The organism is Parasphingorhabdus sp., from assembly GCF_039977335.1.
In the GTDB taxonomy this organism is placed as follows: Bacteria; Pseudomonadota; Alphaproteobacteria; order Sphingomonadales; family Sphingomonadaceae; genus Parasphingorhabdus.
The window spans coordinates 599815-657485 of the sequence record NZ_JBDWDI010000001.1; the positions used below are offsets into that span (position 1 = coordinate 599815).

46 protein-coding genes (2 of these 46 only partly in view) are annotated in these 57671 nt (G+C 53.8%); 28 read left to right on the top strand and 18 right to left on the bottom strand.

Going from position 1 to position 57671, the window contains the following annotated elements:
- The 11 genes from ABJM21_RS02895 to ABJM21_RS02945 all read left to right on the top strand — a co-directional run.
- On the top strand, positions 1-312 hold the end of the coding sequence (locus tag ABJM21_RS02895; protein ID WP_348302899.1) for a molybdopterin cofactor-binding domain-containing protein. The gene continues 1989 nt to the left of window position 1, outside the view; the window shows 312 of its 2301 coding nt (coding positions 1990-2301); its start codon lies beyond the left edge, outside the window; its stop codon occupies positions 310-312.
- A gap of 2 nt (positions 313-314) precedes the next feature.
- Positions 315-1325, top strand: a complete 1011-nt coding sequence (hemH, locus tag ABJM21_RS02900; RefSeq protein WP_348302898.1) for a ferrochelatase — start codon at positions 315-317, stop codon at positions 1323-1325.
- Positions 1316-1579: a ribbon-helix-helix domain-containing protein gene (locus ABJM21_RS02905; protein ID WP_348302897.1), complete on the top strand. Its 264-nt coding sequence runs from the start codon at positions 1316-1318 to the stop codon at positions 1577-1579. The genes hemH and ABJM21_RS02905 overlap by 10 nt, the downstream gene beginning before the upstream one ends.
- A 9-nt stretch (positions 1580-1588) precedes the next feature.
- The gene (gene crcB / locus ABJM21_RS02910; protein ID WP_348302896.1) at positions 1589-1966 is read left to right on the top strand and encodes a fluoride efflux transporter CrcB; all 378 of its coding nucleotides are present in this window, start codon (positions 1589-1591) and stop codon (positions 1964-1966) included.
- Complete coding sequence (locus tag ABJM21_RS02915; protein ID WP_348302895.1) at positions 1963-3246, top strand: RluA family pseudouridine synthase; 1284 nt, start codon at positions 1963-1965, stop codon at positions 3244-3246. The genes crcB and ABJM21_RS02915 overlap by 4 nt, the downstream gene beginning before the upstream one ends.
- The gene (locus tag ABJM21_RS02920; protein ID WP_348302894.1) at positions 3246-3881 is read left to right on the top strand and encodes an FMN-binding negative transcriptional regulator; all 636 of its coding nucleotides are present in this window, start codon (positions 3246-3248) and stop codon (positions 3879-3881) included. Before ABJM21_RS02915 ends, ABJM21_RS02920 begins: the two co-directional genes overlap by 1 nt.
- A complete protein-coding gene (locus tag ABJM21_RS02925; protein WP_348302893.1) occupies positions 3878-4531 on the top strand; it encodes an HAD-IA family hydrolase in 654 nt (217 codons plus the stop codon). Before ABJM21_RS02920 ends, ABJM21_RS02925 begins: the two co-directional genes overlap by 4 nt.
- A complete protein-coding gene (locus ABJM21_RS02930; RefSeq protein WP_348302892.1) occupies positions 4528-4833 on the top strand; it encodes a hypothetical protein in 306 nt (101 codons plus the stop codon). Before ABJM21_RS02925 ends, ABJM21_RS02930 begins: the two co-directional genes overlap by 4 nt.
- The gene (locus ABJM21_RS02935) at positions 4817-5515 is read left to right on the top strand and encodes an ATP12 family protein (protein ID WP_348302891.1); all 699 of its coding nucleotides are present in this window, start codon (positions 4817-4819) and stop codon (positions 5513-5515) included. The genes ABJM21_RS02930 and ABJM21_RS02935 overlap by 17 nt, the downstream gene beginning before the upstream one ends.
- Before the next feature lie 56 nt (positions 5516-5571).
- Positions 5572-7029, top strand: coding sequence for an AMP nucleosidase (locus ABJM21_RS02940; protein ID WP_348302890.1), 1458 nt, complete (start codon positions 5572-5574; stop codon positions 7027-7029).
- Positions 7030-7600: 571 nt separating this feature from the next.
- Positions 7601-8269, top strand: a complete 669-nt coding sequence (locus tag ABJM21_RS02945) for an OmpW family protein (RefSeq protein ID WP_348302889.1) — start codon at positions 7601-7603, stop codon at positions 8267-8269.
- Between the two features lie 264 nt (positions 8270-8533).
- On the opposite strand, the gene ABJM21_RS02950 is transcribed toward ABJM21_RS02945, so the two are convergent.
- Positions 8534-8962 carry a VOC family protein gene (locus ABJM21_RS02950; RefSeq protein WP_348302888.1) on the bottom strand — a complete coding sequence of 143 codons (429 nt, stop codon included), beginning with the start codon at positions 8960-8962 and terminating at the stop codon, positions 8534-8536.
- 71 nt (positions 8963-9033) lie between these two features.
- On the opposite strand from ABJM21_RS02950, the gene ABJM21_RS02955 reads away from it, so the two are divergent.
- The gene (locus ABJM21_RS02955) at positions 9034-9621 is read left to right on the top strand and encodes a TetR/AcrR family transcriptional regulator (protein ID WP_348302887.1); all 588 of its coding nucleotides are present in this window, start codon (positions 9034-9036) and stop codon (positions 9619-9621) included.
- A 32-nt stretch (positions 9622-9653) separates the two neighbouring features.
- On the opposite strand, the gene ABJM21_RS02960 is transcribed toward ABJM21_RS02955, so the two are convergent.
- A complete protein-coding gene (locus tag ABJM21_RS02960; protein WP_348302886.1) occupies positions 9654-10649 on the bottom strand; it encodes a tetratricopeptide repeat protein in 996 nt (331 codons plus the stop codon).
- A 277-nt stretch (positions 10650-10926) separates the two neighbouring features.
- Between ABJM21_RS02960 and ABJM21_RS02965 the strand changes: the two genes are divergently transcribed.
- The 6 genes from ABJM21_RS02965 (at position 10927) to ABJM21_RS02990 (ending at position 20324) form a co-directional block, all read left to right on the top strand.
- Complete coding sequence (locus ABJM21_RS02965) at positions 10927-13377, top strand: cyclic nucleotide-binding domain-containing protein (protein ID WP_348302885.1); 2451 nt, start codon at positions 10927-10929, stop codon at positions 13375-13377.
- 47 nt (positions 13378-13424) lie between these two features.
- The gene (locus ABJM21_RS02970; protein WP_348303362.1) at positions 13425-14258 is read left to right on the top strand and encodes a hypothetical protein; all 834 of its coding nucleotides are present in this window, start codon (positions 13425-13427) and stop codon (positions 14256-14258) included.
- Between the two features lie 13 nt (positions 14259-14271).
- Entirely contained in the window at positions 14272-16140 is a 1869-nt protein-coding gene (locus tag ABJM21_RS02975; protein ID WP_348302884.1) for a cytochrome c3 family protein, read from the top strand.
- Positions 16141-16194: 54 nt separating this feature from the next.
- Positions 16195-17043, top strand: a complete 849-nt coding sequence (locus tag ABJM21_RS02980; RefSeq protein WP_348302883.1) for a phosphodiesterase — start codon at positions 16195-16197, stop codon at positions 17041-17043.
- Positions 17044-17160: 117 nt separating this feature from the next.
- Entirely contained in the window at positions 17161-17898 is a 738-nt protein-coding gene (locus ABJM21_RS02985) for an enoyl-CoA hydratase/isomerase family protein (protein ID WP_348302882.1), read from the top strand.
- Between the two features lie 185 nt (positions 17899-18083).
- Complete coding sequence (locus tag ABJM21_RS02990; RefSeq protein WP_348302881.1) at positions 18084-20324, top strand: M3 family metallopeptidase; 2241 nt, start codon at positions 18084-18086, stop codon at positions 20322-20324.
- 75 nt (positions 20325-20399) lie between these two features.
- Here the strand turns inward: ABJM21_RS02990 and ABJM21_RS02995 are convergent, their stop codons facing one another.
- A complete protein-coding gene (locus ABJM21_RS02995; protein WP_348302880.1) occupies positions 20400-21092 on the bottom strand; it encodes a porin family protein in 693 nt (230 codons plus the stop codon).
- 347 nt (positions 21093-21439) lie between these two features.
- Here ABJM21_RS02995 and ABJM21_RS03000 point away from each other — a divergent pair, with 347 nt between their 5' ends.
- The 3 genes from ABJM21_RS03000 (at position 21440) to ABJM21_RS03010 (ending at position 24307) form a co-directional block, all read left to right on the top strand.
- Positions 21440-22348, top strand: a complete 909-nt coding sequence (locus ABJM21_RS03000; RefSeq protein ID WP_348302879.1) for a haloalkane dehalogenase — start codon at positions 21440-21442, stop codon at positions 22346-22348.
- A 59-nt stretch (positions 22349-22407) separates the two neighbouring features.
- Positions 22408-23091 carry a LytTR family DNA-binding domain-containing protein gene (locus tag ABJM21_RS03005; RefSeq protein WP_348302878.1) on the top strand — a complete coding sequence of 228 codons (684 nt, stop codon included), beginning with the start codon at positions 22408-22410 and terminating at the stop codon, positions 23089-23091.
- Between the two features lie 121 nt (positions 23092-23212).
- On the top strand, positions 23213-24307 hold the full coding sequence (locus ABJM21_RS03010; protein WP_348302877.1) for an alpha/beta hydrolase: 1095 nt from the start codon (positions 23213-23215) through the stop codon (positions 24305-24307).
- Between the two features lie 555 nt (positions 24308-24862).
- Here the strand turns inward: ABJM21_RS03010 and ABJM21_RS03015 are convergent.
- Positions 24863-25699: a S1/P1 nuclease gene (locus ABJM21_RS03015; protein WP_348302876.1), complete on the bottom strand. Its 837-nt coding sequence runs from the start codon at positions 25697-25699 to the stop codon at positions 24863-24865.
- A 72-nt stretch (positions 25700-25771) separates the two neighbouring features.
- Entirely contained in the window at positions 25772-26482 is a 711-nt protein-coding gene (locus ABJM21_RS03020; protein ID WP_348302875.1) for a hypothetical protein, read from the bottom strand.
- A 196-nt stretch (positions 26483-26678) separates the two neighbouring features.
- Between ABJM21_RS03020 and ABJM21_RS03025 the strand changes: the two genes are divergently transcribed.
- Complete coding sequence (locus ABJM21_RS03025; RefSeq protein ID WP_348302874.1) at positions 26679-27725, top strand: hypothetical protein; 1047 nt, start codon at positions 26679-26681, stop codon at positions 27723-27725.
- An 11-nt stretch (positions 27726-27736) separates the two neighbouring features.
- Here the strand turns inward: ABJM21_RS03025 and ABJM21_RS03030 are convergent, their stop codons facing one another.
- From ABJM21_RS03030 to ABJM21_RS03060, 7 genes are all read right to left on the bottom strand, one after another.
- Entirely contained in the window at positions 27737-29335 is a 1599-nt protein-coding gene (locus ABJM21_RS03030) for a GMC family oxidoreductase N-terminal domain-containing protein (RefSeq protein WP_348302873.1), read from the bottom strand.
- 22 nt (positions 29336-29357) lie between these two features.
- Positions 29358-30299 (bottom strand): sterol desaturase family protein, encoded by a 942-nt coding sequence (locus tag ABJM21_RS03035; RefSeq protein ID WP_348302872.1) that lies wholly within the window; start codon positions 30297-30299, stop codon positions 29358-29360.
- Positions 30300-30340: 41 nt separating this feature from the next.
- Complete coding sequence (locus ABJM21_RS03040; protein ID WP_348303360.1) at positions 30341-30772, bottom strand: TIGR01244 family sulfur transferase; 432 nt, start codon at positions 30770-30772, stop codon at positions 30341-30343.
- A 119-nt stretch (positions 30773-30891) separates the two neighbouring features.
- Positions 30892-31254, bottom strand: coding sequence for a hypothetical protein (locus ABJM21_RS03045; RefSeq protein ID WP_348302871.1), 363 nt, complete (start codon positions 31252-31254; stop codon positions 30892-30894).
- Positions 31251-33038: a DNA helicase RecQ gene (recQ, locus tag ABJM21_RS03050; RefSeq protein WP_348302870.1), complete on the bottom strand. Its 1788-nt coding sequence runs from the start codon at positions 33036-33038 to the stop codon at positions 31251-31253. Before recQ ends, ABJM21_RS03045 begins: the two co-directional genes overlap by 4 nt.
- A 78-nt stretch (positions 33039-33116) precedes the next feature.
- Positions 33117-35078, bottom strand: a complete 1962-nt coding sequence (locus ABJM21_RS03055) for a M13 family metallopeptidase (RefSeq protein ID WP_348303358.1) — start codon at positions 35076-35078, stop codon at positions 33117-33119.
- A gap of 216 nt (positions 35079-35294) precedes the next feature.
- The gene (locus tag ABJM21_RS03060; RefSeq protein WP_348382198.1) at positions 35295-36599 is read right to left on the bottom strand and encodes an MFS transporter; all 1305 of its coding nucleotides are present in this window, start codon (positions 36597-36599) and stop codon (positions 35295-35297) included.
- Between the two features lie 127 nt (positions 36600-36726).
- On the opposite strand from ABJM21_RS03060, the gene ABJM21_RS03065 reads away from it, so the two are divergent.
- Both ABJM21_RS03065 and ABJM21_RS03070 read left to right on the top strand, forming a co-directional pair.
- A complete protein-coding gene (locus ABJM21_RS03065; protein WP_348302868.1) occupies positions 36727-37629 on the top strand; it encodes a histone deacetylase in 903 nt (300 codons plus the stop codon).
- Between the two features lie 87 nt (positions 37630-37716).
- Complete coding sequence (locus ABJM21_RS03070) at positions 37717-40926, top strand: amidohydrolase family protein (RefSeq protein ID WP_348302867.1); 3210 nt, start codon at positions 37717-37719, stop codon at positions 40924-40926.
- A gap of 40 nt (positions 40927-40966) precedes the next feature.
- Here the strand turns inward: ABJM21_RS03070 and ABJM21_RS03075 are convergent, their stop codons facing one another.
- The 4 genes from ABJM21_RS03075 to ABJM21_RS03090 form a co-directional block, all read right to left on the bottom strand.
- The gene (locus ABJM21_RS03075; protein WP_348302866.1) at positions 40967-42364 is read right to left on the bottom strand and encodes an efflux transporter outer membrane subunit; all 1398 of its coding nucleotides are present in this window, start codon (positions 42362-42364) and stop codon (positions 40967-40969) included.
- Entirely contained in the window at positions 42361-43515 is a 1155-nt protein-coding gene (locus ABJM21_RS03080; protein ID WP_348302865.1) for an efflux RND transporter periplasmic adaptor subunit, read from the bottom strand. The genes ABJM21_RS03075 and ABJM21_RS03080 overlap by 4 nt, the downstream gene beginning before the upstream one ends.
- On the bottom strand, positions 43512-46643 hold the full coding sequence (locus ABJM21_RS03085; protein WP_348302864.1) for an efflux RND transporter permease subunit: 3132 nt from the start codon (positions 46641-46643) through the stop codon (positions 43512-43514). Before ABJM21_RS03085 ends, ABJM21_RS03080 begins: the two co-directional genes overlap by 4 nt.
- Positions 46644-46860: 217 nt before the next feature.
- Positions 46861-48609, bottom strand: a complete 1749-nt coding sequence (locus ABJM21_RS03090; protein ID WP_348302863.1) for an NAD(P)/FAD-dependent oxidoreductase — start codon at positions 48607-48609, stop codon at positions 46861-46863.
- Positions 48610-48858: 249 nt separating this feature from the next.
- Between ABJM21_RS03090 and ABJM21_RS03095 the strand changes: the two genes are divergently transcribed.
- Complete coding sequence (locus ABJM21_RS03095) at positions 48859-49767, top strand: aldo/keto reductase (protein ID WP_348302862.1); 909 nt, start codon at positions 48859-48861, stop codon at positions 49765-49767.
- A 14-nt stretch (positions 49768-49781) separates the two neighbouring features.
- On the opposite strand, the gene ABJM21_RS03100 is transcribed toward ABJM21_RS03095, so the two are convergent.
- Together ABJM21_RS03100 and ABJM21_RS03105 are read right to left on the bottom strand one after the other, a co-directional pair.
- Positions 49782-51311, bottom strand: a complete 1530-nt coding sequence (locus tag ABJM21_RS03100) for an MFS transporter (RefSeq protein WP_348302861.1) — start codon at positions 51309-51311, stop codon at positions 49782-49784.
- A 98-nt stretch (positions 51312-51409) separates the two neighbouring features.
- A complete protein-coding gene (locus ABJM21_RS03105; RefSeq protein WP_348302860.1) occupies positions 51410-52453 on the bottom strand; it encodes a LacI family DNA-binding transcriptional regulator in 1044 nt (347 codons plus the stop codon).
- Between the two features lie 295 nt (positions 52454-52748).
- Between ABJM21_RS03105 and ABJM21_RS03110 the strand changes: the two genes are divergently transcribed.
- From ABJM21_RS03110 to ABJM21_RS03120, 3 genes are all read left to right on the top strand, one after another.
- On the top strand, positions 52749-55475 hold the full coding sequence (locus ABJM21_RS03110; protein ID WP_348302859.1) for a TonB-dependent receptor: 2727 nt from the start codon (positions 52749-52751) through the stop codon (positions 55473-55475).
- A 106-nt stretch (positions 55476-55581) separates the two neighbouring features.
- On the top strand, positions 55582-57099 hold the full coding sequence (locus ABJM21_RS03115; protein ID WP_348302858.1) for a tryptophan halogenase family protein: 1518 nt from the start codon (positions 55582-55584) through the stop codon (positions 57097-57099).
- Positions 57096-57671, top strand: partial view of an alpha-amylase family glycosyl hydrolase gene (locus tag ABJM21_RS03120; RefSeq protein WP_348302857.1) — the 5' end (the start) only. It continues 1302 nt past the right edge of the window; 576 of the gene's 1878 nt are visible here — the first part of the coding sequence; its start codon is at positions 57096-57098; its stop codon lies off the right edge, out of view. Before ABJM21_RS03115 ends, ABJM21_RS03120 begins: the two co-directional genes overlap by 4 nt.

Sequence of the window (57671 nt, forward strand, 5' to 3'; positions counted from 1 at the left end):
GGACGGATAATTCACCCCGATATCGCGCGACAACAGATTGAGGGCGGTATAATCTATGGCCTCGCCATGGCGCTGGGGTCGTCAACACGGTTTAACGGCGGTATAGCCGAGGCTCGGCGATTGAGCGATTTGGCGCTGCCAAGATTGGCAGAAATTCCTGCCATACAGATCGAGTTTATTCGCAGTGAAGAGGAACCCGTTGGTGTTGAGGAAATCGGTGTGCCAGCGGTTGCTCCTGCCATTGCCAACGCTCTTTTTTCCGCAACCGGCATTCGTCTTCGCCAGTTGCCGCTTTTCTCTGAGGCATCATGACTATGCAAATTCTTGATCACTTGCCCGAAGGCCATCCGCCGGTTGCGACGGGGAAGGTCGGCCTGTTGCTGGTCAATCTGGGGACACCCGACGCACCAGATAAAAAGGCGGTAAAACGCTATTTGAAAGAATTTTTGTCCGACAAGCGCGTGGTCGAGATACCGGATATAATCTGGCAGCCGATATTGCGCGGAATCATCCTCAACACCCGGCCAAAAAAATCGGCTCATGCCTATGGATTGGTGTGGACGGACGAAGGGTCACCGCTGGCCGTCTACACCCGGCGCCAAGCAGAGGCTTTGGCCGGCAAATATGGCGAAAACGTCCATGTTGACTGGGCTATGCGCTATGGTAATCCCAGTATCTCCAGCCGCTTGCAGGCGATGAAAGATGCGGGCTGCGATCGTATCTTGGTCGCGCCGCTTTATCCGCAATATAGCGGTGCTACAACGGCGAGTGTGCATGATGCGGTATTTGACGCGGTCAAGGCGATGCGCTGGCACCCTGCAATCCGGACCTTACCCCCCTATCATGATGATCCCGCCTATATTGCAGCGTTGAAATCCAGTGTAGAAGCCGGTCTGGCGACGCTCGATTTTGAACCAGATGCCGTGGTAGCCAGCTTTCATGGCATGCCGAAGCGAACGTTGGAATTGGGCGATCCCTATCATTGTCATTGTCAAAAAACCGCGCGTTTGCTTTCCGAAGCGATGGGACGGGAACTGACCATCGCTTTCCAGTCGCGCTTTGGTCCGGCCAAATGGCTGGAGCCGGCCACGGATCTGACGCTCGAAGAATTGGCGCAGGAAGGCAAGACCAAGGTCGCAATTTTTGCGCCTGGTTTTTCCAGCGACTGTCTGGAAACCTGCGAAGAGCTGGCGATACGCGGCAAAGAAGATTTCGAAGCCGCTGGCGGGAAGCATTTTGCCTATATACCGTGCCTTAATGACAGTGATGTCGGTATCAATCTGCTTGATAATCTCGCGCGCCGGGAACTGGCCGGATGGATTTAGGCGCGGACGATATTTTTCATCCGCCGGTGAAGCGCAGCATTACGATTGCGGGGCATCAGACGTCGATTACGCTGGAGCCCTTATTCTGGGAATTGCTGAGGGTCGCGTCCGAAAAACAGGGTCTACCGATCAACGCGTTGGTAGCGCAAATTGACGTTCAGCGGGTGAATGCCGAGGAGCCACCGGGGCTCGCCACCGCGATCCGCTTGTGGCTCACGCATGATCTGCTTGGAAATTCCGCCCAAGCCGACTAAGGCAGCGTCATGAACGCAACCCTTCTTGTCATGGCTGGCGGCGCGGTTGGTGCAGCCGCACGCTATAATCTCGGGCGGCTGGTTTTTCATTGGGGCGGAACAGGCCTTCCTTTTGGGACGTTGATCGCCAATTTGCTGGGCGGGTTGTTAATGGGCGTGTTGGCCGGAGTGCTGGCACGCAGTGATTTTGTCGATGAGCCGTGGCGGTTGCTGCTTGGCGTCGGCTTGCTGGGTGGTTTTACGACCTTCTCGGCCTTTAGTTTGGAAGTGTTGAATATGATTGAGCGCGGAAATTGGGGCATAGCGTTGGGCTACGCATTGCTGTCCGTCATCGGTTCGGTGCTCGCTTTATTTGCGGGGCTTATGGCGGTGAGGGCGATAGCATGACTACATTTGATCCCACTGCCGAAAGCGGCTCTGAAGAGGAAAAGCCGAAAGGCCAGGGCAAGCTCAAAGAACAGAAACAGGCGCTGAAAGTGCTTGATGTGCGGCAATTTACCGTGTCGGCTGACGATGATGATATCCGGCTCGATCGCTGGTTCAAACGCCATATGGAAGATGTACCGTTTAACGTTGTGTCGCGCTGGTCACGGACGGGTCAATTGCGGCTGGATGGCAAGCGCGTCAGCCCTGGCGACCGGATCAACGAAGGGCAGGTCATTCGCGTCCCACCCGCTGAAATCGAACGACCGGGCCGTGTTGCCAAACCACGCACCGAGTTGTCGCAAGACCAGATTGATTTTGCGCAGGAACTCGTGATCCACAAAGATAAATCGGCGATTGTTGTCAACAAGCCGCCAGGACTGGCAACACAGGGTGGTAGCAAAACCACCACCCATTTGGATGGTCTGCTGGATGCGCTGACCTATGATGCAAAAGGTCGGCCCAAGCTGGTCCACCGGTTGGACAAGGATACCAGTGGCGCGATTCTGCTGGCTCGTTCGCCCGGAGCCGCGTCCTTTTTCTCCAAACGTTTTTCCGGACGCACGGCGCGTAAAGTCTATTGGGCTTTGGTAATGGGCGTGCCGGAAATTGCTGACGGCATGATTGACTTGCCGCTGTCCAAGCAACCTGGTTCCGGCGGCGAAAAAATGCATGTCGATGAGGAAAACGGGCAGGCAGCAAAATCGCGCTACCGGATTATCGAACGCGCTGGCAATCGCGCTTGCTGGGTGGAATTACAGCCGTTTACCGGTCGCACCCATCAGTTGCGCGTGCATATGGCAGCCATTGGCCATCCGATTATCGGCGACGGCAAATATGGCGGGAAGGATGCGTTTCTGACGGGTTCGATCAGTCGAAAAATGCACCTGCATGCAAGGCGGTTGCGGATTGAGCATCCTGATGGACACAAGCTCGACGTCAAAGCCGAGCTCCCACCGCATTTTGCCGAGACGATTGAGAATCTTGGCCTGGATCTCAGCTTGGGCGATTTGCCGCTAGACGAGAAAAAACCCGGCGGCAAGATGGTGCGCAAACAGCAAGGTCGCGCCCATGCCAAGCAGATCCGCAAAGACAAGCGCGGCGAACGGCGCGGGCGAGGCGAGAGTGATGGCAAGCCGACAAAGGCAGGCAAGCCGACTAAACGCGAGCGCCCCAATGCCGGAAAAGCCACTCATAAGAAAAACATGCCGCACAAGGCTAAAGTCAAGCAAAAGGGCCGTTAATGCATCCCGATCCCGCGTTTCGATGGCCCAAGTCGGGCAATGACCATAATGATGCCGATGAGCGAGCCGCGCTCGAAGCGCTGATCGCCCAAATCGGCTTCGGCATGATTTTCGCGACCACGCCAGACGGTCCCCGCGTAGCGCATGTTCCGGTTTTCTCAACCGGAGACGGCGCGCTGCAATTCCACTTGTCACGCGGCAATGCGCTGACCAAATCTCTAGTGGGTTTGACAGCCCTTTGTGTGATCAATGGCCCGGAAGCCTATGTCAGTCCCGACTGGTACGGGGTGGATGATCAAGTACCGACCTGGAATTATCTTACACTGGAATTGGAAGGTTCTGTTCGCGAAATGGAGCAGGAAGGTCTTATTGCTTTGTTGGATGATCTAGCGGAACAGAATGAAGCCAAGCTCGCGCCCAAAACACCATGGCATCGCGATAAAATGGATGCGGGAAAATTTGATAAGATGGTCGATTCCATCGTTGGTTTCGAGATGGAAATCAAGGCATGGCGGCCGACCGCGAAGTTTAGCCAGAACAAGCCTGCCGTTGCCCGCGAAAATGCCGCGGATGCTCTGGATGCTATTGGCCGGCGCGCGGTTGCTCACATGATCCGGGAGTTTAGCCCCAAATGAATAAGCTAGCCCTGTTTGATTGCGATGGCACGATGGTCGATAGCCAGGCGAATATCTGCTCTTCGATGGATCAGGCCTTTGTCGCGCACGGTCTGACCCCGCCCGACCATCATCAAACGCGGCGTATCGTCGGTCTCAGCCTTCAGGAAGCCGTTCGACAATTATTGCCCGATCAGGAAGACGCATTAGTCGCTGCAGTGACCCAGTCTTACCGCGATGGCTTTTTCGAAATGCGCCAAAAAGGCAGCGTGCACGAACCGCTTTATGATGGACTGCTCCAGCTGATCGACCGTTTGGACAGTGACGGCTGGGTGCTGGGCGTAGCAACCGGCAAGTCTGATCGCGGGCTTAATCATGTTCTCGAAGCGCATGGGCTGAAGGATCGGTTTGTTACACTGCAAACCGCTGACCGGCACCCGTCCAAACCGCATCCTGCTATGGTGGAACTGGCGATATCCGAAGCCGGTGCTGCTGCGGAAACAACAGCCATGATCGGTGACACAACCTTCGACATGGAAATGGGCGTCAATGCCAGCGTTCGGCCAATTGGTGTCGACTGGGGTTATCATGACAGTCATGAATTGCTCTCTGCCGGCGCGCATATTGTAGCTGAAACCATGGATGAATTATACGAGACGCTCAATCGATGACACAGCAACCGGAAAAATCTGACGATCCGATTTATGTCGCTGACCCTGAAAAGGAAAAGCAGGCAAAGAGACTGCATTTCATGGTCAGCGTCATCCGCCTTTTGGGCATTGCGATATTGATGCTGGGCATTGCGATATCTTTGGGTCGGCTGGCCGGTATTCCAGCGGCAGTTGGCTATGTGCTGGTTGTGATCGGCCTTGCACAGACTTGGGTCATGCCGATTACGATGGTGCGGTCTTTCGTCAAACGACAGGTGGCAGAGGAAGCTGGCAAAGAAGCGGGCGATGAAAAGATTTTATAAGGAGGCCGCTAGCGTCGCGGCTGATACTGGCTTTGCCATCCACCTCGACGGACGCCCTGTGAAGACCCCGGCGCGTAATCCGCTCCACCTGCCAACCGCCAAGCTCGCCGAAGCAATAGCGACCGAATGGGCTGCACAGGATGACGAGATTGACCCCGCCACCATGCCGCTAACCGCTTTGGCGCAGGGTGCGCTGGATCAGGTTGCCCATGAACGAAATCGTATCGTCGGCCGCATTGCCTCATTTTCTGATAGCGATATGCTCTATTATCGCGGGGACGACAGCCAACAGGCCTTGTCCGATCATCAGGCCGAGAAGTGGGACCCGTTGCTGGGCTGGGCCCGCACCCGTTATGATGTCAGCTTCACTCTAACTCACGGCATCATGCATCAGTCGCAGTCCGAGCAAACCATTGCCCGGCTATCCGAAGCCGTCGAGGCACAGGATGACTTCACGCTAGCGGCGATGCTTTCGCTGGTCGGACTGGCCGGTTCGCTGATCGCTGTGTTGGCACTGGTTGAAAACGCTTATGACGCTGATACGCTCTGGCCACTGATGAATTTGGAAGAACTTTGGCAGGAACAGCAATGGGGAAGTGACGATCTGGCGACCCAAACACGGGCGGTCAAACAGGCTGAATTTCACTCCGCCGTGCAATTTCTTGTCCTTTCTCGCACTTAGCTTTTCCCTTTTGGCGCATTTTCCGGTACAGGCCTTTAACTGTAAACGGAGACTACATGAACACTTCTTCCCCACGCCAGTCCATGGCGCTATGCGACAGCCCGGCAGCGGCCGTCGCTCTTCTCGAAAAGCTCTACCAAGAACAAATTGATCTGATAACCGCCCGATTTGCCCGCTATGCCAAGGGCGACCTGTCCGATGGCGACCGCGAACAAGGCGTCTATCCGATGATCTCGGTTGAAATTCCTGCAGATCAAGCAACTGAGACCAGCAATCTGGCATCGGGCCGGATTTCCGATATTAACTGCTACAGCACAACGATCAGTCAGCCGAAACTCTATCGCCGCTATTTGCTCGACCAACTGGAGCGGATCAATCGCATCTTTACCGCGAAAATTCATGTCGGTCTGTCTGAAACGCCCATCCCGCTTGCCTTTGCGATTGAAAATGCCGCTGGCGGTCTCGACCGGGATCGCAAAGACGCGCTGCCCAATCATTTCCACACGCCCAATCTGGTCAAGACCAATGACGAGATTGTCGACGGCGGTCAGATTTTTCAGGATGATGTCGATAGCGCCTTGTCGCTGTTCACCGCTGAACGGGTCGATTATTCCCTGCACCGCATCCGCCACTATTGCGCGACCGATCCGGAATATTTTCAGCCCTTTATCCTGTTCACTAACTATCAGCGCTATGTTGATGAATTTATTGAATTTGGTCTGGAAGAGGTCAAATCTGGCAAGGCCGAAATGCTCGTCGAACCGGGTAACCGGATTACCGGCGCGGACGGCAAACCATCTTGCCCACCCATTGCTAAGCCACCGCAAATGCCCGCCTATCATCTGGTGCGCAAGGATGGCAGCCCCGGTGTGACGCTGGTCAATATGGGAGTCGGCCCATCCAATGCGAAAACGATTACCGATCACTTGGCTGTCCTGCGCCCGCATGTCTGGCTGATGATCGGTCACTGTGGAGCGTTGCGCCGGACACAGCGTTTAGGCGACTATGTTCTCGCGCACGCCTATCTGCGCGATGACAATGTCCTCGACGATGTCCTGCCGCCCAGCATTCCGCTGCCGACCATTGCCGAAGTGCAATTGGCGCTGACCAAGGCAGTGCAGGAAGAGACCGGCATTGACCAATCGCAACTCAAACAACATTTGCGTACCGGCACAGTCGTGACCACCGGCGACCGCAACTGGGAACTGCGCTTTGAGCAGATTGCTAAGCGTCTAAACCAGTCTCGCGCCATCGCGATTGACATGGAATCCGCGACCGTCGCTGCCAATGGCTATCGCTATCGGGTGCCTTACGGGACATTGCTCTGCGCGTCTGACAAGCCGCTGCATGGTGAAATCAAACTGCCTGGCATGGCTGATGCCTTTTATCAGGAACGGGTCGGTCAGCATTTGGCGATAGGCTTGCGGACAATTGATCTGCTGGCCAAGGAAGCGGATGCGGGTACTTTGCACTCAAGGAAGCTGCGCAGCTTTGGTGAACCTCTGTTTCGGTAGTTACAACGTTCCTCTCCCCTTGAGGGAGAGGACAGATTTTCTTGTCAGTTTACTGACTAGAAAATCTTGGAGAGGGGTAAGAGAGGAAGCGCCAAGCCAGCCCCCTCTCCAACTCGACTAGGCAGCAAGCTGCCAAGTCTCCGTTTCCTCTCCCTCAAGGGGAGAGGAATAGTCCGCTAAAAACCAACGAAGTTCACAACATGCACACAGTCCTTAGGACGTTTTTGGTGCGCAACAAATATTCCGAAGTTCACACAAATCACATAGCATCGCGGTTCACACTGTACGTGACGAAGTTCACAAAGTGCACATAGTCCTTTGGGGCATTTTTCGCCGCAAAAAAAATTCGAAAGTTCACACAATTCTCACCCATGCGCGGGGAGTATTCAGTCTATTCAATTGTCAAAGAGTTCAGTTCACATCATGCCATAATCGCTGCTCTGTAGGACAGCGAAAAGAACCGTCCATCCACCCCATTGACTCAGATCAACCATATTGTTGCGATGGATCAATGCGGCTCCTTCCTGCTCTCCCTAACCACCATTGGGGACTAAGTAAGAAGGATTTTTCAATGTGTAAAACGACAAAGTTTATCGCCCTTGCGGCAGCGTCAGGCATAGCGGTTAGCTCTGTACCGGCCTTTGCGGAACAGGGCGACATATTGCTGCGCGCCCGCGTCATAAATGTCATGCCGAGCGAGGAAAGCAGTTCAATTCTGCCCGGCTTTCCCGGAGAGCAGGTCAGCGTGGATAATAGCCCCGCGCCGGAACTCGACATCACCTATATGGCAACCAACAATATCGGTTTCGAGCTGATCGCTGCCACCACGAAGCACAGTGCCAGCGGCGTCACGGGAACGACCGGCAGCATTGGTAGGCTTGCCAAAACCTGGGTATTGCCTCCAACCCTGACGGCGCAATATCATTTTGCACCCGATGCCGCGATCCGTCCCTATGTTGGTGCCGGTGTAAACTATACAATTTTCTATAATGAAAAGGCGACGCGGGATTTGGAAGCTGCGGTTGGCGAAACGGACGTGAGCTTGAAAAGCAGCTTCGGTTGGGCGCTGCAAGCGGGAATGGATATTCCGCTGAATGACCGGATTTCGCTGAACTTCGATGTCAAATATCTCGATATCGACACCACCGCAACCCTGCGCACCACCGATGCGGGAACGCAGCGCGTGAAGATCAATCTCGATCCGATCGTGGTCGGTGTCGGGCTAGGTATTAAGCTATAGGAATGAACTAGACCTTATAGCTTTGGGGGGAGATCACGCGAAGACACAAAGCCGCCGAGGAGGGACAACTTGGCCGCTTAGTGTCTTTGCGTGATTATTTTTGTTCAGCATTGGTATGATCCGCCCAGTCAGGCAAGAGACGCCGTTATGATCCCGGGAATGAATGTCAAAATGGTTACGGTTGTGATCAGCGCATAAATGGCAGCGTATCTCTGGTTGTGATTGGTCATGGGCTTTTCCTTTGATTGGCCTGAAGTGAAGACATCAAGTAGCGATGGCTGAGGGATCGGTATAATCGGCGGCATGCTCATCCGATGGTTGAATCGGTTTGATGATATCGATCAAAATTCCCGAACTATCATGGGTGATGAAATGGCGTTGGCCGAATATTTCATCTTGCAGTGGCTTAAGTATGGGCAGTTTTGCCTTTAGTGCCCGATCAAACCAAGCATCTGGATCCTCAACTTCAAAATTTAAAATTAGCCCTTTGGTTTCCTGGCGCATCGGCTCGGGGATCGTTTCATGATCAAATCGTAGGATCGCGAGATTGACGCCCGCATCATCGATAGACTGCAGGTGCACATACCAATCGCTGTCGAACAATGGTTTGAAGCGCAGGTTATCAATATAGAATTTGGCACTCTCTTGCACATCGGTCACCTGGATAACCGGATAATAGCTGGTCGTTTTCATTTGCTTTGCCTTTCCTCTTTTTATACATACACATTGTATGTTTAACTCTAGGTAACAAACAGGCTGTATGTATGCAAGAGAAAAAGGCGATTTCCAACCAAAAGCGCACCGAGAAGACTCGCAAGCTGTTGATTAAGGCTGGAAAAAAGCTCTTTGTTGAAAAGGGCTTCGCGGCCACATCTACCCCTGAAATCGTCAAAACTGCGGGCGTTACTCGCGGAGCGCTCTATCATCATTTTTCGGATAAGCAGGATCTGTTTCGCGCTGTGGTGGAGCAGGATTGCGAAGCGGTCGGAATTGAAATTAATCGCGAATCCGAAGATGCAGATAGCTTTATCGATATGCTCAAAACGGGTTCCAGCGCGTTTGTGAAAGCGATTACCTCACAGGGGCGTGCGCGAACGATTTTGATCGAAGGGCCATCTGTCCTTGGTCAGAAAGAGCTTATGGCAATTGAAGATCGGTTTACACGCTTGTCATTACGGCAGGGGCTAGAGGCCGCGCTCAAACATGGTGCAATAAAGCCATTGGCTCTGCAACCGCTGGTTGAGTTGGTGAGTTCCATGCTGGATGGCGCGGCTCTTAAAGTAGAGGCAGGGTTTGATTTTGAAGAAATTGAACCGATTGTGCACGCATTTATCGACGGATTGGCCGAATAGACAAGATACGCAATTCCGCCGCTGTCTCTGATCTAACCCCCAACACCCAATGCCATACCGGCTTCGCGGATCCGCTTCGCCTCTGTGCCATCATTCTTAAACGCCGCCAACCCATCAGCTAGCGCCTTCTTGGCCTTGGCGGTCTGACCCAGCTGCTGGCGGCTGCGCATCAGCATGATCCACCCATTGGCGTCGTTCGGGTTGCTTTGCAGCCTCTTGTCGAGCCCATCGACCATATTGGCGATCATTGCTTCCTGTTGGCCAGCGGGCAGGGCGGCAGCTTCCTGCATTTGCTGGCGGCTTGGGCCGGGAATGGCCGCGGTAGCGACTTGCGGGCCGTCGGTGGAGATACCGCCCGTCGGCGCAGCGGGTGCCACCTTGGCGAGGCGCGCGGCGACGTCGATATTTTCTTTCTCAGCGACCTGCCCGATCACCCTGCGAATATCGGCGGCATAGGGCGCATCAGCGGGCGTGTCTTCGAGCAGCGCAAACCAGTCATTAATCGCGCCCTGATGATCGCCAGCGATATCCTTTTGTACCGCCAGGAAATAACGCGCGCGGGGATCGCTTTTGTCGAGAGCTAGAGCCTTTTTGAATGCATCAGCCGCATCGTCAGGCACTTGCTGGCCATCGCTTGCCATGACCAGTGCTTCGCCGAGCATCGACCAATATTCAGGATTTTTCGGATCGAGCGTTGTCGCGCGTTTCATGGCTGTAGCGGATTCGGCAAATTTCTGGGTTTCAAAATAGCTCCAGCCCAACATGCGCCAGCTTTCTGCATCTTTGGGATCATCCTGCAGCTTTTTTTCCAAACCCGCGATGACTTCATTGACGCTAGGGGCTTGCTCGGTTTCCTCGCCCGCCACTTCTGTATTTGTTTGGCCGCCTGAACCTTCAGTGCCCATATTGCGATAGACCTGCACACCGACTGCTCCGACGGCGAGAATGGCCGCCAATATCAGGGCGATACGGCTGATATTGCCGCCGGTCTTTTTGGCGGGCTTCGCTGTTTCTTCTGGTTCGCTCATCTGTAAAACTCATTCCTCAACTGGTGCGACCCGGTCCATCGCGATCTATTGTCGCCAACCATGGGGGTTTGACAAGTCATTTGTTGCGTCTCACCGATAGAGAGTGAACTGGATCAACTTGTGATATTTTCCACTGGCATATCAAAAGCTTTTTGATAAGATGCTGGCAAGACAAGTCTTTTGGGGTCGCGCTAAAGCCGAAAAAGTTTGCTGCATTGGTCTGTGAAAACGCATGAGGGAGCGTTGGGCCGAGAGAGCAAAAGGGGGAAGATAGCGCGTGGCGGAAAAGTTTCGAGTGGTGATTGTAGGATCGGGTCCGGCAGGCATGAGCGCCGCTGGTCGTGCTGCGCAATTGAAACTAAAGCATGTGCTGCTGGAAAAGACAGACCATCTGTCCGACACCATCTACAAATATCAAAAAGGCAAGCATGTCATGGCGACGCCCAGCCAGTTGGTGCTGCGCTCGGATATGGATTTTGACGCTGGCAAGCGCGAAGCTATTTTGGGCACATGGGACAAGCAAACCGAAGTTTGCGGCGTCAATGTCCAGTTTAATGCTGAACCAGTGAAGATAGAGGGGGAAGAAGGCAACTTCACCATTACTTTGAAAAATGGCGACAAAGTCATGGCGGAGACCATCGTCATGGCGATCGGAACCCAGGGCAACCCCAATCTGATGCGCTGCCCTGGCGGTGACAATAAATTGGTTCAATATCAGCTGGATGATCCCGGTGAATATTATGATGAACATATTACAGTGATCGGTTCCGGTGATGCCGGGATCGAAAATGCACTGGGGCTAGCGGCGGATGCGGCTCAGAATAACATCGTGACGATCCTCAATCGCTCGGCAGAATTTGCGCGCGCAAAAAAGGCTAATGTGAAGCTGCTGATGGAAGCGGGCGAGCAGGGCAAGGTGATGATCCGCAACGAGACCACACCGGCCGAAGTCAAGGATGGCGAGCTGGTTCTGGAAACACGCGATGGTCAGGAAACGATTCCTTGCAACCGGATCATTGCGCGGATGGGTTCCGCTCCGCCGCGCAAATTTGTCGAAGAATGCGGAATTGAATTTACCAGCGAAGACCGGGAGGCTTATCCCAAGCTGAGTCCAGCGTTCGAAAGTACCAAAAAAGGCATCTATGTCATCGGTGCGCTGGCTGGCTATCCCTTGATCAAGCACTGTATGAACCAAGGCTATGATGTCATTGAATTTATCAACGGCAACAAAGATCTGAAACCGGCCGATGAGCCGATTTTGGAGAAGAAATTTGGCGGTCTTCCTGGCGGCAAGTCGGTGGACGAGTGGCTGGAATTTTTCCGCGAGAAAGTCACTATTCTCAATGACCTGTCGCCCTTGCAGATGCGCGAATTCATGCTCGACAGCGAACCGCGCCGCTATCGTCGCGGCGAAGTGGTATTCGAGAAGAACGCGCCAGGGTCATCGCTGTTTGCCATTGCCGAAGGCTCGGTGGCGGTGGAGATTAATCCCGATGATCCATCGATTACGGTGCCGATTGAAGAGGGTTCGATTTTTGGCGAAGTTGGCCTGATATCCGGTCGCCGCCGCGGGGCAACCATTAACGCGGCTGAAGATCTGATAGTAGTAGAGATTTCCCGCACCGCCGCTTTAAAACTGCAAGCCTCCGTTCCTGCGGCCAAGCGAGCGATTACCAGAATTTCGACGGAACGCCAGTTGCTGCAGATGTTCGGGTCTGGCCTCACCAAAGACGATATCTCTGAGGCGGTGGAAACCAGCGAGATTATGAACGTCAGGGCCGGAGAAGCGATTATCGAGGAAGGCAGCGAGGGTAACGACATCTACGTCATCCGCGTGGGATCGATGGTCGTCGAAAAGGAAATTGGCGGCAAGCCTGTATTCCTGTCTTACCTGCCAGCCGGTTCTTATGTCGGAGAAATGACCCTGATCGCGGGCGGCATGCGCACTGCAACCGTGAAAGCGGCGATTAAGTCAGAAGTGATTAAAATCAACGGCGATGCGTTCAAGAAGGTGCTCGATCAGCACCCGAACCTGATGCGCAAGGCAAAACAGGAAATGGCCGCGCGTCAGGATATCAACGCTTTTGTCGAAGCCAAGAAAGACAGTTTCTCTGGCGTAGTGGATTATTATTCCGGCGTTGCCAATTTCCTTGTCGACAACGGCATTGGCGAAGCGACCGACGTGTTGCTGATCGACGAAAATCTTTGCGTCGGCTGCGACAATTGTGAGAAGGCCTGCGCCGACAGCCATGAAGGCTTGAGCCGCCTCGATCGCGAAGCTGGCCGAACCTATGCGCATCTGCACGTCCCGACCAGCTGTCGGCATTGCGAGCATCCGCACTGTATGTCCGATTGTCCGCCCGACGCGATCCATCGCGGGCCCGACGGTGAAGTGTTTATCGATGACACCTGTATCGGTTGTGGCAATTGCCAGCGCTATTGCCCTTATGGCGTGATCCGCATGGACAAGGTGCCGCCGAAGAAGCCCGGTATATTAAACTGGCTGCTTTTTGGATTTGGTCCCGGACCCGGTGAACCTGACAAGAAATGGGCAGCGGAAAATAGCGATCCCGATGTCGAAAAACCCAAAAAGGCGATTAAATGCGACATGTGCGCTGGCATCAAGGGGGGGCCGGCCTGCGTCCGGGCCTGTCCCACCGGCGCAGCTATCCGCGTGGCACCTGAGGAATTTCTCACCGTCGCTAAGTTAGAGCAGGAGGACGCATAGTGGCTTCCGTTCCTGTTCCCGGCGGCGTCGCCAAAAAGAAAGTCGCCATGCATGACGGCTTTCTCAAACATGCTGGCTATAAGTGGCTGAAAATTGCTTCTTTCATCATGCTGGTATCGATTGTCAGCTATCTCTTCATCGACGTTTCCCCGCGCCATAATGGCGGTAGCTGGTACGGTTATACGCTTGGTACGATTGGTGCCGGACTGATCCTATGGTTGACGATGCTCGGTGTCCGCAAACGCGCTATGACAGCGGGAAAATGGTCGCTCAAAGCATGGACCTCAGCGCATATTTATCTCGGCCTCAGCCTGATTGTCATTGGCACATTGCATACCGGTTTTCAATTTGGCTGGAACATCCATACGGCGGCCTATGCTTTCATGATGATCGTGATCATCTCTGGCATTCTCGGCATCTATTTCTATGCGACCATCCCGCAGGCCCTATCCAACAACCGCGACGAGATGACCGAGACGCAGATGCTCGAAAGCCTGCGTTCACTGGACCGGCAATTGCATGAAGCGGCTCAACCGCTATCGGCGGAACATGCGGCTTTGGTGCTGCAATCGCTGGAGCAGGATCCCTTTGGCGGCGGTTTCCTCAAACGAGTTTCCGGAAAATATCCCAATTGCGCTACCCGCGCTGCGCAGGCTGATTTGCGGCGGGAACGCGCTTATCAGCCGCGCATGGGCGGGGACGATCCGCTCGATAAAGTAGATGCGTTGCTGCAGAAAAAGGAAGCGACACTCGCTCGTGTCCGCCGCCATCTCAGGTTGAAAGCCCTGTTGCAGGTCTGGCTGTTCGTCCATGTGCCGATGACCTTCGCCCTGATCGCATCGTTGTCGGCGCATATCATCAGCGTTTTCTTTTACTGGTAGGCGGGAGATAGTTATGACTTTTATCGTTCGCCAAATTGCAGTCACTGCTGATGGCCGGGAGATTATCCGCTCCAACCCGTTCACGGAGCCACAAATTGGTGTCGGTCGCAACACACAAAATGCGATCCACTTGCCCGACCTTGCGGTCAATCCCGATCATGCTGTCATCCGCCAATTGGACGACGGCGAGATTGAGGTTGAAAGCATTTCCGGTCAGAAATTCTCGGTTGACGGTCGCGATCAAATGTCCGCGACGATTGATCCTGCCAAGGGTGCTGAACTTGGTTTTGGCGGTCATGTCATATCGGTTAGTCACGATGAAGAAGGCGTGATCCTGACCGTTAAGCGGGTCGAGGCTTTATCCGATTCCGCCGAAGACCGTGAAGAGGGCGCGCTTTACACGCTTAAAGGCTTGCTGCCTGGTAAGCGGATTAGTGCTTGGAGCTTTATCGGACTGGTACTCGCTGCCTTCCTGATCTGGCCCATCTACACATGGGCTACCTACAAGGGGATCGAAGAACGGCCAGAAGGTTTTCATGCCGACACCATGTGGTCCTCCGGCGCACTTAGTGAGGCACACCACAGCCTCGAGGGCGATTGTCAGGCCTGCCATGTCGATGCCTTTGTAACGGTGACGGACAAGACCTGTCTCACCTGCCATGAAGATGACGCGCATGACCATGCCAAGAAAGACCGCCTGCTCGCCGCTATGGGCGAGCCGGAAGGTTTTGAGAAAGTCGGCGCGGCTTTCGCTTCGGCCTTTAACAAACCACCCGGCAGGTGTGTTGAATGTCACACCGAGCACGAAGGCGAGGGTGCTATGCAGCCTACTGCGCAAAAATTCTGCGCGGATTGCCATGAAGGAATGGACGGGCGTTTGACGGATACAAAGCTTGAAAATGCATCTGATTTCGGGATTTCACACCCGCAATTTCGCCCTGCGTTGCTGCTTGAACCCGGCGGTAAAAATCCCCCTCGCAAGCGGGTTTCGCTGGACAAGAAGCCAACCGAATATAATGGCCTGAAATTCCCGCATGACATTCATCTGTCTAAAACTGGCGGGGTCGCGCAAATGGGCCGGCGCTTAGCCGCGAAATTTGATTTTGGCGATTCGCTGGCTTGTGCGGATTGCCATACGCCCGATTCCAATGGCGTGCGCTTTGAACCGGTTGATATGAAAGAAGATTGCAGCATGTGCCACAGTCTCGCATTTGAAGAAATCGGCAGCACAGTGCGGACCTTGCGTCACGGCGAGCCAGATATGGTCCGTGCTGACCTGCGCGCTTATTATCGTTCTACCGGCCCATCGCGGCCGATTAATCTCGGCGGTATGAAGCGGCGGCGTCCGGGTGCTGAAAACAACAATCGGGTGGCTAGCGACTATGCGCGCGCCGTCCAGTTCCGACCGAGCCGCGCCAATCTTGCGATCCAGCAAGTCTTTTCACGCGGCGGCGCTTGTTTTGACTGCCATGGTGTAACGCCGCCGACCGCGCGCGGGCGGGTTGATTATGGCATTAAGCCGGTGACCCAGACTGATCGCTATATGCATAAGGGCTGGTTCAGCCACGAAGCGCATACGCAAGAGGATTGTACCAGTTGCCATGCTGCGACGACATCTGACAATGCGCGTGATTTGTTGCTGCCCGGCATCAAGACCTGCCGCGAATGTCATGGCGGCGAGTTTGAGAAAACTGCTGATGTGCCATCGACATGCGCTATGTGTCATGATTATCATGCCGATGATGGCGCGCCCTGGCTGATCAAGGAGCAGCAGAAGGACAAACGCAAAAAGCCGGATAAAGTGGCAAATGACAATGAAGCATTGAAACCATCGGATAAACTGAAGGTGAAAATTCGAAAGCAGAAAATTGCCAGTCGCTAGTGAGAACCATTGGATGACAGTCGCTAAACGCGACATGAGAGAGGGGAAGCGCCTATGCTATTGGCGCAAGTAACGGATATTCATCTGGGCTTTGACCCGGACAATCCGTCAGAATTTAACCGCAAGCGCCTCGATCAGGCGCTGAAAGCCCTGTGCGAAATGACGCCGCGGCCGGATGTATTGCTGGCGACTGGTGATCTGGTCGATCGCGGTGATCAGGACAGCTATATGCGGCTCGAGCAAGCTTTTGCTGACTTGCCCTTTCCGGTCCATATGTGTCTGGGCAATCATGATTTGCGCGCGCCGTTTCAAAAGCAATTTCCTGATGTACCGACGGCAGATGGCTTCGTCCAATATGAGATAGACGATGGCCCGCTGCGTCTATTGTTTCTCGATACACTGGAAGAGGGACGTCACGGCGGCGCATTCTGTGAGGTGCGTGCACGGTGGCTCGCTGAACGGCTGGCCGAGAAACAGGATAAGCCGACGCTGTTGATATTGCATCACCCGCCGGTTGAATCCGGTATTGCATGGATGAACACTGATCCGCGCGAGCCGTGGGTCTCTACGCTGGCGGATACAATCGCGGGCCATGATCAAGTCAAAGGGATGATTACGGGCCATCTGCACCGCAATATTTCAACGTCTTTTGAAGGCACCAGCCTCTCCATTTGTGCCTCCACTGCCCCGCAAGTCGCGTTTGATCTGGAACCGATAGACCCGGAAAATCCCGATGGCCGCAATATGATTGTCGCTGATCCGCCCGCCATTGCGCTGCACTGGTGGAATGGCAAACAACTGGTCAGTCACTTCGAAACGGCGGAAGAGCATGTGATGCTCGCCCGCTATGACGAGAATTTGCAGCCGTTGGTGCGGGCGTTGCTGGCTGAGCGGCCTGAATAACATCGGCTGGCGCGATAGTTTGCGCGCGCGTCTCCACTATCCATTTTTGCATTGGCAAAACTGAACGCGATGACCCATGATGATTTTCTAATCATATGGTTTTAACGGAGGTTTGCTGTGACGGATCTGGTGCTGCGTGAGGATAAAGATGGATTAGCGGTCCTGACATTGAACCGGCCGGACAAGCTGAACAGCCTGACAGTCGGCCTTTTCAAACAGTTGCGCAATCATATCGCCGATATCCGCCGCGACGACAGCGTCGGCTGTGTTATTTTACGGGGCGCGGGGAAATGTTTTTCCGCAGGCCATGACCTGAATGATATTTCTGAAGGGGAAGAGGTGCCCTCGCGCGGCTGGCATTCCGAGACCTTGCGGATGATGGAAAAACTGCCGCAACCGGTGATCGCGGCTGTGCATAGCCATTGCTATACCGGTGCGCTGGAGGTTGCGCTGGCCGCTGATTTTATCGTGGCCGCAGACAATGCCAAATTTGGCGATACCCATGCGAAATGGGCATTGACCCCCATCTGGGGCATGAGCCAGCGGCTGCCGCGCCGGGTAGGTATCGCAACCGCCAAAAAACTGATGTTCACTTGCGAGACTGTGTTGGCTGACGAAGCGCTGCGGATCGGGCTGGCTGAGACGGTTTTTCCTTTGTCGGAGTTTGAGGCTGAAACCGAAGCGCTGGCGCGACGCGTTTTGGAAAACTCGTCTTTCTCTCACGCGGCCAATAAGCATCTGCTGGAGGCAACCGATGCCGACCCAATGGATGCCGGTTTGATCTGGGAAGTCATGGAAAATGAAGGCACAGGCCCGGATATGCAGGACCGGATCAACGCCTTTGTGAAGAAATAGGACCGACCCCACGGGCTGCCGTGTCGTTCATCGATGGCTAAGTGCCGTTTGTCTAAAACATGATTTCAAAAGCAACCTTTTTGCCTTTGATGCGCGGTTATTGTATCGGGGTATCAAGCGCAAAAGAGCGTAGAGTTTTGTGTCCTTAACAGGGGCGACATATCCTATCTATTGGAGAGACATAAATGCGATTTTCAGTTTCCAGCCGTAAATTTTTTCTGGGCGTATCAACCGCCGCTTTGCTTGGTATTGGCGGTAGTCCCGCTATGGCTGCGCAAACGACTGCAGAACTCAATCGGATGAGCGCAAATGGAAATAGCGGCATGAAGAAAACATCAGACGACGCCTCTGAAAATTCCATCCTGCAAGAATGGACGGGACCCTATGATGGTGTACCGCCATGGGATGAAGTGAAAGTTTCTGATTTCCCCACTGCGTTCCAGCAGACGATGAAAGATATCAAAGCGGAATTTGAAACGGTGCGCGACAATCCTGAGCCAGCGACCTTCGAAAACACGACGGTGCCATTGGAGCTGGCAGGCAATAAGGCCAATGAGCTGTTCGCCATTTGGGGTGTGCATTCAAGCAACCTGTCCAATGATGAAGTCCGCAAGATTCAGGGCGAATGGCTTCCGAAAATTTCCGCCTTCTTCAACGAACTGACCCTCGATCCGAAGATCTTTGCCCGCTATAAAGCCGTTTATGATGGCCGTATGACAGCTGGTCTTGATGCACAGCAATTGCGCTTGGTTGAACGCGACTATGAAGGTTTGGTGCGTAATGGCGCCTTGCTCGAAGGGGCTGACAAGCAAAAGCTGATTGAACTCAGCACCGAACTGTCAAAAGCGTTTAATGAATTTTCGAACAAGGTGTTGGCGGATGAAGAGACCTTCATCTTCCTGACCGATGAAGCGGAACTGGCCGGTTTGCCAGCAAGCTTCGTGGCTTCCATTGCTGAAGCTGCCAAGGAACAGAAAAAAGAAGGTTGGGCGCTCAAAAATACCCGCTCGGTGATGCAGCCCTTCCTGCAAAATTCGACCCGCCGCGATCTGCGTGAGAAGGTGTACAACGCCTATATCAACCGCGGTGACAATGGTGATGCGAACGACACCAACATGACGATCGCCAAAATCCTGAAGCTGCGGGCGGATCGCGCGAAGCTATTGGGTTTCAAAACCCACGCCCATTTCCGCATGGCCGACACAATGGCGAAAGAGCCTGAAACGGCGATGGATTTGATGATGCAAGTCTGGCCTGCTGCGGTTGCGCGCGTCAAAGAAGAAGTCGCGGATATGCAGGAAGTTGCGGATGCCGAGAATGCTGGCATTACGATCAAGCCATGGGATTATCGCTTTTATGCGGAGAAAGTTCGCAAAGCGAAATATGATCTCGATGAAGCGGAGATCAAACCGTATTTCAAGCTGGATAATATGGTGGAAGCCATGTTTGACGCTGCGAATAAATTATACGGTATGGATTTTGCCGAGAATACCGGAACGGTTCCAGTTTTCCACCCCGATATCCGGACCTTTGAAGTGAAGCGCGGCGATAAGCTGATCGGTCTCTTCTATCTCGATAATTTTGCCCGTGCCGGTAAGCGCTCCGGTGCTTGGATGACCACTTATCGCAGCCAATATGAACTGGGCGGCAATAACCGCTATGTGCTGGCGTCGAACAATAACAATTTCGTCAAAGGCGGCGGAGGATCTCCTACGCTGATCAGTCTGGATGACGCGTCGACCCTGTTCCACGAATTTGGTCATGCGCTGCATTATCTGAACTATGACATTAAATATCCCGGTCTTGGCGGCACGCCGCGGGACTTTGTGGAATATCCCAGTCAGGTGAACGAGAATTGGCTGCTAACCCGTTATGTGCTCGACAATTATGCGAAACATGCGGAAACGGGTGAACCGATGCCGCAGGCGCTGGTCGATAAGATCAACAAGTCCAAAACCTTCAATGAAGGTTTCTCGACGGTGGAATATCTGTCCTCCGCCATTGTTGATATGAAACTGCACAACCGCACTGATCCGGTCACAGACCCGGATGCATTTGAGCGAGAAACGCTTGCTGAAATTGGTATGCCGGACACGATCGTTATGCGTCACCGTCTGCCTCAGTTTAACCACCTGTTCTCATCTGATGCTTATTCGGCTGGTTATTACAGCTACCTCTGGTCCGAAACCATGGATGCGGACACCTGGGCGGCCTTTGAAGAAGCAGGCGATGTTTGGGATGCGGATACGGCCGAACGTTTTCGTTCAGTCATCCTGTCCACCGCGAATGAAACGGACCGCAAGGAAGCTTACCGCAAATTCCGTGGCCGTGATCCTGAGGTCAAATATATTCTCAAGAAGCGCGGCTTCCCCGTTCCGGGTGAAACCGCTCGTACAGAAGGTGGTGAAACAGTCGGCAACGACTAAGCCACTATTTAGAATATAAAAAAGGCGCGCTGACCAACGGTCTAGCGCGCCTTTTCTTTTGCTTATTGCAGCTGTTTAGAAGCGAACTCCGATACCCGCCAGAACCTGATGCCGATCAAGATCAATGCCGATTTCGCTATTGTCGGAGAATAGCTCGTCATCAAATTTCAGACCGCTATAGTTGGAATAGCGATATTCCAACTTCACATAGCCAGGGCCGATAAGTTGTTCGATACCGGCACCGACGCGGAAACCGTCGATTGACTGTGTATCGTCAAATTCAAAGTCGAAGCCGTCATCCTCGATCCGGTCCTGAAAACGGGATTCTACGCTGGTATTGGTGTAACCACCTTTGGCGTAGATCAGCGTACGTGGTGCTACCTGAGCGCCGATCCGGGCACCAAGATACAGGTCCCGTTTGACATTGATCCGGTACCCAAATGGCGCCGCAATGTCTTCATCCGTTTCCTGCTTTCCTGTGGAGTCCATATATTCGGCTTCAACACCGAAGATCACCGATCCAAGATCAAAGTCATAGCCGACTGCTGCACCATAGGCGAAGCCATCGACGGACTGATCCAGGTCATTATCTTCGAAAATGCCGTCATCATCGGTATCGATGTCAACATCACTGCCAGAGCGCAGCGTATCATAACCGCCGAGAATTTCGATCCGGGGACCGGAAAAAGGGGATTGCTCCTGTGCTTGCGCGGTCGCAGGCAACAAGACGCTGCCCGCAAGGAGAGTAAGTATTAAGGGGGATTTCATAACTAACTCCAATTACTATTCAAACAAACCTGCGGACAAACTGAACCGCAGATATTACTATGTTCAAAGATTTGAACGCGGCCCCGATGCATAAAATTAACTGAACGCCAGATGACAGCCTTCTGCCGTTCGTCGCAAATCTAAATTAATGTAAAATCGAGGCGATTCTGTTGCATTTTGGCCATATTCCAGCCGCTGGTGGAGCGTCGGGCCATGCTATCCGTGATTTACCGAAACCATTGGAAGCGATACGCAATAATGCGTCATGAGCATGCAAATATGCGCTCTTGACCAAAATAGGTTGCAATGACACGTTTCGATTCAAATTAGCGAGAGGAAACCCCGTCATGACCATCAATGCTGTCCGCACACCCGACGAACGCTTCGCCGATATTCCCGATTTTGATTATCCGGTTCACTATGCAGAGGATTTGCCGGGCTATGCAGGATTGCGCGCGGCCTGGATTGATGAAGGCGCAAAGGATGCAGGCCGCACGTTTCTGTGCCTGCATGGCGAGCCAAGCTGGTCTTTTCTCTATCGCCGGATGATTCCGGTTTTTCTGGAGAGCGGGGCGCGTGTTGTTGCACCTGATTTCTTTGGCTTTGGCCGGTCTGACAAGCCGACGGAGCTGGATGATTATACGTTCGATTTTCATCGCAACTATATCCTGGCGCTGGTCGAGCGGTTGGATCTTAAAAATATCACGCTTGTGGTGCAGGACTGGGGCGGACTGATCGGGCTAACCTTGCCGGTGGACGAAGCGTTTAAAGCCCGTCTGTCGCGCCTGATTGTTATGAACACGGGGCTCGGGCTTGGCCGCACGCCCGGGGATGGTTTTAACGCATGGAAAGAATTTGCGCTCAACACGCCGGAATTCAAAACCGGCCAAATTATCGCCAGCGGCACGCCGCATCTGACCGAACAGGAAATCGCCGCCTATGATGCACCATTTCCGGACCCAAGCTATCAGGCAGGCGCGCGCAAATTCCCTGCGCTCGTCCCGGTCTCACCCGAAATGGACGGCGTAGAGGTTAGCACCCAGGCCGCTGTCTTCTGGAAAGACGAGTGGCAAGGCGCCAGCTTTATGGCCATCGGTGATGCCGATCCTGTACTCGGCCCACCGGCCATGCTCAAATTGCAAAAGCTCATCAACGGCTGCCCCGAGCCGATGATGATCGAAGGCGGCGGCCATTTTGTGCAGGAATGGGGAGAACCCATTGCCCGGGCCGCGCTTGAAGCTTTTGGCGACATCTAGTTAATTGCTGGCGATCCTGTTATAAATAGCGCGGCATTGGACAAAGGAACCAAGCTTTGTTGAGCGATAGTTTGGACAGGATCTTCATTCACCCCTTAACCGCCTCGCAGGTGTTGCTGGCGGCACTCACCCTTACGCTAGCCTCGTCTCTATATTGCGTGATCTACACGACGCTTGCTGGACGGGGAGAACCTTTGGTCGAGGGGATTATCTGGGCCGGGCTGAACATTGTGCCTTGGCTGATATGTTTTGAAATCGCAAAGCGGTTGGGCTCTTGGCCCATGCAGTTAGGTATTTTGGTTGTTTTCGCCACCGGCATGTCCTTTCTGGACACCTTGATATCTAGCAGCACCATCATGTTCGAGCTTACCAGGCGGCTTCCCGGTGCCTTCATTATCGCAGGAATGTTGGCGCTGTCTTGGATATTGAAGCGTTTTGTGTCCGACCGTGCTGTGGCCAAGAAACTTGTCTCCACAAACGAACTTCCTCTGCTTGTCGATCAGATCGGGTGGGTAGTGGCTGCCGGCAATTATGTTGAATTGCATGGTTCAGGCCCACCGATATTACACCGAATGTCTATATCCGCGATGGAAAGCCTGTTGTCTGCGCATGATTTTATCCGGGTCCACCGGTCCGTTCTCGTACGGCGTCAAACCATCAAGGATCTAACGGGCAATATTCTCACGCTCAACAATGGTCAGACCTTCAAAGTCGGTAACCGTTACCGCTGGGCATTGCAGTAAAAGATTCCACTAGCGGAAATTTCGTCCCTTCGTCACATCGCCCTTTCTCTGTCGCATCCAGCGCCTCTATCTGTTTGTTCTCGTCATGGGACAGAACATGAAAGGGATAATGATGCACCGAATGTTGACAGGGTTGGTCCTCGCGATGGCGATGGCCGGAGCACACACAAATGCGCTGAATGCGCAGACGCGGGTAACTGGAGACCTGACAGTGGCATCGGATGGGCCGCTGGAACAGACGGATGGGCTGGAGACTGAATATGGTACTGTCTCAACCCGCGAGGGGCTGCGCCTACGCAGCGTTCTTACTCGTCCAGAAGGGACCTCCGGACGCCTACCGGCCATATTTGTGACTCAGTGGGTTTCTTGCGACAGCATTATCTTTCCTGAAGGCCGCGATACCCAGTTGCGACTACTCGCTCAGCAGTCGGGAATGGTCATGATCCGCATTGAGCGTTCCGGAACCGGCGATAGCGAAGGACCAGGATGTGATAAGCTCGATTACGATACAGAGGTTCGTCACTATCGCGAAGCTTTAGTTCAGGCCAAACAGCATTCATGGGTTGATCCCCAGCGCGTGGTTATTCTGGGGTCAAGTCTGGGATCGACCACAGCGCCCTTGGTTGCGCAAAATGGCGATGTCGCTGGTGTAGTCGTGCAAGGCGGAGGAGCCGTGACCTATCTGGAACGCATGATCCATTTCGAACGTCTATATGTCGAACGGTCTGGCACTGTAAAACCAGAAGATATTCACTCTGAAATGCTTCAGCGAATTGCATTTCTGCAGCATTATTTGATCGGCCAGAAAACGCCGGATGAAGTCACATCGGACCATCCTGATTTGGCTGGCATTTGGCAGACAATCAGGGGGACTGATCCCGAAAACCATTACGGTCGTCCATTTGCATGGCATTGGCAGGCAGCGGAAAAAAACTTCCTGGCGGCCTGGTTGTCGCTGGACGTACCGGTGATGGTGGCGTTTGGCGAATATGAGCAGTTTGAAAGCCGCCATGGCCACCGGATGATTGTCGACATGATCAACCAAAAAACGCCCGGCTCCGCAGAATGGTTGGAAATCAAACAGGCGGATCATGGCTTGGCACTATATCCAAATGCCTTGTCAGCTTATGCCTACGAAAACGGCGCCACAGCCCATCAACTCTATGTTGCCCCCGTCAGCCAATGGCTGCGGCGCGTCGTAGGATTACCGAAATAGAAACGCGCGACCGGTTAAGCGGCCATTGCGGTCTTACTGAAGCTCTCTGTGAAGCGGGGTTCCATAGGCTGGCTGGATACGATTGCTAGCGGCAATGCCGTCTCGCAATGCGCACATTCTGCGCTGAATCGGCCAACATGCCAATGGGATTTACCGCATCCAGGACAGCGATTCACGATATCCAGATGATACATGGGTTGGTATCCGCGCTGAACAACTTCAGCTTCGGCTGGGGTGATCGATCCAGCCGCATTTTTGCGAGGCCGGTTGACGAATGATCGAGGGGACAAATACATCGTTCTTCCTTCTCTTGGTTGCTAAAATTATTACGCACGAAACTAAGATTGGTTACTGAATTGACGGTGAACCGTTTTTTTCCGTCGATGAAAAGATAAAGGTTCACATGGATGTAGATAGGATTTTTCCGCCATCTGGGCGTGACAATCCGCACACCGGTCCGCAAGTTATTGAAACAGAGCGGAAAAAAGTGTTAAAAAAAAGTTACGGAAAACTGCCAAATATTGACAGACATCCTTAAAAAATCGTTAAAATTGGCTAGTTTAGCGATTCTTCAAGCAGCCGTGCGAGTCGCAGACCGGCTCGTTCAATCTGGAGTCGCGCTGTCGGGATCAGCTGTCGGATTTCATCATTATCCACTTTACCCCGGCGAGTGAGTTTCGGGCCACAAGATGGTTGGTCTTCGGCGGTGGGATAGCTGTAATCGCGAGAGACTTGCCAAGCTTGTAATGCCCAAAAGTCTGTGGTTCCGAACGACTTATCGGATTTTTCTTCCGCGCTATAACGGCGGACCATTTCCGGTCCGTCCGTAATGGCGCGTTCCGCCAGCGGCCCATCCCACAGCCAATGCAGGTTCATTCTGCCTTCAATGACGCCATAGGCTGCGCTGACATCATTGCCGCCGCGATCGCTGCGATCACCGCTATGAAGGGGCATGTGCATGTCTCCGACGAAATGGACCAAAAAGGTTAACGCTTCGAGCCGGACATGCGCGGGTAGCGACTTGTCTTTCAGTAGCGCCGCATTGCGGTCAATTTGGGCGGATACGCAGTTACCATTTCGGCATGCACTTTTGAGATTAAACGGCTTGCAGATATCGACATTCTGATAATGCCAAGGGCTGGTATAGCCCCAGCGCAGCCGGTCGCGCCTTATGCAATCGGGCCAGACACTGGCATCGCCAATATTTTTGAGATCACATTTGGGAGTCCCAAGCAAAGCTGCCGAGCGGAATAACCGATTCATTCGCGCCTTGGTCGCCGGGTCGATATTGGTTTCTGCAATCCCTGCTATAGTGCGATGCGCATATTCAGCCCACGCGAATGCTGGACTGGGAGAGAGAAGCAGGGCGAGCAGGAGAAGTTTTTTCAGCATGAATGTCCAGTGCGCTATTTAGATTACAGGAATGTGTATTCTTTGGCCGCTTGGGCACCAGATCGACAAGCTTTATTCCACATTGGCAACATTATATTTGAGCGCTTCTTCCTTGGTCAGGCACCGCCGGGTGGACTGGTCCTCGCCCTCGGTCTTAACCGCTTTTTGTTTATACATAATATCGGTCAGCAGTTTGCGCGAAACGCCCATGCGAATGAGAAAATCATTATCTTCGGTGGCGAGCAGGGCGCTTTCCTGTTCCACCTCACCAATCAGCTCGACAGTGGAATCGGTTCCCATCTCAATGCTGTAATTAATCGCGTTGCGATCGCCGGTCATGGTGAACATGTGGACCATGAAGTCTCCATCAGATTCAATAATCCGGGCGCGGCCGCCCATGAAGACAAAATTGCAGGCGCTGAAACAGGTCCACCCCGCCGGGATACGGGTGATCAACAAGCCGCCTAACTCGCGGATGATCCGGCCAGCTTCATTGCCAGCACGGGCATGGCCGCCCGGAGAACGCAGCCAGATCTCTGTGATATCTGGATTGTCCGCCAGTGTTTTTTTCAGCCGTTCCGGCAGGCCGGTATCAACAACGCCTTCGGCGAGCAGCACTTTGGTGCCGTTCTTTTCCACAGGCGTGAGCACCATTTCCTTGTTGCTAGTCCAGTTTGGTTTGGCAGGGCAGGTTGGATTTTCTGCATCTACTTCCGGCGCAGTATTCCCTTGAACAGCCAGCATTGCAGCCAACGCTATTAGTGATTTGCAATATTTGTTCATTACCATTTTCCCCGCCCGACACAGGCATATCATAGGCTAACATTAAATTTGTCACAAGAAGTGCGATATTTCACAGACAGGGTCAAAAAGGCGGCGTAAACTGCATTTTCATTAGTGACGCGTAAGGGAGCCTGATCAGGCGAAGCTTGCGGTAGTACCGGTTTGAAGCTAGCAATTTTGGAAGGGAGGCAATCAGATGACAATAGAAGTGCGGAGCATGTGTCATGCGCTGATCGCGGCTTCCTTGCTGGTCAGTGTCGGGTCACCGGCCTTTTCGCAGGAACAGGATGCATCAGAAGCGGATCGCGCCTATGTCGCGCCGGTCACAGCAGAGCCGGATTTACCGGCATTGCCGCCAACCCCTGTGCTCAGCCAAGATGGCTATCCCGATTGCCGGGAGGATTTTCAGAAAATTGCTGCGCCTTTTGACAAGGCCGAGGATACTAATCGCTGCACCGTCTTACTTGATCGCTATTATGCCGAGGTGCTGACACCATTTCGCCAGCGGATGATTGATCACCAGAATGAGATATCGGCGATTTATACCGATAGAGTCGCTGGAAAAATGGAATTTTCTGCGAAAAACCGAGACCAATTTTATACGGATATGCGCCGGGAGCATGCGGCTTCCGATCCTGATGGTGCCAATCTGGCGGATTATCGTGCGCTTGAAACCCGCTATCAACAGGACCGGGCCTATTTGCAGGACCGTTTCTGCTTCAACACTGGCTGTGGTGGCTATGCTGTGCCGGAATATGTCGCCAAGGATGACAAATCCGAAGGCGGTAAAAAGGGCAGCGCTGGCAAAAGCGCGAAGAAATCCAAAGGCCCGCAGAAATGTAAGAAAGCCAAGAAGCGCGGCGGATTGCTCGGTGGCATAATAGGCGGTGTGGCTGGTAATGCCGCTGGCCTGGGCAAAATCGGTACACTGATCTCTAGCGCGGCTGGTGCTGTGCTGGTCAGTGAAATTGCTTGCCAATTGACCGAAGACGAACAGAAGGAAGCCGTCGCAGCTACGGTTGAAGTTACCGAGAAAGAAGAAGTCGGTGCCACCGCGACCTGGAAAAGCCCGACACGAGCCGGCGTTTCAGGATCATCAACGGTTACCGCGCTTAATACCGAGCCTAATGGCCGCAAATGCCTGAACATCACCGATGTGGCGATTATCGATGGTCAAGAAACCCGTGTGTCCAAGCAGATGTGCCGCGGGCAGGGTGATGAAGGCTATACGATCCTCGCTTAACTTGGCATCCGCTAAGCCAAATCGGCTTTGATGAAATCTGCCGCCCGCTCGCCAATCATGATGCTTGGCGCATTGGTATTGCCGCTGATAATCTCCGGCATGATTGACGCATCAGCAATATAGAGCCCGTCCAATCCCTTAAATTTCAGTCGGCTGTCGACCACCGCATCATCATCGCTACCCATGCGGCAGGTGCCGACCGGATGATAGACGGTATCCGCGCGGTCCCGGATGAGAGCGTCCAGCGCATCATCATTGCTCATGTCGATGGGATGGCGATTGGTTGGCTTGAAGTCGGTGAGGGGCGGTGCTTCCATAATCCGCTGCATATGGCGGACGCCAGAGCGAAGCGTGGCGATATCGCGGTCATCATCGAGGAAATTAGGATCAATCGCTGGCGGTGCCGTTGGATCGGTTGAGCCAAGCCGCACCGTGCCTTTGCTATGTGGGCGCAGCACGCAGGCATGGCAACTAAACCCATGGCCTTTGACCTTTTCGCGGCCATGATCTTCCAGCATCGCTGGTACGAAATGATATTGAATATCGGGCGCTGGCACATCCGGGCTGGAGCTCCAGAAGCCGCCGGCTTCGGCATAAGGTGTGGTCATGATGCCGGTACGCTTCATCCGGTGTTCGATGATCGCCTTGCCCATGCGCACTGTGCCTTGCAGAGAATCGCCAATGAGTTCCTTGGACTCCGTCTGATAGCCTGAGACGAAATCAATATGGTCTTTCAGGTTGGCGCCGACTTCCGGTTTGTCGGCCGCAACCTCCACGCCCATTTCCTTGAGATGCTCTTCAGGACCAATGCCAGATAGTTGCAAGATATGGGGTGACCCGAAAGCACCGGCGGAAAGCACCACAGCACCTTTAGCGGATAGGGTTTCCTGTTTCCGGCCCCGTTTGATCTGTACGCCCGTAACGCGGCCATCTTTGATGATCAGTTTTTCGACTAGCGATTTGGTTTTGATGTCCAGATTTTGCCTGTTGCGACCCGGTTCGACATAGGCGCGTGCAGCAGACCAGCGTTCACCACCTTTCTGGGTGACCTGATAAATGCCCATGCCTTCCTGCTGCGCGCCGTTGAAATCGTCGATTATGGGAATCTGCAAATTGCGCGCGGCTTCTACAAAGGCAACGCTGCCCGGGTTCAGCCATTTTTGATCTGACACCGAGAGCGGGCCATCGCCGCCATGATAATCATCGCCGCCCGAATTTTTGAAGCGTTCATTGCCTTCGGATTTCTTGAAATAGGGCAGGACATCATCATAGCTCCAGCCATCACAGCCCATTGCTGCCCAATTGTCATAATCCCATTTATTGCCGCGAATATAGACCATCGCATTGATTGCACTGGACCCGCCGAGACCGCGTCCGCGAGGTTGATAGCCAATACGGCCATTGAGCCCCTTTTGCGGTACCGTATCAAATTGCCAGTTTGCGTTTTTCAGCAGAAACGGCATCATTCCTGGTGTTTTGACGAGGAAATTATTGTTGTTGCCACCCGCTTCAATCAGGCAGACTGAGCGCTTGCCATCTTCGCTCAACCGTCCGGCAGCTGCGCTCCCTGCTGATCCGCCGCCGATGACGATGATGTCATATTCTGCCATTCATTCTCTCCATTTTATATCGTCATGCTGAACTTGTTTCAGCATCTCCCTGTTCTGTTGCAGGGTGACTTATTGTTTGTTCATTTTGTGCGGCCAACCACCGCGCTCTGATCGTTTCGCTGCTGTCGCGGCTGCCATCATGGCTCCAGCCCGGCGGTTTGATCAGATAGAATAGTTTGTAGCGCCATGGTGCCGTCCACAGATCCTTGGCCATGCCGATCCATTCATGAAAAACCGCCCATAAGATATTATAACTTTTGAGGTTTTTGATGATGCCATATTGAATTTTCTCGTCATCCCGCTCTTCTTCAAACGTGCCGAACATCTTGTCCCAGATGATGAAAATTCCGGCATAATTTCTGTCGAGATAGCACGGATTGGTCGCATGGTGGACCCGGTGATGGGACGGGGTGTTCATCACCGCTTCAAACCAGCGCGGCATACGGTCAATCGCTTCGGTATGGATCCAATATTGATAGAGCAGGTTTACCCCGCCAACAAAGGCGATCATCGCGGGATGGAAGCCGATCAGGAACATCGGCAGCGAAAATATCCATGTCAGCGCAAAGGTACTTGTCCACGGCTGGCGCAATGCGGTCGAGAGATTATAATGTTCGCTGCTGTGATGATTGACATGCGCCGCCCAGACCCAGCGGATGCGGTGGGCGCCGCGGTGGAAGATATAATAGAAGAAATCATCGACAAATATCGCCAGGATCCAGGCCCACCAGGTGAAGGGGACGTCGAACAGCCGAAATTGATAGACCCAATATATCGCGGCCACAGCCAGTCCGCCGGTCAATATCCCGGCGACCACGCTACCCGTTCCCAATGTCAGGGACGTTGCCATGTCTTTGACATCATATTTGATGTCATCGCGATAGCGGCTCATGAAAAATTCGATCGCCACCGTCGCGACAAAAAACGGAATCGCATAAAGGGTGGGATCGGGAAGACTGTCCATGCCTTCCTATTTACAGCGCTGTCAGCAACTGTCCAGCAGGATTAGTTGGCTCCGCCTGCCAGAGCCTCCACCATCGCGCGCACGGGGGTAATGTCATATCCGGCGTTTCCGGCAAGGCGTGCAATTTCGTCCGGTGACAGACCTTTTTTCGCCTGTGCCAGCGACCATAGTAAAGTCGAGCGTGTGCCGGACCGACAATAGGCCAGCGTCTTGCCTTTGGCGCCATCAAGAGCGGCGATCATCGCATCGACCTGCGGCGCAGAAAAGCCGCTATGGGAGATGGGAATGCTGATATAATCGATCCCGGCGGCTTTGGCCGCTGCTTCAATATCGGCGCTTTGCGGCGCGCCAGGCTCTTCACCATCCGGACGGTTGTTGACGATGAGTGTAACGCCGTCGGCTTTCGCAGCAGCGACATCATCCAAACTGATTTGAGGGGATACGCTGACTTTTTCGTTGATGGAGCGGAACATGGCTTTTGCTTTCTCTTGTGTGATTTCTATCGGGGGATCCTGAACGGGCTCTTGTGCGCAGGCTGACAGTGTCAATGCTGCGCTGAGCATACTGATTGATATCGAAGCTTTCATATCATCTATTCCGGTTCAGTGGTCGAACATCTGCTCTCATATTCAATGCAATCTTCAAAATCTGCAAGCGCTTTGACGGTTTCCGGACTGTCGGAGTAACGCAGGCGCAACTTTGCCAACCGTTTGTCTGTGCCGGTGCAGAGTTTCTTGATCTGTTCGTTGAGGAGTTTCTGGCGCTCTTCATCATAGCCAGGTTCACCGCGAAAATGGTCGCAGCCTTGGCGCTGGATGATGAAGCTACGCGCCTCTTTGACAATGGCAGGATCGCGAGGATCATTAAAGCTATCGGTCCACGGCGTCAGCGTTTTTTGGGGTGCGCAGGAGGAAATAAGCAAGGCCGCTATGCTTACTATGATCAACTTGTTCATACGCTTTCTTCCTGCGCTTCGGTCACTTCCTGAATCACAGTCAGAAATGGCTCGCCATATTTTTCAAGCTTAGCCGCGCCAATGCCGGGAAGTTCCGCCAGCGCCACCAAGCTGCGCGGTTTAAAGCCGGTCATGTCGCGCAGCACACTGTCATGGAAAATCACATAGGGCGGAACACCTTGTTCTTTGGCAAGTTCCATCCGTTTGGAGCGCAGCGCATCGAACAAGGGATCGCCAACCGGATTGGGTGAGCTGCCGCTCCGCCGCCTTTTGCGTTCGCGCACCGGTGGTTCGACAATCGCCACCTCGGTTTCGCCCTTTAAGATAGCCCTTGCTTCAGGTCCGAACATCAGGCCGCCATGTTCGGTGTTGCGCAGCGCGTCGCGCAACAACAAGGAACGCGATACTGGTTTGATCAGAGGCGCTTCTTCAGTGTCAACAATGTCGAAAACGGAGAGTTGGTCATGGCCGCGCGACAGGACCTTATCCTCCTGCTTACCGGTCAGCACCGCTTCGAGGTGACCAACGCCAAAACTCTGACCGGTGCGATAGACGGCAGACAGAAATTTGCGCGCTAGCTCGGTGACATTGCGGGTGATGGGCGCGTTCAGGCAATTGTCGCAATTGCCACAGCTTTGTGGTGGATCTTCGCCAAAATGCTTGAGTAGGATAGCTCGGCGACATCCCGCGGCTTCGACCAGCCCGCCTAAAGCGGAGAGCCGGGTGCGTTCGCTGGCAAGGCGCTGTTCGTCAACTTCCGTCAACCTTTGCCGCGCTTTGGCAAAATCCTCTGCGCCCCAGAACATATGGGCCTCTGCCGGATCGCCATCGCGGCCCGCGCGTCCGGTTTCCTGATAATAGGCTTCGATAGATTTGGGCAGGCCGGCGTGGGCAACAAAGCGGACATCCGGCTTGTCGATCCCCATCCCAAACGCGATGGTCGCGACCATCACCATATCTTCAGAAGCGACAAAGTCGGCTTGGTTACGTTGACGGACTTCCGGTGGCAGGCCCGCATGATAGGCGCGTGCGCTGCGTCCTGTTTTGGCAATTTGATCTGCCATCTTCTCGGTCGCGTTACGGGTCTGGGCATAAATGATACCGGGCCCGGGTACGCGTTCAATCAGATCGGCAACCTGTCGGGTCAGGCCCTTGCGCGGCGAAATGCTGTAGCGGATATTGGGCCGGTCAAAGCCCGCGATGATCAGGCCATCTTGCTCAATGCCAAGCTGCACCAATATGTCATCGCGCGTATGTTTGTCGGCGGTGGCGGTCAGCGCAAGGCGCGGGACATCGGCAAAATGATCGAGCAACGGACGAAGCAACCGGTAGTCGGGCCGGAAATCATGACCCCATTCGGAAACACAATGCGCTTCATCGATGGCGAAGAGCGAAATCTTCGTTTGCTCAAGCAGGTTGCGGAAATGCTCACCGGATGCGCGTTCCGGCGCTGCATAGAGCAAGTCCAGCTCGCCTGCCTTTAACCGCGCAATGGTCTCTGCGCGATTGTCGTCGGCCGAGGTCAGTGTCGCGGCACGGATGCCGACGGCCTCGGCACTACGCAACTGGTCGTGCATTAACGCGATTAGCGGGGAGATCACCACCACTGTGCCGTCATTGGCGATGGCTGGCAATTGGTAACAAAGCGACTTGCCCGCTCCGGTCGGCATAACCGCCAACGTACTTTGCCGGTCCATAACCCGTGTGAGAACCTGATCCTGAACACCTCTAAAGGCGTTAAACCCGAAGGTGGATTTCAGCAGCGGCAGGAGATTCTCGATCATCAGGCATTCCTACCCAGCAGATCGAGCGAACGAAACCGTTAAAGTGCCATTGTTCGATTTTATCCTGCGTTAGGTGCGCTACCAGACTTTCACGCGCTTGTCGGGAGCGAGATAAAGCTTCTGACCATCTTTCACGTCAAAGGCCGGATACCAGCGATCGATATTGCGAACGACCCAGGCGCGCTGAATAGACGGAGCATGAGGGTCGGTAAGCAGGCGATTGGCGAGATTTTCCTCGCGATAGTTGCGCCGCCAGACCTGTGCCCAACCAAGGAAAAAGCGCTGGTCGCCGGTCAGACCACCGAGCACAGGCGCTTCCTCGCCACCTAACGATTTACGATAGGCATCATAAGCGATGGTCAGGCCAGCCAAGTCGCCGATATTCTCACCCAGCGTAAACTCGCCCTTCACCATCTGTCCGGGCAGCGCTTCATAGGCATCATATTGCGCGATCAGGGCTTTGCCGGCTTTGTCAAAAGCTGCGACATCTTCCTTGGTCCACCAATCGTTCAACGCACCATTTTCATCATATTTCGCACCTTGGTCATCAAAGTGATGGCTGATCTCATGACCGATCACCGCACCGATACCACCATAGTTCAGGGCAGGGTCGGCATTGGGGTCAAAAAATGGTGGCTGCAGGATTGCGGCGGGGAAGACCACTTCCATCATACCGAAATTGGCATAGGCGTTCACGGTTTGCGGCAACATGCCCCATTCCCATTTGCGGATCGGACCACCGAGCTTTCCGGTTTCATAGTCATGTTCAAAATTGCGGCTGCGCAGTTCGTTGCCAAATGCATCATCCGCTGCGATTTCAAGGTCGGAATAATCTCGCCATTGGTCCGTATAACCAACTTTAACAGTGAAGTTGGCGAGCTTTTTCTGGGCCCGCTCCTTGGTTTCGTCTTGCATCCATTCCAGACCGTCAATGCGCTCACCCATGGCATCCATGACGTTGCTGACCAGTGCGTTGATAGATTCCTTATATTCGGCAGGGAAATATTTGGCGGCATATTCCTTGCCGACTTCTTCGCCAAGAACGCCTTCGGTAAAGCCAACCGCGCGTTTCCAGCGTACTTCCTGTTCCGGCGTGCCGGACAGGATAGTCTGGTAAAAGCTGAAATGCTGTTCATCCACAGCCTTGGGCAAAACGTCCGCGAAACTGTCGAGCGAACGGACGACGAGCTGATCCTTCAAGACCTCGATATCGGTTGCAGCGATGATATTGGCGATGCCTTTGACCGCACTTGGCTGCGCAACAATTAGTTCGGCAGACTTGCTCACGCCTAAACCGTCGAGATAGGCCGTCATATTGAAACCAGGTGTCGTTTCCGCCAACGCATCATTCGTCATTTTATTATAGGTTTTGGTGGCATCGGATGAATCTTCGCGTGTCCAGTGGACGCCAGCAATTTTCGTCTCATATGCCAAAATCGCATCTGCGCGGGCTTCTGCGTTGTCAGCACCGGATTGAGACAACATCGCCGCGAGATGTTTGCGATAGGCGTCCCTTACTTTCACCAACCGTTCTTCATCGGACAGATAATAGTCACGGTCTGGCATGCCCAAGCCCGCCTGACCCATTTTGTAGATATAGGTATCCGGCTTACGGTCATCTTGATCAATATAGCCGCCAAAAGGACCACCAACGCCGCTGCGATCAGCTTGCGCTGCCAGCGCAGCATAATCGTCCTTGTCGGTCAGTGCTGCAATTTGGTCGAGCCAAGGCTTGATCGGGGTCAAGCCTTTCTCTTCAATTGCGGCTTCAGCCATATAGCTTGTGAAAGCACGGCCAATTTTGGAATCGCTATCATCCTTGGCGGCTTCCAGCATTTCCTTCACGCGCTCTTGCGACAGGTCGGCAAGGGCGGTGAACATGCCATAGTTGGATTTGTCCGATGGAATTTCGGTATTCTTGGCCCAGGTCCCGTTGGCAAAGGCGTAAAAGTCATCACCGGCGGCAACCGCTTTATCCATCCCGTCTTGATCGAAACCAAAAGCACCGATTTGGGCTTCTGTTGGCGTGCTGTCAGCCATGGAGCATGCGCCCAGTGATAGCGGCAGCAGGGCGCAAGACAGGGCAAGGGTGATGCGGTGATGAGCTTTTATGGGCATGATGAAGTCTGCTTTCGTTTGGAATCTGATGGAGCTGCGGCGATTTATATAATTTCAGACAGCAACTAGTATCATTTTAAACGATATTCAAATTTTGAGAGGTGATTCCGCAGAATATAGTGACACGTTGGTCGAAGACTATGCTTCGTTTTTCATGCCCGCTGTGACACGCCAGTAGTGAAAACCAGCCCAGATATTGAAGAGCGCAAGGAAGGCGAGGGCCTTTTGTAGTGCCCCGGCCTCGCCGAGCTCTGCCGCGAACATGTCGGACAAGATTCCAACAAATACCGGTCCTACCCCCAAACCGATTAGTCCTGCGATCAGCAAATAGATGGCGACAGCCATGGCTCGGGTTTGATCACTGGCCAGCCTTTGTAAGGCGGCAAAGCTTGGGCCATAATAGAACGTCGCTGCAAAGGTCGGGATTGCCAGCAAGATAACGGCAATATTCGCGCTGGGCGCATAGATAGCCCAGATCATACCCGGCGCGGCAGCGACCAAAATTAGACCGCTTATCAGAAGCGGTAGTGTGGCCCTCAGTTTTCCGAAATAGTCACCCGCTTTGCCGCCCAACCAAGCACCAAATCCGCCGGATAGACCAACCATCACGCCAAGCTTCCAGCCTAGTTCACCATAGCCAATGCCGTGTACACGGACGAATAATCCGCCATAAAAGCTTGCCAGACCGTAAGAGACAAATTGCACCAGCGCACCCGCGGCAACTAAATGCCAATAGGCGCGCTTCGATGACAACTGAACGAGCGCTTCGGTTAGCGTCATCTTGTCAGGATCGCGTTCAAAGGCTTGTGCCAATGACAGTTTTCCGCGTGGATCGGGAACTGTAAACCAAATAACCAAAGCGACTATTATACCGGGTAATCCGGCCATGAAAAACGCCACGCGCCAGCTGAAATTTTCTGCAATCCAGCCGCCGCCAGCATAAGCAATGAAGGCACCAATCGGAACGGACATGCCCAATATACCGAGCGCGCCAGCTCGGCGTTCCGGTGGAAAAAGATCCGCAATAAGGGAATGGGACGCCGGTGCAGATCCGGCCTCGCCAATTCCCACACCGACACGAGCGAGGAAAAGTTGGATAAAATTGTTAGAAAGACCACAAGCCACCGTCATCGCAGACCAGACAGCAATGGCGATCGCAATGATCCGGCTACGGTTCCACTTGTCGGCCAGCGCTGCCACGGGAATGGCTAGTGTCGTATAAAATATCGCGAAGGACAGTCCAGTCATCAACCCGATTTGCGTGTCCGTCAGACCCAGATCGCGTTTTACCGGCTCAGCCAATATCGAAATGACCTGACGATCGAGGAAATTGAGCATCGTGACAACGAACAGGACGCCCAGCACATAATTGGGATACCGACTTGAGGTTGATGCGCTGGTTCCTGCGGTGGTTTCTAGTCCTGCCATGAGTTCTTGTCTCATGTTGTTATGGCTCGGCATACCCTTTGTTTAGTTAGGTGCAATCTTGGCTTCTTGGTCTTTGGCATGGGCGTACGATATGGCTTTAGGGACAGTGTCTTTTTTGCCCGCGCTGTTCTATCCCGACTGAATGCTGCATATTGTGCACCATAGCGATTATGTCGCCCCGCCGCCGAAAAGGGGGAGCTTTGCCTTCGACAAATATCGCCTGGTCATGGAGGCTGTTAAAGCGTTTGGCGACGATCATATTGTGCACGCCCCGCACGCCATGGAGCGGGAATGGTTGGAGGCGGTGCACGACCCATCCTATGTCGATCAGGTGCTCTCATCATCCGTACCAGCTGAGAAAGAGAGGCGGATTGGCTTTCCGGTGTCGATGGAGATTGCGCAGCGCGTCAGATTTACGTCGGGAGGGACATGGCTTGCCGCAAAACTAGCGCTCGAACATGGTTATGCCGCGAATAGTGCAGGGGGTAGCCATCATGCGCTAGCCGATACAGGGGCGGGCTATTGCGTGTTTAATGACTTGGCAGTGAGCGCCAACCGCTTGATAGCGGAGGGAGATGTTGGACGCATCTTGATCCTCGATCTGGATGTGCATCAGGGTGATGGAACAGCCTCTCTCCTTGCCGGACGCAGTGATATCATGACGGTTTCGATCCATGCAGAAAAGAATTTCCCGGTGCGCAAGGCCCGATCAACCTTGGATATTGGTTTGGATGATGGCACGGATGATGCGCAATATCTGAAAATATTATCCGATCATCTGCCGGTGATATTGAATGATTTTCGCCCTGATCTGTTATTCTATCAAGCGGGTGTCGATCCCCATATTAATGACCGGTTGGGGCGTCTGGGCCTGACGGACGAAGGATTGGCGGCGCGAGAGCGTTATGTCATCCGGCAAGCCCGAAACAAAGCCATACCCGTCGCCAGTGCGCTGGGTGGTGGATATGGCCATGACCATATAGCGGTGGCCAAACGTCACGCCCAATCGATGCTAGTCATGGCTGATGAAAATAGCCGTATCTGATTGCAGGCTTTCGACTAATATTTCCCTGTTCATCCGGCTTATTTTGTTGTTTATCTACGACATAAAATAAAGTCTTTGGGAGTCCTCATGAAATATCACCTGATCACCGCGCTCGCCGCTATTTCTTTCGCCGGACAGGCTTATGCCCAACCTGCTGATCAAAAAGCAAAAGAGGAGAAATGGGACGTAAATACACCCAAAGGTGCGACAATCAAGCAGGTGCCGATTAAAACGGACGAGGGCAGTTGGATCGACGTCGACGTCAGCCCTGATGGTGGCAGCGTTGCCTTCGCATTACTTGGTGATATTTATACGATGCCGATGGCGGGCGGTTCTCCGACGCGCATAGCCGAGGGACTGGCTTGGGAAGTGCAGCCGCGCTTCTCCCCCGATGGCAAACGTATTGCGTTTACCTCGGACCGCGGCGGCGGCGACAATATCTGGATTATGAACCGCGATGGCAGTGACAAGCGGCAAGTCACGAAAGAGAAATTTCGCTTGCTGAACCAGCCTAGCTGGAGCCCCGATGGCCGCTATATCATTGCCAAGAAACATTTCACCACTGGTCGGTCGCTCGGCACTGGTGAGGTCTGGGTTTATCATGTGTCCGGCGGGGCAGGGGTTGTTCTGGTCAAAAAACCGAATGAGCAACATCAAAAGGAATTGGGCGAGCCGATCTACGCGCCAGATGGAAAATCGCTTTACTACACCCGGAATATCACACCCGGCGGGCAGTTTATTTACGCGCAGGATTCCAATACGGATCTTTTCAATATCGAGGAATATGATCTGGAAAGCGGCGAGGTTACGACGGCTGTATCCGGTCTTGGCGGGTCGGTACGGCCAACGCCCTCACCCGATGGTAACAGCATTGCCTTTGTCCGACGGGAACGGGCTGAGTCCAAGCTTTACGTGAAGGATCTGGCGACAGGTAAAGAGCGCAAAGTCTATGATGATCTGGATCAGGATGTGCAAGAAACCTGGGCCGTCACGGGCGTCTATCCCAATATGGATTGGACCCCCGACAGCCGCAGCATCGTATTTTGGGCGGGCGGCAAAATTCGCAAGATATCCGCTGATGGCTCTGGCGCATCGGTCATTCCCTTTGCAATCGATGATACGCGCGGTGTTGCCGATGCCCCGCATCCGAAAATCGCGGTAGAGGCGGATAGTTTTACCGCCAAAATGCCTCGCTTTGCGGCTGTGTCGCCCAATGGCCGGCAAGTTGTGTTTGAAAGCCTAGGGCAGCTCTATGTGAAATCCATGAGCGGCGGTGCGCCGAAACGGTTGACAAACAGCCGCAATGAACGCGAGCTATTCCCGTCATGGTCCCGCGATGGCCGGTCGATTGTCTTTGTTGGATGGAGCGATAGCAATCTTGGGCGGGTCAAGACGGTGAGCGCTTCTGGCGGCTCGGCCCGCACGGTAACAAATCGTCCAGGCCACTATGCTCGGCCACATTTCTCACCAGATGGTCGTACGATTATTTTTGAAATGAAAGATGGTGGTTATCTAACCTCTCCAGATTATTCGGTTGATGATGGGGTTTATAGCGTTGCAGCATCTGGCGGCGCGCCAATACGAATTGCCAAGGGTGCGGCTGGCCCGCAATATGGCGCGACCAGTGACCGTGTGTTCATGATGGCACAGGAAGACAATAAGCGCGTGCTGATGAGCAGCGATCTCAACGGGGAGGCAAAGCGCACCCATGCAACGGGTAAACTAGCCAACGATTATATCGTGTCTCCCGACGGTCAATATGTTGCTTTCCGTCAAAATTATGAAGCCTTTGTGATGCCGCTAATGCCGGGCATGCAGGCGGTGGCCGTTGCACCGGATAGCAAGTCGCTGCCGGTGATGCGGGTCAGCAAAGGCGGCGCAGACTATATCCACTGGTCACAAAATGGCCAGCAACTGCATTGGAGCATCGGGCCACAAGTTTTTACCGCTCAAACCAGCGCGCTTTTTCCCAATGCGCCAGCTGCCAAAGACGCGCCGAAATTTACACCGCCCACTAGTGGTGTATCGCTGGCGCGCACCATTGCGGCTGATAAACCGAGTAGTTTGGTGGCCCTGACGGGTGCACGGCTCATCACCATGTCAGACAAAAATGGCGGGATTGTTGATGGCGGCACGATTGTCGTGAGAGACAATAAGATCCTGTCCGTTGGTCCAAGCGGTAGTGTATCAGTTCCGGCGGGGGCGACTATAGTTGATCTTACCGGCAAAACCATAGTGCCTGGCTATATCGACGCCCACGCCCATGGTGCGCAAGGCACAGATGAATTGGTGCCACAGCAAAACTGGTCTTTGATCCAGAACCTGGCGCTAGGCACCACCACTATTCACGACCCTTCGAGCCGCGCCAGTGAGATTTTTGTCGCAGCGGAAATGCAGCGGGCAGGGCAGCTAATCGGGCCGCGCATCTTCTCCACCGGTGAAATTGTCTATGGCGCGAAAGCGGCCTCTGTTTATGCCGAGATCAACAATCTCGACGATGCCCTCGATCATGTCCGGCGGCTGAAGGCGCAAGGTGGTAGTAGTGTGAAAAACTACAACCAGCCACGCCGTGAGCAACGCCAGCAAGTAGTGGAAGCGGCGCGTCTGGAAGACATGTTGGTGGTTGCAGAAGGTGGTTCGCTCTTCGGCATGGACATGGCGCTGATTGCTGATGGCAACAGCACGCTGGAGCATAATATTCCGCTCGACATTTTCTACGATGATGTCGTGCAGATGTTCTCCCAATCGCAAACCAACTACACGCCGACCATCGTGGTTAGCTATGGCGGATTGGCCGGTGATCCCTATTGGCGACAGGCAACTGATGTATTCAAACATCCTTTGCTTACCCATACGCCGCCCAAACAACTGGCGGCCGCAAATGTAAGGCGGACCAAAGCGCCGGAAGAAGATTTTGTCGATGATGACAATGCTCGTGAGGCCAAGAAACTGGCAGACAAAGGCGTGCTGGTATCAATCGGCGCGCATGGTCAGCAAGCTGGTATCGCAACCCATTGGGAACTCTGGTCGTTCGTTCGCGGCGGTATGTCACCGCTGCAGGCGCTGCGGTCAGGCACGATTGACTCCGCCAAGTCTCTTGGCATGGGGGATGAGATTGGTTCCCTCGAAGCGGGCAAGCTCGCAGATTTGGTGGTACTCGATGCAGATCCCACTGCCGATATCCGTAACAGCGACAAGATCCACCGGGTCATGGTCAATGGCCGGATGTACGATCCGGTGACAATGAACGAAGTTGTGACGGGTAGTCGAAAACGTATCGCCTATTGGTGGGAGTGAAGAGCGCCCTCAGATTGTAGCTGCCCCGGATGGCGGTGGATCAGCTTCCGGCGGGGAACGGTTCGTCGCCTAGCGCAAGGTGAAGGTTGATACGATTTTCGATCTGTGCCCGCCGGGTCTCAATCGCCCGCGTCTCCGATGCGATGGCCGTTGTTTGCGCGTCCAATAGATTAAAGATCGTGGAGCGGCCATTGATATAGCGGCTACGGGTTAAATCTACTGCGGCACTAGCTTCTTCGGCGGCAGTGGCGGCGGAGGCGACTTGCCGTTCCAGCGTCGCCTCGGCGTCCAGTCGGTCCTCAACTTCTTGAAAAGCTGTTAGGGTAGATTGCGCATAGTCAAACAGTGCTGATTTCGCGAGCTCGCCCTGCCGGTCTGCTTCGGCCAGCAATGCACCGCCTCTGAAAAGCGGCTGCAACAGGCCGGCAGATATCGCGTTGATATAAGTGCCGGGATCAAACAGATCGCCAAAATTTCCGCTGCGGGTTGTGGCATCAAAGCGAAGGGTCAATTGCGGAAACATCGCATGACGAGCATCAACCGCACGCAGACCTGCAGCATCGACCCGTGCTTCGGCGGCAATCAAATCGGGTCGCCCTGCCAGAACCGACACAGGGGCAGTAATGTTCGGCAGCGGTTGGGGCATGACAAGGTCATTGGCACCGGCTGCATCGCCGGATGGATAACGCCCGATTAAAACCTCCAGCGCACGGGCTGCGTTTCGGGCCGTGCGCAAAGCCGTTTCCAGCCGGTCTTCGCTGTTGGAAGTCGCGACCTGCGCTAGCCGAACATCCAGACGCGAGGCAAGCCCCGCACGAAAGCGGGCATTGGTAATCCGTAATGTGTCCTTACGCCGTTCCAGATCGCTGGTTGCCAAGTCCAGAGAAATGCGAGCCGCGCTGCGATCATACCAGCCTTGCGCAACCGCCGCAGCCAATGCTTGACGAGCGGCAGCAAAGTCAGCCGCAGCGGCTCTGGCTTCCGCACTGCCGGCACGTGCAAGGGAAAGATTGCGGCCCCAGATATCCGCCTCCCAGCTGGCCTCAAGAGAACCATCATAGACAGTTGCGGCATTTTCGGCATCGGTGGCCGTTCCGTTGAAGTCTACGCGCGGGAAAAGATCTGCCCGGGCCACAAGTCTAGCGGCTCGTGAAGCGCGCAGCTGGGCCAAGACCGATTGCAAATTTCGATTATTGGCAAAGGCTTCTTGGATGGCGCTTTCCAGATCCTCATCACCAAATCGTTTTACCCAGCCATTGGTGGCGGTCACAGGCTGCTGATCATCAGCATTAGTCAGCGGTAGATCGGGTCGCGATGCCCAGCCGTCTGGCGCGGCTGGAACAGCGGCAAGGTCCAGATCCGGACCGCCACGGATTGAGCATGCCGACAATGAAATTAGTAATAATATTGGCAGTGCACGCATATTCATGGCCGTCATCCCGCGGACTGCTTTGGCTTCGCATCGGATTTCTTGCCATCATCCCAAGTCACATTCTGGCCGTCACGCAGCCGTTCTCCGCCGCGCACCACGATCATGTCACCGGCAGCTATTTGTCCCGATACGGCTACCCGGTCACCGGCGGGCTCTCCAACTTGCACATCGATGCGCTTGGCGGTTTTGTCTTTAGGATTGACGACATAGATAAAAATACCGCTGTCACGCAGCACCAGAGCATCACGCGGCGCGGTCAAAACATCGCGCTCGACCCCGGTTGGTACGGTAATCGAAATGGCGCTCCCCATTTTGAGATTATGCGATCCCATTGGCGCACGAACTTCAACCGTCCGGCTCACCTCGTCTCCAGCTTCAATGACCGTCCGTACACGGGAGGAACGCCGTTCTCCATTGGCGAGGATTGTGACCTCTTGTCCAGTCGACAGGGACCCGGCGACCGCGATGGGCACGCGGACCCGCGCTTCGGAACCTTCTCTGCCAACAATCCTGCCAATTTCCCGGCCGGGCGTTGCATATTCTCCTACTTCAATCCGGCGTTCCACCATCTGGCCGGCAAAAGGTGCCCGGATGCGAGTGCGTGCAAGATCAACTTGTGCTGTTTCCAGTGCAACTTTTGCTGCGGCAAGGCGAGCGCGGGTTTGATCGCGGGTGGAAATGGCTTCGTCCAAAGACGCTTCGGATTCTGCTTCTTCTTTGAGCAATTGCTGCAATCTTCCCACAAGCCGGTTTTGGTAAGTGAGGTCTGATTGCAAGCGCGCAACCTCTGCTCGTGCCTGATCTCTATCGAGTCGAGCTGTTCGATCATCAATCACCGCGATGACCGTGCCGCGACGGACCCGAGCGCCGATATTGAGCGTGGTTTGTATCCGCCCGGCTACCTCGGCTGCAACAACAGAATCGCGATTGGCAACAATATCGCCCGGTGCAGTGAAGTTCGGGGTTAGCGCCAGTTTCTCAATTTTCGCGAGTGTGACAATGGCGGGCGGCGGCCCTCCCTGACCGGCACCGCCCTGACCTTCCGCCGCATCAGGTGCAAAGAATATAAAATAGGCGAGCGTGACGATCAGCAACGCGCCGCCGATTAATATCCAGCGCAGATTATCGCGGATCGTTTGGGGGAATGCAAAACTCATTCAGCTGGCTCCGGCATTAATCCACCACCAAAATTAGGTTCGGGTTCAGGTGATTTTTTGGGTTTGTCAGGGCTATCGGGCTCGGTCGGTTTGTCTTTCTTTGCTGATCCCAACTGGATCAGCGCAGGTAGCAAGACCAGAGTGAAAATTGTCGAAACCAGCACGCCTCCGACGATGATGACGGCCAGGCCGCGATATATCGCGCTGCCCGGTCCGGGCACCAGGGCAAGCGGAAGCATGCCCATGACCGACGTTCCCGTCGTCATCAAAATCGGCCGCAGTCGCAAACGCAGTGCCGTACGTGCCGCTTCTGATCGATCCATGCCTTCGCGTTCGCTTTCGCGTGCTTGCGCCATAAGCAAGATCGCATTGTTCACAACAATTCCGAGCAGGATAACAAAGCCGATCATCCCCAATAGGTCGAGCGGGGTCGGTTTGAACAGGTTGAGAATCTGGATCGCAATCACCCCGCCAACAGTTGCCAGTGGTAGAGCGATAATCACCAGCGCTGCATCACGTGCAGACCGGAATACAGAGGCCATGATCACAAACAATAAAGCGGCAGCCAGAATGAAGTTGGTACTCAGCGATTTGATCGCCTTGATCAGCGCATCAGCATCGCCGCCATAGCGCAACGTACCGCTGGTTTGCAGCGCATCCCGGATGGCAGGTTCTGCAGTTGTCTCGATAATCTCCAACGCTTCACCCAAAGCCATGCCAGGCGGTGGGCTTATGTTGAGGGTAACCGTTTTGCGTCCGTCGACATGGCTAATCTGTGTCGGGCCAACACCGCGCAGCAATGTCGCGACTTCACCCAGTGGCACAGTGCCAGCATTAGGAGTGACTAAAGGAGCACTTTCAATAGCTTCCGGATCAGCAGCTTCCGAGCCGCGCATGATGACTCGCATCCGTTCACCGTCAGAAACATATTCGCCCAAATATAAACCATCACCCAATGCACGGACGGCGCGTCCAACCTGATCGCGGGTCATGCCAAGTTCCGCGATACGCCGGTCATTGGGCGTGAGGCGAAGTTCAGGAACAACAACATTGGGATCGGGATTAGGTCGTACCATGCCGCCGGGCAGGGCGGCCTGAATGCTGTCCGTTGCCACCAATGCTGCTTCGCGTAAGTCCTCATCATTTTCGGACTGGAGATACAGTTCAATCGAGCCGTTGCCACCGAAATTACCGAACAGACTGCCCTGTTGGGCAAAAGCCTGAACATCAGGGAATCCGGCCAATATCTCGCCATTCACGATGCCGGTCATCTCATCAATGCGGGACTGATCCTTGATCCGGATGCCAGTGTTGATGCCCCATGGATTGACGAACAGATAATAGTTGAGCAGCTCAGGCTGCTTATCGCCCTTCAGATAGGGATCAAGCCGCTCGACGACTTCTTCGGCAATTTCGGTCCGCGCCGATTCCAGCGTCGCACCGGATGGTAGTCCGACCCACGCATCCACTGCATCACGCTTCACGTCGGGCAGGTAGTCCGTTTGCGGCCAGAGGAAGTAGGAAATAACCAAAGGCGCTAGGATCAGCGAAGGGATCCAGATCTTCCGTTTTTTGTTGTTGTCAATCAAAGCAAATATGCGGTCAGCATAGCCATCCCAGCGACGCTCATTATCTTCCATATCAACTTGGCCATAGTGACGGGCCGCAGCTGGGAGCAATGTTACCGCTACAATCAGGCTAGCGACAACGGAAATGGCAATGGTCAGTGCAAGGTCGGCAAATAGCTGACCCTCGACATCCTCGATAAACATGATCGGGATGAAGATGGCGACTGTGGTGGCGGTCGATGCAAATAGAGCGGGCCAGACCTGCGATACTGCTTCAATGGCGGCTTCACCTGGTGATCGACCATGATTGCGCAAGCGGACGAAATTTTCCATCACGACAATGGCCGCATCCAGCACCATGCCAGTAGCGAAAGCCAAACCGGCGAGCGAGATCACGTTGATCGTACGCCCGGTCATGCCAATGACGGCAAGCGTCGCCAACAGACAGACTGGTACAGTCGCAGCGATGATGAATGTTGCGCGCCAGCGCCGAACGAAAAGCCAGAGCAGACCTACAGCCAGCAAAGTACCAAGCAACAAATTTCCGCTCAGGAAAGATAGGGCGCGTTTAATAAAGACGGAAGGATCAAAACTTTTCTCGATCCTTGCGCCCATGCTGGCCAGTTCATTGTCGTTGAACGTTTCTATGGTCGAAAGAACGCCATTAATTGCATCGAGCGTATTGCTCCCCGGTTGGCGCACGACACGCATACCGATGGCGGGATTGCCGTTCTGATAGGTCACACCAAATGCCTTGTCGGGACCGACGTTAATGTCGGCGACATCGCGCATCCGGATAACGGTGGACCCGCGCTGGGCAACGGTCAGATCACCTATCTGATCGGCAGAGAAATTACCCTCAAAGCGAAGAGCATAACCGCGCCGCCCGACATCGACCGTACCGCCGCCGATATCCTGAAACCGCCCAACCGCACTGGATAGCTGCTCTATTGTGAGATTAAGCTGGGCCAGTCGCCATGGATCGAAGCGGATGCGTAATATCCGTTCACCGGTGGGGGCTTCCACACTGACGCCTTGAACGCCTTCGACGGATTCCAGTTCAGGTGCAATGGTATCGCGGGCAAAGGTTGCTAGCGCTTCAGAGTCCAGATTGCTGTCGGGTAAAGCCTGAAGAAACAGATATATGAGCGACTCACCCTGATCGCCATTGGCACCGCCTACGGAGGGTCGATCGGCATCCAGTGGCCAGTTGCGCACGCGCTGGACGCGGCTGGACACTTGGGCAAAGGCCTTGTCCATATTGGTGCCGAGTGCAAATTCCAGATTGAGCCAGACATTGCCATTGTTGGACCAGGATTGCACACTGGTCAGGCCTGGAAGCCCGCGCAGTTCATCCTCAATCGGGATAGTTATTTCTGACTCTATTTCTTTCGGACTAGCTGCCCGCCAACCCGCTTGCACCGACAGGCTGGGACGCTCGATGTTGGGGAAGAGTTGGATCGGCGTACTGAAGGCCGAGATGATACCGATTAGCGCAATCAAAGCTAAAGCCGCCGCAATAGCTGCAGGGTATTTCAGGGCAATGTTGGTGAGGCTCATCGCCAGTCACCAATGCAAGATTCTGATTCAGTCTTTGACTGCCGCATGTAGATACCCTCCCGGCTCCAATATGCTTCAAGCAACTTGAAAAGATGGATTATCGTAACAAACGAAACTTGCTCAGGTGATTTCGACCAAGGTTGTGGTCGTTTCGATTAACGGCATTGATTTATTCAGACCGGTATATATCTGCTTTTGATGAAAAAGCCCTGTAATTTCAGCCTGTGATATTCAGATTTTCGAACCGGGCCTTTAACTGAAGAGCCAAATAGCGCGAGTAAAAACGCGACTGCTGCAAATTGCCGCCGTGAAACCAGAGACCTGCCTGCGCGGTTGGTTTCCACATATTGCGAATCTCGCCCTCCCATGGTCCGGGATCGCCGGCCGTGCCTGATCCATATCCCCAACAGGGGCCGATCTTGTCAGCCACTTCGGGGGATATCAGGCGCTCGACCCATTGTTCCATCGATCCAAAACCGGTGGCATATATAATGACATCAGCGGGAATTTCGGATCCATCACCCATGATCAGAGATGTTTCTGTAAGCCGGTCAACGCCGACACCGGATTTCAATGCGATCCTGCCATCGGCAACCATTGCTGCTGCGCCGACATCGATATAATATCCCGAAGCGGTTCGGAGATATTTCATAAACAGGCCAGTGCCATCCTCGCCAAAATCAAGCTTGAAACCTGCTTTTGTGAGTGATGCATAGAAATCTGCATCGGATTCCGCAACTTGTGCCCAGATTTGTTTTTGTAGCTGCTCGCTCATCCGCATCGGCATAGAGGCGTTGAGGAAGTCTGCTCGTTCGGTCGTTAACCCCTGTTCCACAGCTTCTTCAGAATAAAGCGGACGCGCCATCTTGCTGTTCGTTGATCCACGCAATACCAGCGTCGATGATCGCTGTATCATGGTTGGTTTCACGCCATGGCTGACAAGATCGGCACAAATGTCATGCGCGCTGTTATTGGCGCCAATGACGACCACCCGTTTCCCAAAAAATTCTTCACCGCTGGTATATTCGCTAGAATGATATTGCTCACCTACGAAATCAGAAGCGCCTTGGAAATCGGGTTTGCGGGGAAAACCGGCATTGCCGACGGCCATGACGATATGGGTCGGACGCAAGTTCATGGGTTCACCGTCTCGTTCAACAGTGACATTCCAGTTTTTCTGCGCATCATCATAGGACGCTGCCGTGAATTCGGTTCCATTCCAGATATTCAGGTCCATGATTTTGGCATAGGCTTCCAGAAAATCACCAAGCTTGTCTTTCGGCGTGTAGATCGGCCAATTTTCAGGGAACGGAATATAGGGCATGTGATCATACCAAACCGGATCATGCAATGTCAGGGATTTGTAGCGTGACCGCCACTGGTCGCCGGAGCGGTCGTGACGATCCACAATCAACGTCGGAATGCCATTGACCTTCAGCCGTGCGGCCAGAGCCAATCCACCCTGTCCGCCGCCGACGACGAGCACATAAGGTTGTTGGTCTTGCCCAAGCGATGCTTGTTCTTCTTGTCGGCGATCCAGCCAATTGCGCGTGTCATCATCGTCATAAAGCCCGGAGGCTCGGCGCTTGCCGATCGGTGCTTCGTGACCATGCAAGTCTTGAAGCGCGGTGAAGAGTGTCAAAGCCTGCCCGTTTTGAAGCCGCACATATCCTTTGCACGAACCAAATCTGGTTTGGAAATGGAGCCAACCTTCATAGGCATCTGGTTCGGCTTCTACCGTCCAGTTTCTTGGTTCGGTATCTGCCAATTTTGCAACAAGCAGATCATTGATATCGTTGCGTCCTTCAAAAGTCTTGATAGTCCAGGTAAAGGCCAGGACATCACGCCATGCCCCGGCTTCCGCAAACAGAGCGCTCGCGCTCGCGGCATCCTGCTTTTCCAAAGCTGCTGCAAATATTTCCGCCCATTTTTGGACACTTATGCTGTTAGCGTTTTGGTCTGCCATTTTGCCTCGCTCTTAGGGAAGCGGCTTCATGTTATTCGAACAAACCGCTGATGGACTTAATGTCTTTAAAGTCATGCAAGCGATATTCGCTACCCTTATAAATGCCTATAGTGAGAGGTTCTTACAGCCAAAGCGGACATTGTCCTTCCTTAGTTTGAATAGTGAGATTAGAGAGCTATGGCTGGGACTGATCACAGGCGGATTCCCCTTCCAAAATATTGTCATCGCAAAACAAAGAATAGAATGATCATGAGCAACCTCCCAAAAATTTCTCCCACTCGCCAGCTTGGGCAATCCGGTATCGAGGTAACATCCTTGGCATGGGGCATGTGGCGGTTTGCCGGGCGTGATGTTTCTGAAGCCACACAGTTGATCCATGCCGTGCTGGATTGCGGCATAACCCTGTTCGATACGGCCGATATCTATGGTTTTAACGGTGCCGATGGTTTTGGTGATGCAGAAGCGTTGCTTGGGGAAGTGCTGGCGAAGGATAAGGGGCTGCGCGACCGAATGATATTGGCAAGCAAGGGCGGTATCATGCCGCCGTTGCCCTATGACAGTAGCGCTGCCTATTTGGAGCAAGCGATTGACGTGACTTTGTCCCGTCTCGGCGTTGATAATATCGAGCTTTGGCAAATACACCGGCCCGATATTTTGAGCCATCCTCAGGAAGTGGCTCGAACGCTTGAAAAAGCGGTGCAGTCGGGGAAGATACAGCATATTGGCGTGTCCAATTTCACCCAAAGCCAGATTGCCGCGCTGAACCATTTTCTGGACCAGCCGATTGTGACGACGCAGCCGGAAATTTCGGCCCTGCGCATCGACACGATCGAAAATGGTGAACTGGATCAGGCGATGATGATGGATATGGTGCCGATGGCCTGGTCCCCGCTGGCCGGCGGCAGGATTGCATCACCGGATGATGAGCGTGCTCATGCCGTGGTCAAGGAACTGGACCGGATCGCTGAGATATTTGGGATCAGCCGGACGGCCACTGCCTACAGCTGGATCATGGCTCATCCTTCGCGCCCAATTCCGATTATCGGATCGCAGCGCGCCGACCGTATTGCCGACGCAATGGACGCGATGACGGTGCAGTGGAACAGGCAGGATTGGTATGCGGTGCTCGTCGCTGCGCGCGGCGTGCCGCTGCCCTGATTAACCTGCCTTAATTAACCTGCGGTCTTCGCCTTGCGTGCGGACTCCTTCGGAAGGACAGCATCAACCCGCAGCATGGCCAGGGCGGCTATCACCAATACTGCGGCAGCAAAAGCCATGGTCCAGATCGGTTCGGTCGGAAAAAACGCTTTCATGATTGAACCCATGACCGTCGCTACCAAAAGTTGCGGTACGACGATGAAAATGTTGAACAATCCCATATAGATACCAAGCTTTCTCTGCGGCAGGCTCGACGCCAATATGGCATAGGGCATGGCGAGGATGGATGCCCATGCGATGCCGATACCAATCTCGCTGATCAGCAGCAGGTTTTTGTCACGCAGGATGAAGAAACTCGCGTAGCCCGCGGCCCCGCAAAGCAGGCAGATCATATGGGTCTTGGCCTTGCCGATGCGGCCCGCAAGCCAGGGGAGGAGGGAGAGTGCCGCCAATGCTGCAACGCCGTTATATACTGTGAACAAAACGCCAACCCAATTGCCAGCTTCCTGATATCCCGCGCTTTGCGGGTCGGCGGATTCAAACACATATTGCGCCACAACCGGCGTTGTGTTGATCCACATGATGAACAGGGCCGACCAGCTGAAAAATTGTACCAGCGCTAGTCGCTTCATCAGATCGGGCATGCCAGCGAAATCGCCAACGATACTGCTGAGCATATTGTTCGAGCTTCCGCCGCGCGCTAGAATGATCGCGATGATACTGGCGATACCATAGCCAGCGAGCAAGGCGCCCAGCAAATAGACTTCTTTTTCCAGATCAAATTGGATGACAGTCAGGATGACGGCAATTCCCGTGACAATCCAGACAATGCTGGACGTGAAGGTTTTTGCCGCTAGCGCACGCACGGTGTGGGTGGCTTCTTCATCACTGGCGACCCCGTCAAATGCGGCCATTTCCTCCGGGCTATATTCCTCGGTCATGAACACCGTCCACAGCACCGACACTAGGAACATGATCCCGCCGAACCAGAAGGCATAGCGTACCGTATCCGGTATGCCACCATCTGGGGAAACGTTGGAAATATTGAACTGCTCCAGCACCCAGGGGAATATGGATCCGACCACAGCGCCCGCGCCAATAAAAGCAGTTTGAACCGCATAGCCTGCGCTATGTTGATCCTTTCGCAGCATATCTCCGACAAAAGCGCGAAAGGGTTCCATCGAGATGTTGATCGAAGCATCGAGTATCCACAGCATGGCGACAGCGAACCACAAGGCCGTGGATTGAGGCATGACCAGCAAAGCGATGGAGGCCAATATCGCTCCAGCCAGAAAATAAGGACGCCGTCTGCCGAGTTTACCAAGCCAGGTTTTATCGCTGAGATGACCGACAATCGGTTGCACGAGCAATCCGGTAAGCGGGGCTGCGATCCACAGGACCGAGAGATTATCGAGTTCTGCGCCAAGGGATTGAAAGATCCGGCTCATATTCGCATTTTGCAGCGCAAAGCCGATTTGAATGCCGAAAAAGCCGAAGCTGATATTCCACAGGCCCCAAAAGCCCTGCCGCGGTTTCTCCGCCATAATTCTCTCCCCAAGCGCCGCTATGATGTGGCGTCGTCGGTTGTTGGTGGCAAATTGTGGGCCGCCGTACAATGCGGCAGCTGTTGTATACGTATGCTTTATGCCTTCGGACCTGCAGAGGAATCGCGTACCATTAGCTCGACGGGAAGGGCGAAAGATTCCACCTTTTCTCCGGAAATTTGTTGCAGGAGCGCCGTTACCAACGCTTCTCCAGCCGCTTTTAAATCCTGAGTCACGGTTGTCAGCGGCGGAGCGGTCATGCTGGATGCTGGAATATCGTCAAAGCCGACCACCGCGACATCATCTGGAATTTTGAGGCCCGCGTCCTGCACGGCCCGCATCGCACCAATGGCGATCAGGTCAGAAGCGGCGAAAATGGCATCGAATTTCTGACCACTGGCGATCATGGATTGCACTGCTTCGCCGCCGCTTTCCTCGCTGCTAATACCATCTCGTTGCAATGCGGGATCAATGGCAATGCCCGCTTCCGTGAGCGCGTCACAATATCCGAGCCAGCGTGCCTCAAATTCGGGTGCGTGGCTCGACGCGGTTCCGATAAAGGCGATATTCTGACAGCCTTTCTCCAACAAATGCTGGACGGCTTTTCTCCCTCCGGCACGATTGTCTGAACCCAATGTCAGACCGGGCTCGTCGGTTCCGGCAAGGCCCCAACGGACAAAATGAGTCCCTTGATCAACAAGATGGGTCAGCCGGTCGCGATAATCTTCATAGTCGCCATAACCGAGAAGAATGATACCGTCGGCGCGGTGACTGTCCTGATAGTCCGTGTGCCAATCACCGGAAAGCTGCTGGAAAGAAATCAACAGATCATAGCCCCGCCGCGCACATTGCCGGGTGATTGATCCGAGCATAGAGAGGAAAAAGGGATTGATTTGGCTGTCATCCGGTGTGGGGTCTTCGAAGAATAAAAGCGCAAGGGTGTTGCTCTGCTGGGACCGTAGAGAGGATGCGTTTTTGTCGACCTTGTAGTTAAGCTCTTTTGCGATCTGCTGAATTTTCTCACGCGTGGCCGCACTGACCGACGGACTATTGCGGAGCGCGCGCGAAACGGTTGGCTGTGAAACGCCAGCCAGATAGGCGATGTCAAATGACGTCGGTTTGCGTGATGGCGCGCTACCCATGCGCTGTCTCTCCTGGCATGCCGAGGCGGCTGCCGGCATGGTTTTTGATGTTCTGAAATAGCTTAGGACATTATCCCCATATTGCAAAGATCAGAGCCGCCAAAGCTTTGTTGCCATTTTGTTACAATGCGTTCCTCCTCAAGATATGTGCATACGTATGTGAACTATGCAGCGCGCAATTTCCGATCATAAGGGCCCGAGTTTGACGCACGATATTTGCGGAGATCGTGACGATATCAGATTGAATTTATGGGCGTTTCCGGCACGAATCGGGCGCTCGGTTAGGGGAGTGAAGATGAAGAAATCACCAATCAGTAGGAAAGGCTATCTTGTTCAGGCTAGCCGAGTTGCGCTCGGTTTGTCGCTTGTAATCGCGGGTGGAAGCACAGCGGCGTTCGCACAGGAAGCCGAAGTCGATGAAGACAAGAACGTTATCGTCGTTACCGGTTTTCGCGCCAGCCTTGAAAGTGCGGTCAACGAGAAGAAGCAGAGTGACCAAATTCTGGAATCGATCAATGCTGAAGACATCGGCAAACTGCCGGACGCATCCATTGGTGAATCCATTGCTCGCCTGCCTGGTCTGACATCGCAGCGCCTTAACGGTCGTGCTAATGTGATTGCTGTTCGTGGTCTCGGCCCAGACTTCTCGCAAACATTGCTTAATGGCCGGGAACAAACCTCCACCGGCGATAACCGTGCGGTTGAATTTGACCAATATCCTTCCGAAGTGGTTAGTCAGGTTGTTGTCTATAAATCCCCCAACGCATCACTGGTCGGTCAAGGTCTTGCAGGCACGATCGATGTTCGCACGATCCGCCCGCTGGAATATCGCGAGCGGGTCATTGCGGTTGGTGCGCGCGGAACATATGCTGACCTTGGTGCTCTGAACGCGGGGTCATCAAAATATGGCTACCGGGTAAACGGCACTTATGTCGACCAGTTTGCCGATGATACCATCGGTATCGCAATCGCCGCCGCCTATGTCGACGAGCCTTATCAGCTGCAGGAATTTAACGCCTGGGGCTATGCAGGCGATGGATCTGCGGCTGCACCATTTGTAATTGGTGGCTCGAAATCATTCGTAACGTCGACGGAATTGAAACGCTTCGGTATCAACGGTACCTTGCAGTATAAACCATCTGACACCGTCATGATGACGTTTGACGGCTTTTATTCGAATTTCAACGATGACCAATCAAAGCGTGGTATCGAATTGCCTCTCGCCTTTGGCGGTGGATTTGGAACAACCGGTGACCCCAGCACAGCCACGGTTACGGATGGTTTTGCGACAGCCGCTACATTTGAAAATGTCCGCGGCGTTATTCGCAACGATATTTTTCAACGCAAGGCCGATCTCTATTCTTTCGGCTACAACGCGACCTATGAAGGCGATGACGGTTGGAAAGCCTTTATCGATATTGGCTATTCCAAAACCGATCGCAATGAACTGAGTATCGAAAGCTATTCGGGCACCGGTTTCAACGGAGATGATACGGGCAATGGTGCCTCGGCAACCATCGGCGTTGAATCTGGCCGTACGGGTACGACATTTAATCCGTCCCTGGATTATAGCGATCCCAGCGCGATCTTCTTAACCGATCCTTTGGGTTGGGGCGGCGGCGTGGTTCCGCAGGCTGGTTATTACAACAATCGCATCGTCGAAGACGAGCTCAAGCAATATCGTGTGGGTGTGGAAAAGGAATTTGATGGCGGTTTCATCAAAGCGGTCAAATTCGGCCTCAACTATACGGATCGCGACAAGAGCCTGACACCGGACGAGTCTCTGGTACGTCTTGCTGGTGGTGCTTTACAGACTGCCATTCCCCAGGATGCGCTGCTGCGACCAACCAATCTGGACTATCTCGGCCTTGGACCCATTGTGAGCTATGATGCCCGCCAGTTGATTGACGATGGCGTATTGGTACTCGAGCCCAATAATGTGCCGGATGTTTTCGCCAAAGCATATTCAGTTAGTGAAGATATACTGACCATGTATCTGCAGGCGGATATCGAGCAGGAATTTAGCAACGCCACACTGACCGGTAATTTCGGGGTGCAGGCGATCAATACCGATCAGGAATCAAGCGGACCGACTTTTGCCGATGGTGTGCGTTCTGACCGCACATTGGGTGACAGCTATTGGGACGTCCTTCCCAGTTTGAACCTCTCGCTTCGTTTCGACAGCGACTTCATCATCCGCTTTGCCGCTGCGCGTCAGGTTCAGCGACCACGGATTGATGATATGAAGGTTTCGCTGGAATATGGTCGCAATGAAACGGATCCTGCCGGCGTGTTTCTCGATGGATCAGGCGGCAATCCTTTTCTAAGGCCCTATCGTGCGAATGGGATTGATCTGAACTTTGAAAAATATTTTGGTCAGTCGGCGGTGATTTCTTTGCAACTCTTCTACAAAGATATTGTCAGCTATATTGATCGCAGCAAGCAGCCATTTGATTTTACCGGCCTGCCGCTCCCGCAAAACCTCCCAATCGACACACCTATCGGCTTGCTTGAGCGGGCAGTTAATACTGGCGGTGGTGATTTTTATGGCGGTGAACTGGCGATTACTCTGCCGTTCAATAATATAACTGAGGCACTGGACGGCTTTGGTGTGACTGGCGGTGTCGGCTATACAGAAAGCAAGGTCGAAGACGCCAATGGGGATATTGATGATATCCCCGGCTATTCCAAATGGACGGCTAATGGCACGATTTTCTTCGAAAAATGGGGCTTTAATGCTCGTGCGAGCGCACGTTATCGGTCGAGGTTTTTAGCAGATTTCAGTGGCTTTGGTGGTAACTTGACCCGCCGGCTGGCTTTGCCGGAAACCATTATCGATGCTCAAATCGGCTATGACTTCCAGGAAGGTAGCGCACTGGAAGGCCTGTCCTTTTATCTGCAGGCACAGAACCTGACCGATGAACGTTTTGCATCGATTGACGGTGACGGTACGCGTTTGAAAGTTATCGATCATCAGATTTATGGCCGCCGTTTCCTTATCGGTGCGTCGTTCAAATTCTGATAATGTCGATGGCCGGATCGGTTGATAATGCCCAAGCTTGAACGGGCGTTGTGAATGGATCCGGCAGTTGGCATAGCGGTGTAACAACTGGATGAGGGAGGCGGCAATGCAGAATTTTGTCATTGCCGGCGGCGGGACCGCTGGCTGGATGGCAGCGGCAGCGCTCAGCCGCTTCCTTGGCAAACAGGCCAACATTACGTTGGTAGAATCCGATGCTATCGGGACGATCGGTGTCGGTGAAGCGACCATCCCGCAAATCCGGCTTTTCAATCAAGGCCTTGGTATTGATGAAAACGCTTTTGTCGCCGCGACCCAAGGCAGTTTCAAACTTGGTATCCAGTTTGATGGATGGGGCGGCGACGGCCAGAGCTATATTCATGCCTTTGGCAATATGGGCCGGCAGCTCGGACTTGTCGGCTATCATCACTATTGGCTGCGCGCCCTGAAAGGCGGCATGGTCAATGATCTATGGGCCGCAAGCCCTTGCGCTGTTGCCGCCGATCAAAACCGGTTTGCCCGCGTCGAGGAACAGCCGGGCCAGCTTCCGAGCGGTGTGGCTTATGCCTATCATTTTGACGCCGGGCTTTATGCAAAGTTTCTGCGGCAATATGCCGAGGCGAACGGTGTCAAACGTATCGAAGGCCTAATTGCTGAGGTTGCGCAAAATCCCGAAAATGGTTCTATCCAATCACTGCGTCTGGAATCCGGACAGGCGATCGAAGGGGATTTTTTCATCGATTGTTCGGGCTTTCGCGGTCTTCTGATCGAAGGAGCCTTAAACGCGGGCTATGACGACTGGCGTCATTGGTTGCCTTGTGATCGAGCAGTTGCAGTGCCTTGCGAAGCATCTGAGCCGTTGACGCCCTATACAAAATCATCGGCACGCAAGGCGGGTTGGCAATGGCGCATTCCGCTCCAGCATCGCACCGGGAACGGGCACGTTTATAGCAGCGCCCACATTTCGGATGATGAGGCCACCTCGATCCTGCTCGAAAATTTGGACGGCGCTGCTTTGGGCGACCCACGGCAATTGCAGTTCACTACCGGTAAACGCAAGCGTGCCTGGGTAAAAAACTGTGTGGCACTTGGCCTGTCCGCAGGCTTTATGGAGCCGTTGGAATCGACCAGCATCCATCTCATCCAATCCGCCATTGCCCGGCTGTTACAATTGCTTCCCGGCGATCATCTCGCTGAGGCGGAAATAGCGGAGTATAACCGCCAGACTGATTTTGAATGGGAGCGTATTCGCGATTTCCTAGTCTTGCATTATCACGCCAATGGCCGGAGCGAACCATTTTGGCAGGCGGTCCGCGACGCCGAAATTCCCGATAGCCTTGCCCACAAAATCGCGCTTTTCGAGGCCAATGGCCGGATCATAAGAGAGCATGAGGAATTGTTTACCGAAGCCGGCTGGCTGCAAGTTCTGATCGGACAAGGGATCATGCCTGAAGGCTATCATCCGCTCGCCGATCAGCTCAGCGAGAAAGATTTGGGTGAGTTTCTGAAGCTCGCCGGACAACATGCCACGACCGTCGCGTCGCGTATGCCGGATCATGGTGACTATATCGCGCACCACTGCGCCGCTGAACAGATATCCTCCCCAACCAACAGGATCGTAGCATGATGAAGACAAAAATTTCCTTGGCTGCTGGTCTCGCCCTTTCGGTATCGCTTTTGAGCGGTTGCGGACAGGCTGAGGCGCAAGATACCCCAGTCTATGGCACAGGCGAAACTGCCGTCGCGCTGGACGATGTCAGAACTCGTCTACCCGAAGATGAAGTTATCTATTTCGTGCTGCCGGATCGCTTTGAAAATGGTGATCCGCAAAATGATGCGGCAGGGATCGAAGGCGGACGATTGAAATCCGGCTATGATCCAACGCATAAAGGCTTTTATCATGGCGGTGATCTGAAAGGACTGACCGAAAAGCTGGATTATATTCAGGGGCTTGGCGTCACGGCCATTTGGTTTGCACCGATCTTCAAGAACAAGCCTGTTCAGGGTACGCCTGGCAACGAAAGCGCCGGCTATCATGGCTATTGGGTGACCGACTTTACCCAGGTCGATCCGCATTTCGGTACCAATGACGAGTTCCGCGCTTTTGTTGACGCCGCCCATGCGCGGGGGATGAAAGTCTATATGGACATTATTGCCAATCACACGGCGGATGTCCTCTACCCCAAAGAGTGCGAAGGC

Excerpts from the sequence above, each read along its gene's own strand:
- ABJM21_RS03095 (WP_348302862.1), top strand. The coding sequence starts at position 48,859 with ATGAGCAACCTCCCAAAAATTTCTCCCACTCGCCAGCTTGGGCAATCC.
- ABJM21_RS02990 (WP_348302881.1), top strand. The coding sequence starts at position 18,084 with ATGCGATTTTCAGTTTCCAGCCGTAAATTTTTTCTGGGCGTATCAACC.
- ABJM21_RS02940 (WP_348302890.1), top strand. The coding sequence starts at position 5,572 with ATGAACACTTCTTCCCCACGCCAGTCCATGGCGCTATGCGACAGCCCG.
- ABJM21_RS02980 (WP_348302883.1), top strand. The coding sequence starts at position 16,195 with ATGCTATTGGCGCAAGTAACGGATATTCATCTGGGCTTTGACCCGGAC.
- ABJM21_RS03030 (WP_348302873.1), bottom strand. The coding sequence starts at position 29,335 with ATGGCAGAATATGACATCATCGTCATCGGCGGCGGATCAGCAGGGAGC.
- ABJM21_RS02955 (WP_348302887.1), top strand. The coding sequence starts at position 9,034 with ATGCAAGAGAAAAAGGCGATTTCCAACCAAAAGCGCACCGAGAAGACT.
- ABJM21_RS02930 (WP_348302892.1), top strand. The coding sequence starts at position 4,528 with ATGACACAGCAACCGGAAAAATCTGACGATCCGATTTATGTCGCTGAC.
- ABJM21_RS02915 (WP_348302895.1), top strand. The coding sequence starts at position 1,963 with ATGACTACATTTGATCCCACTGCCGAAAGCGGCTCTGAAGAGGAAAAG.
- ABJM21_RS03090 (WP_348302863.1), bottom strand. The coding sequence starts at position 48,609 with ATGGCAGACCAAAACGCTAACAGCATAAGTGTCCAAAAATGGGCGGAA.
- crcB (WP_348302896.1), top strand. The coding sequence starts at position 1,589 with ATGAACGCAACCCTTCTTGTCATGGCTGGCGGCGCGGTTGGTGCAGCC.
- ABJM21_RS02920 (WP_348302894.1), top strand. The coding sequence starts at position 3,246 with ATGCATCCCGATCCCGCGTTTCGATGGCCCAAGTCGGGCAATGACCAT.
- ABJM21_RS02905 (WP_348302897.1), top strand. The coding sequence starts at position 1,316 with ATGGATTTAGGCGCGGACGATATTTTTCATCCGCCGGTGAAGCGCAGC.
- ABJM21_RS02970 (WP_348303362.1), top strand. The coding sequence starts at position 13,425 with ATGCATGACGGCTTTCTCAAACATGCTGGCTATAAGTGGCTGAAAATT.
- ABJM21_RS02950 (WP_348302888.1), bottom strand. The coding sequence starts at position 8,962 with ATGAAAACGACCAGCTATTATCCGGTTATCCAGGTGACCGATGTGCAA.
- ABJM21_RS03070 (WP_348302867.1), top strand. The coding sequence starts at position 37,717 with ATGAAATATCACCTGATCACCGCGCTCGCCGCTATTTCTTTCGCCGGA.
- ABJM21_RS03000 (WP_348302879.1), top strand. The coding sequence starts at position 21,440 with ATGACCATCAATGCTGTCCGCACACCCGACGAACGCTTCGCCGATATT.
- ABJM21_RS02960 (WP_348302886.1), bottom strand. The coding sequence starts at position 10,649 with ATGAGCGAACCAGAAGAAACAGCGAAGCCCGCCAAAAAGACCGGCGGC.
- ABJM21_RS03110 (WP_348302859.1), top strand. The coding sequence starts at position 52,749 with ATGAAGAAATCACCAATCAGTAGGAAAGGCTATCTTGTTCAGGCTAGC.
- ABJM21_RS03035 (WP_348302872.1), bottom strand. The coding sequence starts at position 30,299 with ATGGACAGTCTTCCCGATCCCACCCTTTATGCGATTCCGTTTTTTGTC.
- recQ (WP_348302870.1), bottom strand. The coding sequence starts at position 33,038 with ATGATCGAGAATCTCCTGCCGCTGCTGAAATCCACCTTCGGGTTTAAC.
- ABJM21_RS03075 (WP_348302866.1), bottom strand. The coding sequence starts at position 42,364 with ATGACGGCCATGAATATGCGTGCACTGCCAATATTATTACTAATTTCA.
- ABJM21_RS03065 (WP_348302868.1), top strand. The coding sequence starts at position 36,727 with ATGCTGCATATTGTGCACCATAGCGATTATGTCGCCCCGCCGCCGAAA.
- ABJM21_RS03060 (WP_348382198.1), bottom strand. The coding sequence starts at position 36,599 with ATGAGACAAGAACTCATGGCAGGACTAGAAACCACCGCAGGAACCAGC.
- ABJM21_RS03105 (WP_348302860.1), bottom strand. The coding sequence starts at position 52,453 with ATGGGTAGCGCGCCATCACGCAAACCGACGTCATTTGACATCGCCTAT.
- ABJM21_RS03020 (WP_348302875.1), bottom strand. The coding sequence starts at position 26,482 with ATGAACAAATATTGCAAATCACTAATAGCGTTGGCTGCAATGCTGGCT.
- ABJM21_RS02945 (WP_348302889.1), top strand. The coding sequence starts at position 7,601 with ATGTGTAAAACGACAAAGTTTATCGCCCTTGCGGCAGCGTCAGGCATA.
- ABJM21_RS03085 (WP_348302864.1), bottom strand. The coding sequence starts at position 46,643 with ATGAGCCTCACCAACATTGCCCTGAAATACCCTGCAGCTATTGCGGCG.
- ABJM21_RS03080 (WP_348302865.1), bottom strand. The coding sequence starts at position 43,515 with ATGAGTTTTGCATTCCCCCAAACGATCCGCGATAATCTGCGCTGGATA.
- ABJM21_RS03045 (WP_348302871.1), bottom strand. The coding sequence starts at position 31,254 with ATGAACAAGTTGATCATAGTAAGCATAGCGGCCTTGCTTATTTCCTCC.
- ABJM21_RS02935 (WP_348302891.1), top strand. The coding sequence starts at position 4,817 with ATGAAAAGATTTTATAAGGAGGCCGCTAGCGTCGCGGCTGATACTGGC.
- ABJM21_RS03100 (WP_348302861.1), bottom strand. The coding sequence starts at position 51,311 with ATGGCGGAGAAACCGCGGCAGGGCTTTTGGGGCCTGTGGAATATCAGC.
- ABJM21_RS03055 (WP_348303358.1), bottom strand. The coding sequence starts at position 35,078 with ATGGCTGACAGCACGCCAACAGAAGCCCAAATCGGTGCTTTTGGTTTC.
- ABJM21_RS02975 (WP_348302884.1), top strand. The coding sequence starts at position 14,272 with ATGACTTTTATCGTTCGCCAAATTGCAGTCACTGCTGATGGCCGGGAG.
- ABJM21_RS03040 (WP_348303360.1), bottom strand. The coding sequence starts at position 30,772 with ATGTTCCGCTCCATCAACGAAAAAGTCAGCGTATCCCCTCAAATCAGT.
- ABJM21_RS03025 (WP_348302874.1), top strand. The coding sequence starts at position 26,679 with ATGACAATAGAAGTGCGGAGCATGTGTCATGCGCTGATCGCGGCTTCC.
- ABJM21_RS03010 (WP_348302877.1), top strand. The coding sequence starts at position 23,213 with ATGTTGACAGGGTTGGTCCTCGCGATGGCGATGGCCGGAGCACACACA.
- ABJM21_RS03015 (WP_348302876.1), bottom strand. The coding sequence starts at position 25,699 with ATGCTGAAAAAACTTCTCCTGCTCGCCCTGCTTCTCTCTCCCAGTCCA.
- ABJM21_RS02925 (WP_348302893.1), top strand. The coding sequence starts at position 3,878 with ATGAATAAGCTAGCCCTGTTTGATTGCGATGGCACGATGGTCGATAGC.
- ABJM21_RS02995 (WP_348302880.1), bottom strand. The coding sequence starts at position 21,092 with ATGAAATCCCCCTTAATACTTACTCTCCTTGCGGGCAGCGTCTTGTTG.
- ABJM21_RS03115 (WP_348302858.1), top strand. The coding sequence starts at position 55,582 with ATGCAGAATTTTGTCATTGCCGGCGGCGGGACCGCTGGCTGGATGGCA.
- hemH (WP_348302898.1), top strand. The coding sequence starts at position 315 with ATGCAAATTCTTGATCACTTGCCCGAAGGCCATCCGCCGGTTGCGACG.